39 protein-coding genes (1 of these 39 only partly in view) are annotated in these 57,671 nt (G+C 40.9%); 31 read left to right on the forward strand and 8 right to left on the reverse strand.

Translation table 11 applies throughout. The features are described 5' to 3' along the window. Both SY85_RS00200 and ung read right to left on the reverse strand, forming a co-directional pair. Positions 1–207 carry the start of a lysophospholipid acyltransferase family protein gene (locus tag SY85_RS00200; RefSeq protein ID WP_066401168.1) on the reverse strand. It extends 528 nt beyond the left edge of the window, so the window shows 207 of its 735 coding nt (coding positions 1–207); the start codon lies at positions 205–207; its stop codon lies off the left edge, out of view. A 9-nt stretch (positions 208–216) separates the two neighbouring features. Continuing rightward, positions 217–888, reverse strand: coding sequence for a uracil-DNA glycosylase (gene ung, locus SY85_RS00205; protein WP_066401169.1), 672 nt, complete (start codon positions 886–888; stop codon positions 217–219). Between the two features lie 242 nt (positions 889–1,130). Between ung and SY85_RS00210 the strand changes: the two genes are divergently transcribed. Then, positions 1,131–1,859 carry a DUF92 domain-containing protein gene (locus SY85_RS00210; RefSeq protein ID WP_066401170.1) on the forward strand — a complete coding sequence of 243 codons (729 nt, stop codon included), beginning with the start codon at positions 1,131–1,133 and terminating at the stop codon, positions 1,857–1,859. Between the two features lie 253 nt (positions 1,860–2,112). Here SY85_RS00210 and SY85_RS00215 read toward each other — a convergent pair whose 3' ends face one another. Next, positions 2,113–3,108, reverse strand: a complete 996-nt coding sequence (locus SY85_RS00215) for an SDR family oxidoreductase (RefSeq protein WP_066401171.1) — start codon at positions 3,106–3,108, stop codon at positions 2,113–2,115. Positions 3,109–3,379: 271 nt separating this feature from the next. Between SY85_RS00215 and SY85_RS00220 the strand changes: the two genes are divergently transcribed. The 3 genes from SY85_RS00220 (at position 3,380) to SY85_RS00230 (ending at position 5,236) form a co-directional block, all read left to right on the forward strand. Further along, the gene (locus SY85_RS00220; protein WP_066401172.1) at positions 3,380–4,273 is read left to right on the forward strand and encodes an aldo/keto reductase; all 894 of its coding nucleotides are present in this window, start codon (positions 3,380–3,382) and stop codon (positions 4,271–4,273) included. Positions 4,274–4,472: 199 nt separating this feature from the next. Continuing rightward, positions 4,473–4,673: a cysteine-rich CWC family protein gene (locus SY85_RS26190; RefSeq protein WP_066401177.1), complete on the forward strand. Its 201-nt coding sequence runs from the start codon at positions 4,473–4,475 to the stop codon at positions 4,671–4,673. Positions 4,674–4,753: 80 nt separating this feature from the next. Further along, the gene (locus SY85_RS00230) at positions 4,754–5,236 is read left to right on the forward strand and encodes a GNAT family N-acetyltransferase (RefSeq protein WP_066401179.1); all 483 of its coding nucleotides are present in this window, start codon (positions 4,754–4,756) and stop codon (positions 5,234–5,236) included. A gap of 19 nt (positions 5,237–5,255) precedes the next feature. On the opposite strand, the gene SY85_RS00235 is transcribed toward SY85_RS00230, so the two are convergent. Next, positions 5,256–6,815, reverse strand: a complete 1,560-nt coding sequence (locus SY85_RS00235) for a protein adenylyltransferase SelO (RefSeq protein ID WP_066401184.1) — start codon at positions 6,813–6,815, stop codon at positions 5,256–5,258. A 197-nt stretch (positions 6,816–7,012) separates the two neighbouring features. Here SY85_RS00235 and SY85_RS00240 point away from each other — a divergent pair, with 197 nt between their 5' ends. Then, positions 7,013–7,888 carry a M90 family metallopeptidase gene (locus SY85_RS00240; RefSeq protein ID WP_066401190.1) on the forward strand — a complete coding sequence of 292 codons (876 nt, stop codon included), beginning with the start codon at positions 7,013–7,015 and terminating at the stop codon, positions 7,886–7,888. A gap of 507 nt (positions 7,889–8,395) precedes the next feature. On the opposite strand, the gene uvrA is transcribed toward SY85_RS00240, so the two are convergent. Beyond that, positions 8,396–10,936: an excinuclease ABC subunit UvrA gene (gene uvrA, locus SY85_RS00245; protein ID WP_066401192.1), complete on the reverse strand. Its 2,541-nt coding sequence runs from the start codon at positions 10,934–10,936 to the stop codon at positions 8,396–8,398. Positions 10,937–11,094: 158 nt separating this feature from the next. Between uvrA and SY85_RS00250 the strand changes: the two genes are divergently transcribed. The 9 genes from SY85_RS00250 to SY85_RS00295 all read left to right on the forward strand — a co-directional run bounded on the left by SY85_RS00250 (position 11,095) and on the right by SY85_RS00295 (position 25,294). Continuing rightward, on the forward strand, positions 11,095–11,280 hold the full coding sequence (locus tag SY85_RS00250; protein ID WP_066401193.1) for a hypothetical protein: 186 nt from the start codon (positions 11,095–11,097) through the stop codon (positions 11,278–11,280). Positions 11,281–11,532: 252 nt separating this feature from the next. After that, a complete protein-coding gene (locus SY85_RS00255; protein WP_066401194.1) occupies positions 11,533–12,624 on the forward strand; it encodes a sensor histidine kinase in 1,092 nt (363 codons plus the stop codon). A 1-nt stretch (position 12,625) separates the two neighbouring features. Further along, a complete protein-coding gene (locus tag SY85_RS00260; protein WP_066401196.1) occupies positions 12,626–13,363 on the forward strand; it encodes a LytR/AlgR family response regulator transcription factor in 738 nt (245 codons plus the stop codon). Positions 13,364–13,504: 141 nt separating this feature from the next. Then, entirely contained in the window at positions 13,505–15,922 is a 2,418-nt protein-coding gene (locus SY85_RS00265; protein ID WP_066401205.1) for a TonB-dependent receptor, read from the forward strand. Between the two features lie 203 nt (positions 15,923–16,125). Continuing rightward, positions 16,126–16,749, forward strand: coding sequence for a glycine zipper domain-containing protein (locus SY85_RS00270; protein WP_066401211.1), 624 nt, complete (start codon positions 16,126–16,128; stop codon positions 16,747–16,749). A 213-nt stretch (positions 16,750–16,962) separates the two neighbouring features. Then, a complete protein-coding gene (locus SY85_RS00275) occupies positions 16,963–20,019 on the forward strand; it encodes a ligand-binding sensor domain-containing protein (protein ID WP_158512915.1) in 3,057 nt (1,018 codons plus the stop codon). Between the two features lie 77 nt (positions 20,020–20,096). Further along, on the forward strand, positions 20,097–21,014 hold the full coding sequence (locus tag SY85_RS00280) for an ABC transporter ATP-binding protein (RefSeq protein ID WP_226998955.1): 918 nt from the start codon (positions 20,097–20,099) through the stop codon (positions 21,012–21,014). 1,062 nt (positions 21,015–22,076) lie between these two features. After that, the gene (locus SY85_RS00290; RefSeq protein WP_066401219.1) at positions 22,077–23,492 is read left to right on the forward strand and encodes an Ig-like domain-containing protein; all 1,416 of its coding nucleotides are present in this window, start codon (positions 22,077–22,079) and stop codon (positions 23,490–23,492) included. A gap of 131 nt (positions 23,493–23,623) precedes the next feature. Next, positions 23,624–25,294, forward strand: a complete 1,671-nt coding sequence (locus SY85_RS00295) for a T9SS type A sorting domain-containing protein (RefSeq protein WP_066401221.1) — start codon at positions 23,624–23,626, stop codon at positions 25,292–25,294. A gap of 68 nt (positions 25,295–25,362) precedes the next feature. Here the strand turns inward: SY85_RS00295 and SY85_RS00300 are convergent, their stop codons facing one another. Beyond that, positions 25,363–25,890 (reverse strand): DinB family protein, encoded by a 528-nt coding sequence (locus SY85_RS00300; protein WP_066409157.1) that lies wholly within the window; start codon positions 25,888–25,890, stop codon positions 25,363–25,365. Positions 25,891–26,629: 739 nt separating this feature from the next. Here SY85_RS00300 and SY85_RS00305 point away from each other — a divergent pair. The 5 genes from SY85_RS00305 to SY85_RS25295 all read left to right on the forward strand — a co-directional run bounded on the left by SY85_RS00305 (position 26,630) and on the right by SY85_RS25295 (position 37,943). After that, positions 26,630–29,617 carry a SusC/RagA family TonB-linked outer membrane protein gene (locus tag SY85_RS00305; protein ID WP_158512916.1) on the forward strand — a complete coding sequence of 996 codons (2,988 nt, stop codon included), beginning with the start codon at positions 26,630–26,632 and terminating at the stop codon, positions 29,615–29,617. Between the two features lie 20 nt (positions 29,618–29,637). After that, complete coding sequence (locus SY85_RS00310; protein WP_066401227.1) at positions 29,638–31,164, forward strand: RagB/SusD family nutrient uptake outer membrane protein; 1,527 nt, start codon at positions 29,638–29,640, stop codon at positions 31,162–31,164. A 116-nt stretch (positions 31,165–31,280) separates the two neighbouring features. Further along, positions 31,281–34,655: a VCBS repeat-containing protein gene (locus tag SY85_RS00315; protein WP_226998956.1), complete on the forward strand. Its 3,375-nt coding sequence runs from the start codon at positions 31,281–31,283 to the stop codon at positions 34,653–34,655. Beyond that, positions 34,624–36,552: a CRTAC1 family protein gene (locus tag SY85_RS25290; RefSeq protein WP_099459361.1), complete on the forward strand. Its 1,929-nt coding sequence runs from the start codon at positions 34,624–34,626 to the stop codon at positions 36,550–36,552. The genes SY85_RS00315 and SY85_RS25290 overlap by 32 nt, the downstream gene beginning before the upstream one ends. Continuing rightward, positions 36,504–37,943 carry an FG-GAP repeat domain-containing protein gene (locus tag SY85_RS25295; RefSeq protein WP_099459362.1) on the forward strand — a complete coding sequence of 480 codons (1,440 nt, stop codon included), beginning with the start codon at positions 36,504–36,506 and terminating at the stop codon, positions 37,941–37,943. Before SY85_RS25290 ends, SY85_RS25295 begins: the two co-directional genes overlap by 49 nt. Before the next feature lie 4 nt (positions 37,944–37,947). Here the strand turns inward: SY85_RS25295 and SY85_RS00325 are convergent, their stop codons facing one another. Further along, positions 37,948–38,868 carry a GyrI-like domain-containing protein gene (locus tag SY85_RS00325; RefSeq protein WP_066401228.1) on the reverse strand — a complete coding sequence of 307 codons (921 nt, stop codon included), beginning with the start codon at positions 38,866–38,868 and terminating at the stop codon, positions 37,948–37,950. Positions 38,869–38,984: 116 nt separating this feature from the next. Here SY85_RS00325 and SY85_RS00330 point away from each other — a divergent pair, with 116 nt between their 5' ends. The 11 genes from SY85_RS00330 (at position 38,985) to SY85_RS00380 (ending at position 52,839) form a co-directional block, all read left to right on the forward strand. Continuing rightward, positions 38,985–41,018: a glycoside hydrolase family 65 protein gene (locus SY85_RS00330; protein ID WP_066401230.1), complete on the forward strand. Its 2,034-nt coding sequence runs from the start codon at positions 38,985–38,987 to the stop codon at positions 41,016–41,018. After that, positions 41,015–41,575, forward strand: a complete 561-nt coding sequence (locus SY85_RS00335; RefSeq protein WP_066401232.1) for a hypothetical protein — start codon at positions 41,015–41,017, stop codon at positions 41,573–41,575. The genes SY85_RS00330 and SY85_RS00335 overlap by 4 nt, the downstream gene beginning before the upstream one ends. Before the next feature lie 77 nt (positions 41,576–41,652). Beyond that, the gene (locus SY85_RS00340; RefSeq protein WP_066401235.1) at positions 41,653–43,002 is read left to right on the forward strand and encodes a vanadium-dependent haloperoxidase; all 1,350 of its coding nucleotides are present in this window, start codon (positions 41,653–41,655) and stop codon (positions 43,000–43,002) included. A gap of 5 nt (positions 43,003–43,007) precedes the next feature. Further along, the gene (locus tag SY85_RS00345) at positions 43,008–44,114 is read left to right on the forward strand and encodes a hypothetical protein (RefSeq protein WP_066401237.1); all 1,107 of its coding nucleotides are present in this window, start codon (positions 43,008–43,010) and stop codon (positions 44,112–44,114) included. 248 nt (positions 44,115–44,362) lie between these two features. Next, complete coding sequence (gene treA, locus SY85_RS00350) at positions 44,363–45,937, forward strand: alpha,alpha-trehalase TreA (protein WP_066401238.1); 1,575 nt, start codon at positions 44,363–44,365, stop codon at positions 45,935–45,937. Positions 45,938–46,123: 186 nt separating this feature from the next. Beyond that, a complete protein-coding gene (locus tag SY85_RS00355; RefSeq protein ID WP_066401240.1) occupies positions 46,124–46,339 on the forward strand; it encodes a hypothetical protein in 216 nt (71 codons plus the stop codon). Between the two features lie 814 nt (positions 46,340–47,153). After that, complete coding sequence (locus SY85_RS00360; protein ID WP_066401242.1) at positions 47,154–47,627, forward strand: hypothetical protein; 474 nt, start codon at positions 47,154–47,156, stop codon at positions 47,625–47,627. Positions 47,628–47,721: 94 nt separating this feature from the next. Further along, positions 47,722–50,097, forward strand: coding sequence for a TonB-dependent receptor (locus SY85_RS00365; protein WP_066401243.1), 2,376 nt, complete (start codon positions 47,722–47,724; stop codon positions 50,095–50,097). 39 nt (positions 50,098–50,136) lie between these two features. Next, positions 50,137–51,000 (forward strand): heme/hemin ABC transporter substrate-binding protein, encoded by an 864-nt coding sequence (locus tag SY85_RS00370; RefSeq protein ID WP_066409162.1) that lies wholly within the window; start codon positions 50,137–50,139, stop codon positions 50,998–51,000. Then, positions 51,000–52,064, forward strand: coding sequence for a FecCD family ABC transporter permease (locus SY85_RS00375; RefSeq protein ID WP_066401245.1), 1,065 nt, complete (start codon positions 51,000–51,002; stop codon positions 52,062–52,064). The genes SY85_RS00370 and SY85_RS00375 overlap by 1 nt, the downstream gene beginning before the upstream one ends. Positions 52,065–52,113: 49 nt before the next feature. Next, positions 52,114–52,839, forward strand: a complete 726-nt coding sequence (locus SY85_RS00380; RefSeq protein ID WP_236938262.1) for a heme ABC transporter ATP-binding protein — start codon at positions 52,114–52,116, stop codon at positions 52,837–52,839. Between the two features lie 161 nt (positions 52,840–53,000). On the opposite strand, the gene SY85_RS00385 is transcribed toward SY85_RS00380, so the two are convergent. Continuing rightward, the gene (locus SY85_RS00385; RefSeq protein ID WP_066401249.1) at positions 53,001–55,583 is read right to left on the reverse strand and encodes a BamA/TamA family outer membrane protein; all 2,583 of its coding nucleotides are present in this window, start codon (positions 55,581–55,583) and stop codon (positions 53,001–53,003) included. A 303-nt stretch (positions 55,584–55,886) separates the two neighbouring features. Between SY85_RS00385 and SY85_RS00390 the strand changes: the two genes are divergently transcribed. After that, the gene (locus SY85_RS00390; RefSeq protein WP_066401250.1) at positions 55,887–57,251 is read left to right on the forward strand and encodes a chloride channel protein; all 1,365 of its coding nucleotides are present in this window, start codon (positions 55,887–55,889) and stop codon (positions 57,249–57,251) included. The last annotated feature ends 420 nt before the right edge of the window (positions 57,252–57,671 follow it).

Consider the following 57,671-nt stretch of genomic DNA (forward strand, 5'->3'; position numbering starts at 1 on the left):
TTCTTTTCCTTTAAAAACTCTTCTAACCCCAGTCATAAAGAAGAAAAACGTCATCCAGCGTTGGTATACAGGTTGAAGGTATTTTGAACGCCTGGGTTCCGGCCAGTTTATTGTAGGGGCAATAAACAGCACGGTAATAATCAATGAAGGCACAAACATGATAATAGCCCATAAAGCAAATAGGCGTCCCAGAATATTTTTCACCATAATGCAAAATTACAACGCCCAGTCTATTGGATCGATACCATGTTTCATTAACCAGGCATTGGCCTTTGAAAAATGGTGGCAACCAAAAAAGCCATTATGGGCAGAGAGTGGAGAGGGGTGCGCCGCTTTTAGAATTAAATGCTTCTTTTCATCGATCAGGGTTCTTTTCTCTTGCGCAAATTTCCCCCAGAGCATAAACACCACATGTTTTTTATCTTCAGAAACCTTTCTGATAACGCTATCAGTGAAATGGTGCCAACCAATTTTGGAATGACTCATAGGTTCTCCGGCCCGCACAGTCAATGAAGCATTTAAGAGCAGCACACCTTGCTGCGCCCATTTTTCCAGGTTGCCATGCGAAGGGATGGGCATTCCTACATCTTCGTGAAGTTCTTTAAAAATATTGACCAGTGATGGTGGAGGAGGAACCCCATTTTGAACACTAAAGCTTAAGCCATGTGCCTGCTTTGGACCATGATAAGGGTCTTGCCCAAGGATGACCACTTTTACATGATCAATAGGTGTAGCATCGAAGGCATGAAATATTAAAGAGCCCGGTGGATAGATGGTTTTGCCTTGTTCTTTTTCGGTTTTTATGTGTTCTACTATCTGTTTGAAATAGGGTTTTTTAAACTCGTCCTTAAGTTCCTCTTTCCATGATTCTTCTATCTTAACCGCCATGGCCTTTTTTGGATGAAGTTATTACAAACACAAAGATTATACTGAAATCTATTAATCAGCCTATACAATGGCTCTTGAAATAAATGAATCTATACGTAACAGTTGTTCCTAGCCCTTATTTTAAGCCAGTAGAGCACTTGTTTTATTTTCTTCTGGTAGCAGTAAGTAAATACTGTACAACTTCTACAGACCTTTTGTTTCTCTTTTCTGCGCATAACCAATAAGGCTTGCTATCTTGCCGCGTGCTTCATACCTATATCCTTTTTATTATAGTGGTAGTGCTGGCAGTGCTAACTAGCATATTAACCCGAAAGCTTACTGTGGCTGGAGGTATTGCCGGAGGTGTATTGGCGACATTCATCTACCTGGGTATAGGTGTATTTGGTATTTTGATGCTAGGGTTGTTTTTCCTGTTAGGCACCTTAGCTACAGCCTGGCAATCCAATACAAAAAACAAACTAGGTATAGCGGAAAAACACAGCGGTCAGCGTACCATAGAACAAGTATTGGCCAATGGTGGCGTAGCGGGCCTGTTAGGCTTATTGGCTATTTGCTATCCAGAGAATCTTCCGTTATGGGCAATAATGACTGCCGGTAGTCTGGCTTCTGCTACCGCTGATACTTTGTCCTCTGAATTAGGCAGTGTATATGGAAAACGATTTTATAACTGTATTACCTTCAAAAGAGATCACAGAGGGTTAGACGGTGTTATTAGCCTGGAGGGTGTGTTAATTGGTGTCGTTGGTAGCGCTTTCATTGCAGTGGTTTATTGTACAGGCTATGGTTGGTCAGTGGCCGCATTGCTAATGGTAGTAGCAGCTGGAACAATTGGCAATCTTACCGACTCGGTTTTAGGTGCTACACTGGAACGAAAAGGCCTATTGCAAAACAATATGGTTAACTTTCTAAACACGCTGGCCGGTGCATTAGTAGCCTTAGCGTTATATACTATTTATATTAATTCCATTTAGAAAACCTTCTCGTGTTCTGCTATTGCTGCAAATAATAGATAGCGAGTGTTATGCATTCACCAAAAAAATGTTAGCCTCCTTTACCCTTATGCATTACCGGTAGTGCTGCTTAATAGTAGTTGTTATTTAATATCCTGTGCCTGATTATATGCTGATCGTAGAATGTTTTAAAACATGCTACAAAGGATATACTCCAATATGCTTGTTCCTCGTTTTTGATCAAGCACCAAAACATAATTATTTATTAGCCGTATTACACACGCTTGCCCAGCCATAATAATCCCACTGCCAAGCCTGCTACCAGCAATGCATTGGTGAATGCCTTTTGGCGGGGAGTGGGCGGGGTACGCCAGCCGCCATGTATGCTGGTGCCATATTCGGCTGGTTCAAAGAGATTGCCATCTGTGTTCTTTATAGAGTCCGCTCGTTTAAAATAGAATTCCATAGTGTTTGCTGTAATATTTCGGGAAAGGGCAGGAAATAGACCATGGGCTATTCTTAAAAAGCTCGCCATTCCTCCCACTACTGTTGATGGTCGCGGATGTAAGACTAATCGGCTAATCGCTTCTGCTACTTTTTGTGGATCATAAACAGGCGGTGCTGGGCGTAAAGGATGGCCCGTATAATTACCGGCATGCTGAATGCCTGGTGTATCCAAAAACGCAGGATATAGATCGCACACATGAATCTGTGGCCATTGGTGTAGCTCACCGCGCAAGGCCTCTGAAAAGCCCCTGAGCCCAAACTTACTGGCACTATACCCAACAGCATAGGGCGTAGGAAACCAGCCGCCTACGGATATATTGTTAACTAGAATACCATAACCCTGTTGTTTAAAAATGGGTAATACGGCATGTGCACCATGTATATAGCCCAGCAAGTTGGTTTTAATAACCTGGTCATGCACATCAACAGGCGTTTCTTCAAACGGACCAGCCGCCAGCACACCTGCATTATTTACCCAAACATCTATATGGCCACCCCATTCTTCGGCAGCTGCTGCTAATATTTTTATGGCATCTCCATCAGTTACATCTGTCGGTACAACCAAGGCTTTACCACCTAATGTTTTACATTCTTCAGCTACCTCGTCCAATACGGTATCGCGGCGTGCAGCTAATACTACAGAGGCACTTTTACGCGCCAAGGCTAAAGCAGTAGCTCTGCCAACACCGCTGGAGGCACCTGTAATAACAATTACTTTTCCCTGTAAGCTGGTATCCGTTGTTCTTTGGTTAACTTCTTCCATAACTGGCAATGCGTTAATAGTTATAAAGGGTTTTTAGCTCATCAGTGATTTTGATGAGCCGCCATAGTCAAATGACTACTATAAAAAGGATGCTTCAAAAATAGGACCCGGCAGATAGTCCATAATCGTGCCGACTACACTTGAACCTGCTTGTTAGATTTTGAATAAAGCATTACTTTATCAAAATACCACACCTGATTGCCTACGCTATTATGTAATTTGCTGCCTGGCAAGTTGGTTGAAAAAACGAAAGTCATTAATCAGAATCCTTATGCAGTACACAACTATTGGAAGCTCAGCATTAAAGGTTAGTAGAATTGGTTATGGTTGTATGTCGCTAAAGCAAGAAGCAGATGCTCATGCTTTATTGCAAAAGGCAGTAGCAATGGGTATTAATTATTTTGATACAGCCGACCTGTATGACAAAGGAGCCAATGAAGAGTGGGTAGGTGCTGCATTAAAACCTAAACGCCAGCAGGTAATTATTGCTTCCAAAGTAGGCAATATATGGCGGCCAGATGGTAGCGGCTGGGATTGGAACCCCAGCAAACAGCATATTCTAAAAACAGTAGAAGAGAGCTTGAAGCGTTTGCAAACCGATTATATCGACCTCTACCAATTACATGGTGGTACACTGCAAGACCCGATAGACGAAGCGATTGAAGCTTTTGAACAGCTGGTGCAACAAGGAAAGATCCGTTATTATGGCATCTCATCTATACGTCCGAATGTGATCAGAGAGTGGGTGAAGCGCTCAAACATAGTGAGTGTAATGACACAATATAGCCTTTTAGACAGGCGTCCAGAAGAGGCGAATTTGCCACTACTTCAGGAAAAAGGAATTGGGGTATTAGTGAGAGGAGGTGTAGCACAGGGTTTATTGGTAAACAAACCAGCAGCACCTTACTTAAACTACACGGAAGAGCAGGTTAAAAAAGCGGCAGATGCAGTGAACGCACTATCAGGTAAAGAGCGTAATGCCGCCCAAACTGCTATACAGTTTGTACTAGAGCATCCCGCTGTAGTGGCCGCTGTCGTTGGCATGCGCACAGATGAGCAATTAGAAGATGCGGTACAGGCATTGAATGCTCCGATGCTTTCTGGTGAAGAGCGACAGCAGCTACTGGATATATTGCCCCCGCTTACCTACCAAGAGCATCGATAATGCGCTCTAGCAAGTAAAGACTGTTTGTACATGCTTTGCCTGGTTAGTTGGGTAAGAAGGCCGGCAATCGGCAATCGAGAATCGGAAGTTGCTTTTAAAGGAAAAACTTCCCGATTGCCGACCTAAAAACTGTTTTTGATTTTGAAGACCGGCTAAACTATAAAGCTTTTCCCTGTTACTTTGCGCAATAAGCAATTCTATGAAGGCAAAGAAATGTTCAAAATGCCAAACCATTTTTACCTGCAGTAATCCTCAACCTGGGTGCTGGTGTGAAGGGGTACGCCTGACACCTGAAACCTTGGAGCAATTGAAAGCATCTTATGAAGATTGTTTATGCCCTGCATGCTTAAAAAGCTTTGAACAAACCAATACAGAAGCAACATCAACAGTATCTGCTTAATAGCTGCTCTTAAGAAAGATAGATATTGAAGGAGTAGCTTCTTGTAATATGTGTTATTTACATTCTTCAAAACCAAATCGATGACTAGCAGATTGGCACAGCCGAGTGATTTTGACTTCATTTATGATATTTATATGGATGAAGAAGCCAATCCTCAACTCACATTTGACCCTATGGGGCGCGAGGCTTTCAAAACGATCTATGATGGTTTACTTCAAACCCATACACTTTATGTAGCAGAAGAAGATGGTGAAAGAGTAGGAACCTATCGCTTAATACCAAAACAATACCGCCAAGCACATATTCTTTATTTAGGCAGTTTTGGTGTTCAACCTACAGATAAGGGCAAAGGTTATGGTTATCGGATATTGGAAGAAATAAAGCAACGCAGTAAAGAGCAGGGTTTCTTACGGCTGGAATTGACTGTAGAAGTCAACAACGATAGAGCCATTCATGTATATCAAAAAGCAGGCTTTGAAATGGAGGGCCGTATACGCAAAAGCTCCCGGTTAGATTCTACCGGTGACTATTATGATGAATACCTGATGGCTATTTTATTATAGTTATATTTTCAATCCTGTATTAAGAGCTGCAAGACAGCATAGAACAACCAGCCTGCTGTGTAGCCCAGTCTGGGCGCTTGACAAAGAATTCCGCATACTTATTGGAGTAGGGGTCCTTAATCGCTTCCTGCAGTTTGGAAAAGAGTGTGTTTTCTCCATTCTCCAATTCTTGAATAGCTTGATGCAATAAGTAATTGCGTAGAATGAAGCGTGGGTTAGTTGCACGCATTAATTTGATTCGTTCTTCTGTTGATATCGTATTCTTTTCTAAACGCTCCAGGTAGTCATTCATCCATTGATAGACGTCTGTCGCTTGCTGTGCTTCAGGTTCCTGGTAAAAGCTTTCTTTAAAATGATCTAGTATATCCTGCTCTGTATGTAAAGTAGAAGGCAAGTCTATTAGAAGTTGAAAGAAAATGGTCATGTCTGGCTTCAAATCTATTAATACCTTTTCCAATTGGCGGATTAGCACAATGTCTTCTTCAAATAATGCATCCAAACCAAGCTTGTTTGTCATCATGCCATAGTAATACATCCAATAGGTATCATCATAACTTTCTAGGGCCGCTGATAAAGGAGTAGTATCTGTAAACGCAGGTGCAATAGCGCCCGCTAAGCAAGCTAAGTTCCATTTGCCAATACCTGCTTGTTTGCCAAAGGCATACCGGCGGCCCGGCAGGTCGGTAGTATTTGGAGTAAAGTTGGGGTCATAGTCGTCCATAAAGGAATAGGGACCGTAATCAATAGTTAGCCCCAATATAGACATGTTATCTGTATTCATCACTCCATGTACAAAACCTACACGCGTCCATTCCACCATCAATTTTGCCGTTCTTTCCACTACTTCTTTGTACCAGGCAATGATCCTGTCATCGCCCTGAATATGCGGGTAATAGCGGTCAATGGTCCAGTTGATAAGTCCCAACAAGTTTTCTTTCTCCTGACGGGCAGCCAATATCTCAAAATTGCCAAAGCGGATAAAGGTGGGTGCAACACGTGTTACAATAGCACCCGGCTCATAAGCTTCATTGCCATTGTAAAACATATCGCGCAAAACGGGATCGCCTGTACTTATAAGACTTAAAGCCCGGGTAGTAGGAACACCCAAATAATACATGGCCTCGCTCATTAAATATTCGCGTACAGATGAACGTAATACGGCACGACCATCGGCACGGCGGGAATAAGCAGTAGGACCAGCGCCTTTGAGTTGTATTTCATATGGCAGACCATTAGTAGCAATTACTTCTCCTAATGTAATGGCTCTACCATCGCCTAGCTGACCTGCCCAGTGGCCAAATTGATGCCCTGCATAATTAGCGGCATAAGGATACATGGAAGAGGTAACCAGGTTACCGCCTAAAATATCTATATCAGTTTGATCAATAGGTTTCTGAATTCCCAGCTCTTTGCCCAGCTCTTCCGACCACGCCAGTAAACTAGGACCTTTAACAGGTGTGGGAATGGCTTTGCTATAAAGTACACCCGGTGTAGGGCGGGGTGTTAGATTACCGCTATCGTCACCAGGAAACTGATTGACAAATTCATTCTTAAAGGCAATTTCACTTAGGTTCTTCATATATTATTACTGATAGCTGCGTTATTTATACAAGGTAGTAAGACAAAAACTACGCTAAGTTGAGGCATTTCAATGCAAAGGTTTAATAAATCTGTTGATCTTCTTACCGCACTCCAATTTCTTCAAAACATAGCGGTAACTGTAGATGGGCGTTCATGTCAACATTCATATGTCAGGGTTTACTTAAATTCACCGCCATGGAAGTAGTAATAATTGCCTTGGTTGTATTGGCTTCTTTTTTCCTGGTGATGAAACTGTTGTTTACAAAAAAGCATACTGAAGAAGTGGCGTATACATACTCATTGGCAGAGGAGGAGCGAGGCTATTTGATAGAATATGTGCCTTTTTATAATGAATTAGATGAAGCAGGTAAGCAGGAGTTTGAAAGCCGCTTGCAGCATTTTCTGAACACCACCCGCATTTCAGGAGTAAATGTAACAGTAGAGCCCCTAGACCGAGTGCTAGTAGCTGCCAGTGCTATTATTCCCATCTTTGGTTTTAAGGATTGGGAGTATATCAATTTAAATGAAGTGCTACTGTATCCCGATGCCTTCAATGATACATTTGATCAGCAAGGAGCTGATCGTTCTACTTTGGGCGTGGTGGGAAACGGGCCTTACCAGAATATCATGATCCTTTCGCAGTATGACCTGCGCCAGGGTTTTTTGAATAAGTCGGGTAAATCCAATACAGCTATACATGAGTTTGTGCACCTGGTAGACAAAACAGATGGTGCAGTAGATGGCGTTCCTGAAGCCTTGCTTTCCAGAAAATATGTAATGCCATGGTTAGAGTTGGTACATGAAAACATTGAACGTATTCAACAAAATAACAGCGATATCAATCCCTATGGAGCTACTAATAAAGCCGAGTTTCTTGCAGTTGTCGCAGAGTATTTCTTTGAGCGCCCTGATTTGTTGCAGGAACGCCACCCCGATTTATATGAACTTCTGGCAAAGATGTTTCGGCAAGAGCCTGCACACACTCTCAGCACGCCCCCGGCCCCTAACGGGAAGGGCAGCGCAGCAGAAGCTAGGCAGAATTTTGAACAAGGAACAAGGAGTGAAGAATGAAGAAGTAAGGAAATGCGCAATGCTCAATCTTCAACACTCAATAAGCAATGTGATAAAAGAAAAGTTGCTCTTTGTGCGTGGATGCTCCCCTTTAGGGGCCGGGGGCGGGCGTTAGCCTACTCACCACTGACCACTCACCATTCACGAGCCGGGCTTTCTCCTAATCCCCAATACCCTAATTCCCAATTCCTCCTCTCTTCCTGGTCTCTTGTACCTCTCCTGTACCTAATCTGTACCTCTTCTGTACCTCTTCTGTAGGTAAGTCCGTACCAACTGCACAGAAAAAGCCCTCTACCTGCCTTCCACATTCACTACTGCTCCTACCATCCTCCTATATACATTCATTAATCAATAAGAAAACACTTTATATAGTTGCCTGATAATCAGGCCAAAGTGAAGAATCTTAAAGGTACACCCTCCTCACACATTACTCCTTATTAATTACTCATCCTTCCTTGTGCCTAGATCTATAAATATGGAGCATTGAACATTCCTTTTTTTCCTTCATTACTCTCCCTTCAGAAACCTATCTAAATAAGGGGCCGTGCGGCTGTCCTTTGCTTTTGCTACTGCTTCGGGTGTGCCCGTTGCTACTATACGTCCGCCTTCTTCGCCTGCGCCGGGACCAATATCAAGGATCCAGTCGCTGCCGGCAATTACACGCATATCGTGTTCTACTACAATAACGGTATTGCCTGCATCTACTAACTTATCTAATTGCGTAACGAGCTTTTCAACATCGGAAGGGTGGAGGCCAGTGGTAGGTTCATCTAGTATGTAGAGTGTGTTGCCACGACCTACACGTTGTAATTCAGTGGCCAGTTTAATACGCTGGGCTTCACCACCAGAGAGTTCAGTAGCTGGCTGGCCTAACCGCAAATAGCCTAAGCCTACTTCCTGTAATACCTGCAGCGAACGGGAGACCGCTGGCTCTTCATCAAAAAATGCAAAGGCTTCATCAACTGTCATTCCCAGTACGTCAGCAATGTTCTTCTCGCGGTATTTAACTTCCAGCGTTTTTGCATTGTAACGAGTGCCTTGACACACCGGGCAAGGCGCGTATACGCTTGGTAGAAAGAGCAGTTCCACCATTACAAAACCTTCGCCTTCACAGTTCTCACAACGCCCTTTGCCTACATTAAACGAAAAGCGCCCCGCATCATAATGGCGGCTTTTGGCCAGCTTGGTAGCAGCAAAGATCTTGCGCACATGATCAAACAAGCCGGTATAGGTAGCCAGGTTAGAACGTGGTGTACGACCAATGGGTTTTTGATCTACTTGTACTAAGCGTTTAATATTTTCAAGGCCCTCTTTTATTCTACCACTAGTGGTGATAAGATCTGTTTCCTGTAGCATGTCTGTCTCTTCTTCCACCTTCAACTCATGGCCTAAATGTTCGGCTACTAATTCTACCAATGCTTGACTTACCAGGCTGGATTTTCCAGAACCTGATATACCTGTAACACTGGTAAGTACACCCAATGGAAAGGCCGCATCAAGGTTATGAAGGTTGTTACGGCTTACACCTGATAGGCGTAACCATCCTTTTGGCTGACGTACGGTGTGCTTTTTAAAAGAATCGCTATCAAAAAGGAAGTGGCGTGTTTTGGATGTTTGTATTTTTTCTAATCCACGAAAGGGCCCACTGTATAATATTTGCCCGCCTTTTTCACCCGCATCAGGACCTACATCTACCACCCAGTCGGCATGCCGGATCACATCGATTTCATGTTCCACCACAAACAGCGTATTGCCTGATGCCTTCAATTTATCAAGGGCGGAAAGTAGTGCTTCAGTATCGGCTGGGTGTAGACCGGCGGAAGGTTCATCTAACACATACACAACACCAAAGAGGTTTGAGCGAACCTGTGTAGCTAACCGCAGTCGCTGCAGCTCACCCGGCGAGAGAGTGGGCGTACTGCGCTCCAGCGTTAAATAACCTAAACCCAGCTCCAATAAAACACGCACGCGACCCGTAAAGTCTTGAGCTATGCGTTGTGCCACAATGGCCCGTTCCTGGTGGTCATCTGCTTTCATCTTCGCCATGGCTTTAGCAGTACCGTTGGCATAGGAAGAAAAAATGCTTTGTAGCTTGATCAATGGAAGCCGGGAAAGCTCCGTGATGTCATAGCCGGCAAATTTTATGGATAAGGATTCTGGTCGTAATCGTTTGCCTTTGCATGTAGGACATTCGGTGCTCAGCATAAATTGCGAAACACGTTTTTTCATCAAGGCACTTTGGGTGTTGGCGAATGTGTGCCTTACATAACGCCTTGCACTCATAAACGTACCCATGTAGCTGGGCTCCATTTTACGTTTAATAGCGCGTTGCACTTCCTCACGGGTAAATCCCGCATACACTGGCACGGTGGGCTGCTCTTCTGTAAATAGTATCCAGTCGCGTTCTTTTTTAGAGAGTTTCTGCCAGGGCTGATCTACATCATACCCTAAGGTGGTTAGGATATCGCGTAAGTTTTGGCCCTGCCAGGCAGTAGGCCAGGCGGCAATAGCCCGCTCACGTATGGTCAATGATTTATCAGGCACCATAGAGTCTTCTGTAACATCATAAATGCGCCCCAGACCATGGCATTGCGGGCAAGCGCCCTCTGGCGTGTTGGGAGAAAATGACTCTGCGTAAAGAATGGATTGACCACGTGGGTAATCGCCTGCACGTGAGTAAAGCATACGTAGCAGGTTAGATAATGTAGTAACACTACCTACTGATGATCGGGTGGATGTACCGCCTCGTTGCTGTTGTAATGCCACCGCTGGCGGCAAACCGTCCACTTCGTCTACCTCTGGTACAGGCATTTGATGAAATAAGCGCCGGGCATAAGGAGAAACGGACTCTAGGTAGCGACGCTGTGCTTCGGCGTATAAGGTGCCAAAAGCCAAGGATGACTTTCCGGAACCTGATACGCCAGTAAAAACAACCAATGCGTCGCGAGGGATATCGAGGTCTACATTTTTAAGGTTGTGTTCGCGAGCGCCGCGCACATGCACAAAGCCGGTATCTGTTTTATAATCTGTGTGTCTTTCCTGATTCATCGTGTTTAGGAAACACAAACACTATGCCCTTGGCATATAAAAGGTTAGCTTGCATGAATAACACCCTTCTGCATGCGTAACCCTAATCTCCTGATTGCAGAGAGAATAGAGCCATTTTATTGAAGCTGCAGTGGTATAAGATTTGCAAAATTGTAATCATGAGATCACCTGAATTAACCTTAACTGCAGCTATTGAGGAATTAGATATTACGGAGCCTCAAATAGAAGCCGAAATCCCCACATTACCTTTAAAGCTATTTACTGATCATCAAGAGTTTGAAAAGCAGGTGCAAATGCTTAGGGATGAATATGAGCGCAAAAAACCGGTTGGTATCTACTTCTAGCACCTGGTTGTAAAGATGATTAAAAGAAACTCCTTGGTCGTTCTATTGTTTATTCGTGAACTTAATCGACGAATGCGGTAATTTGTCGATAAGGGTTCGTTTCCTATTTATTATTTTCTACATTGCAGCAAATAAATTGTGTTAGCAAGCTTATGATGTTGCTAACTGCGATTCACCTTTTGCTATGTAAATGTAGTATCGTGTAATTGCAAAAGTATACGGATTAACCAAATTAACTGTGAAGTAGATAGAATGAACCAGCCAAGCTTCTTGTCTAAAAGAGTCATAGGTAATATTACAGAATTGGAAATACTCCTTTGTTTTCTTTTCTATATTGCCTTTGAAGCTGTCTTTTACCTGGCGCTTTACCTTACTACATATTCAAAAGCACAGCACGTCTATTCTTCAGAATTTACAGGGTGGTATGTGATATTTGACTTTATAATTAAAGCCCTTCTTACATTACCAATCTGGTATGTTGTATTCAATAAGTTGCAACAGAAGTCCATCTTGTATAAGTTATTGCTGCATGTTTTAGGCTTGCCCCTCTTTGTGTTGGCTTGGGGTGCATTACACAAGGCATCCTCTGATTGGGTGGGCTATACACGATTTTATAAGATGGATTCCAAAACGTCCGTGTGGTTTGACTATTACCTTCCTATGGTCTTTTACCTGATTCAATTTGGGATCTTTCACGCTTACCATTTCTGGAAGCAATCGCAGCAGCAACTCCAAAAAGAAAAAGAGTTATTGCAGCTGGCCTTTCATAGTGAGGTCAATGCATTAAAGGCGCAGATTCAACCGCATTTCCTTTTTAATACGCTTAATTCCATCAGTGCTTCCGTACCGCCAGATCAGGAAGAGACGCGGGAGTTAATAGCTAAACTGGCCGATACGTTTCGCTTTTCATTGAAGTCTAGTCAATTGGACCTGGTGCCCTTACAAGAAGAAATCTCCTTTATTCAAAACTGCCTGGAGCTGGAGCAATACCGTTTTAAAAAGCGGCTGGAAGTACAGTTTGATATTGATGATCGTGTTATGGATGTAATGATACCGCCTATGCTATTGCAGCCAATTGTTGAAAACGCCATTAAGCATGGTATTGCGCCTTCTGTAAAAGGTGGTGTAATAAAACTAGCTTGTAAAAAAGAAGGCACAAATGTACGCATTGCTATTAGTGATACAGGCGTAGGGCGGCTGGCTTCTTTTTATGACAAGGATTTTGAAGGTATAGGTTTAAAAAATACCTCTTCGCGACTGTGGCATCACTACCGGGAGAAAATTCAGATAGAAGATAATGTTCCCAGCGGCCTTTACTTTTCATTCCTCATACCTATCAATTAATATGACAAAAAGGGTAATCATTATTGATGACGAAGAAGCGGCACGTGTGCTGATCAAACAGTACATAGCCAACTTTAAAGAATTGGAAGTGGTAGCCGAATGTGAGAATGGGATAGAAGCGGTGTCGGCTATTAACCGTTTGGAGCCTGATATTGTATTCCTGGATATACAAATGCCCGGGTTAAGTGGCTTTCAGGTATTAAAGCAAATAGTACATATACCCCAGATCATTTTTACTACAGCTTATGATCAATTTGCCATAAAAGCTTTTGATCTTAATGCCATTGATTACTTATTAAAACCGTACACCCGACAGCGTTTTAATCAAGCCGTATCAAAGCTGTTACTGCAACAAAAAGACCATTGGCCATCGATTTCTTTATTAACTGAAACAGCAAATCCTGCATTGCCCGGCTTTTCTGAAAAGATATTAGTAGAACATGGCAATAAGTTAATTAGCCTGGATGTTAACGATATTATTTACCTGGAAGCAGTAAAAGACTATACGCAGATCTATACGGAAAAGACTAAGTACTTGAGTAGTTATGGTATTGGCGTTGTTGAACAAAAATTGAACCCGTCATTATTTATGCGTGTGCACCGATCTTTTATCATTAACGTGAACTTTATTCATGAAGTTCACCGGGATGTAAATGGTATGCACCTGGTCTTAAAAAACAAGGTTGTATTGAAGATCAGTAGAACATACGCTGATAATATTAAAAAGCTCATTTACTAATAAAGGTAAATTCCGATGGGAGGAAATTGCTTACCTACGAGTTACTTTACTGCATTTTATCGCCAGTATCTGCACTTTAGCGATTCAGTATCCTCTTCGCCTTAAAGCCTTTCTAGTTTTACACATCTAATACCAAAACTGATGTGTAAACGAATTCTTAGTTTCCTGTTTCTGGCTGCTATTATTGTTATTCAACCAATCAGCGCTCAGGAACGCGCAGTTTCTTGTTTAGTAAACGGATGGGTGAAAAACAAAGCTGGCAATCCAGTGGCTGGTGCAAGCATACAAGTAGTTGAAGTTTCCGATTCTTCAAAGGTGCAAACCCTTTTTTCCTTAACAGATGGAAGTTTTGAAATTAAAAACCAGTGTAACCAGGTACTCATAAAAGTTACCATGACTGGTTATGAAACCTATACTCAGCAAAGTGCATCAACGGGGAAGCCTGTAGAAATTATTCTAAAAGAAAGTTATCAAAACCTTTCAGCTGTTGAAGTAAAGGCAGGTCGCAGAAATATAGAGGTTCGCACAGATCGAATGGTGGTTAATGTAGAAGCGGCAGCTTCCAATGCTGGAACCAATGTGTTGGAGTTGTTGGAAAAGTCGCCGGGTATTGCCATAGATCAGGATGGGGTAATTAGTATGCAAGGGAAGCAAGGTGTAATGGTTATGATTGATGGAAAGCGGAGCCCGTTGAACGCAGCTGAATTAGCAGCACTATTAAGAAGTCTCTCTTCCGCTCAAGTTGACCAGATTGAGTTGATCACACAGCCCTCTGCCCGGTATGATGCTACGGGTAATGCAGGTGTTATCAATATTAAGCTGAAACGATCTAAGACAGCCGCATTTAATGGGAATATGACAACTTCAATTACTCAGGGCAGATACACGCGTTTAAACCAGAGTATAGCAATAGATCAGCGAGTAGGTAAAGCAGTACTTTCTTTGGGCTATACTGGTGCCTATAATAAAGGGTTTTATGATCTTACCATTAAAAGGAAGTTCGCAAATAGTTCAAATAATAAAACGGATTATTTTGAGCAACATACTTTAAATCCTTTCACGCAAGTTCCTCATAACCTACGTTTGAATGTTGATTATGCTTTTAATAAAAGGACTTCTCTTTCATTAAATAACACTTTGTTTTTAAGCAGCTATAAAGATGCTCCGGAAACAAATGGGGCAAGTGAAGAAGGCAATAGCAAGCATTTTGACCAATCTTCTGGCATTAATTCTATCCGGCGTACCAATTATTCAATAGGGGCTAATTTTCGTACAATCCTTGATTCAACGGGAAGAGAGCTTTCTATTGATGGGGATTTTTTTAGTTATAACAGGAAAAATAACCAGTCATTATTGAGTGAGCAGTTAGATGAAGATGGAAATCGAACAGATGTACCTTACCATTTAAAAGGATATAATCCCTCTTTTATACAGATTGCAGCAGGGAAGATGGATTATGTTCACCCGTTTTCAAAAAGGTGGAAAGTTGAGACTGGACTAAAGTATAGTGCTGTTACTACAGAAAATACAGCCGTGTTTGTAAAGGAGATTAATGGTACATGGGAGCCAGACGAAAGGGGGCGCGATTTTGCCTATGCAGAAAAAATAAGCGCTGCCTATTTGAACCTTTCTATGAATGATAAACGTTGGAAAGTGTTAGCTGGCTTGCGAGCAGAAGCTACCGACATACAGGCACAAGCATCTGGTACAACAGATACAAGAAGTAGTCATTACTTTGATCTCTTCCCCAGTTTATCTGTTAATTACGAGAAAGGAAAAGGGCAGGTATTAAGCCTATACTATAGCCGTCGTATTGACAGACCTGATTATCAGGATATGAACCCCTTCCAGTTTGTATTTAACCGGTATACCTATATGCAGGGTAATCCTGGACTGATGCCGCAGTATACGAATCTGATAGAAGCTTGCTATGCATTTAAGACTAACTTCAATGTAAAAGCTAGTTATAGCTACACAAACGATGTTATTGGTAATGCCATCATTCAGAATGATGTAACAAGAATAGCCTATCAACAGAAGATAAATATGACCCAACGTACCGTATTTTCTTTGAATAGTACACTTGTAATTCCTGTAAGTAAACGCTGGTCTTCTACTATATTTGGCAATACCTTATATACCTCATTTAAAGGACGGTTCAATAATGCTGTATTGAATAACGAGGCCTATTCGTTCAATTTCAATTTGAACAACCAATTTCGTTTTAATAAGGGCTGGTCAGCAGAATTAAGTAGCAGTTATTTCCACAAGAATTATTACACGGCTTTATTTCTGGATAAAGGAGTGCATTTTGTGAATGCAGGCGTAGCCAAGCAGGTTTTAGGTGGAAAGGGTAGCGTACGAGTAGCTGCCAGGGATATTTTCCATACACAGTACAATCGTTTTGATATTAATTTCAATACGCTGAATGTGCATATGAAGCAACGACAGGATATGAGCAGTTTTACCATAGCGTTTATGTACCGATTTGGAAAAACAGCTGCAAGTGCAAGAAAGAGTGGGGCTTTAGAAGAAATAAATCGGGTAGGCGCTAATTAACTTTTGTTTGATTATTAATGTTAATTAAACATAGCTAGATCGTTAAAGCCTTGTAAAGACAGGGCTTTTTTATGTGTTTCACTTTAATACTGCAAAAGCTTTTGAATATTCTTTAACAACCGGTAGGCAAACTTTTCTTTCCATGGCTGGTCTGATATATAGATTACCGAATAAACGGGGTCTGTAAACTAAAAAGAAATACTATGAAAAGACTTCTACCCATTTTAAGTATAGCAGTAGGATTAGCAGCTTGTAACGCGAATGCTGATAAAATAGCAGAAGCTAACCCTTCGGCTAATGTGCAGCAAGCGCCAACCAATACATTGGATACTACTGGATTTGCGGCGTTTCAAAACATGAAAGCTTTAAACGAGCTAGCGGCAGTGGAACAACCGGTTCAGGAGATCCAAATGGCGGCCACACCTGTTAAAAAAGCAGCGGTAGCTCATGTAAGAAAACCTGCTAAAAGTGTAGCTAGTGCTCCTAAGCCGGAATCTCCTTTACCTGCACCTACCCCTAGTGATAACACTAGTTCAAGTGGTGCACCTGGCTCTACCGTAGCTACAGGTAATGGCGACGGTGCAGAGAGTGCTGGAGCAGGAGATATAGCAAAAACGGAAGAAAAGAAAGGCTGGAGTAAAACGGCTAAAGGGGCTGTAATAGGTGGTGTGACAGGTGCGGCGGCTGGTGCCATTCTAAATAAAAAGAATCGTGCGGTAGGTGCTGTGATCGGTGGTGTTATTGGAGCTGGCGGTGGCGCAGTAATTGGACGTCAAATGGATAAAAAAGACGGCCGTTTCTTAACCACAGGTACTTATGTTAACTAAATAGCTGAACAATAGCGTAATAAGAAATGTATTTATAGGTAAAGCCATCGGATCGCCCGATGGCTTTTTTATTCAAATGCAATATATTCATCTATTTTTTAATGCTCTGGTTTGTATTGTCTTTATTGTTTTTGTTCTAAGTTCATGATTTGTAGCGGAATAAAGCTTTATACCAGCAGAGGTTAATTACTTTTGTTACTTAATAAAACTGCTTTGCGAAACATTTATCTGGCGCTATTATTATTCATTGCTGTTCCATTAACACTACTTGGGCAGCAGGCCAGGCAATATTCATTTAAGCATTTTTCCACTTTAAATGGGCTGGTTTCCAACTCTGCTAATGCTATCGTACAGGATAGAGAAGGGTATATTTGGATAGCTACTACCCATGGTTTGCAGCGATATGATGGAAATACGTTTTTAACGTTTAAGTCTACTGAGGGTAACACTTCCGCTATTCCATCAACTAACATTGTTTCGTTATTTACTGATCAAAAGAATCGCTTGTGGTTAGAAGGGGAGGATCATACCATTGGCGTATTTGATACTAAAAAGTTTGTATTTAGGAAAGCTGAGCTGCCTAAGAATGTGGTCCCTAATTCCTATCAACAGTTTGTAGAGTTGCCCAAAGGAGAGTTGTTATTGCTGGCAAATAGTGGGGATGTATTTCTTTATTCTGAAACCAGTAACCAATTTTCATTGGCAAATAATAAGTTGCCGATGCCTAAGGGATGGAAGTTTAGCCATGTAACATGGGATGCTTCAATCAGGAAGTTCTGGATCAGTGCCGATTCAGGTATTGTGCAGTTAGATCCAGCAACGATGCGATTAAATTACAGGGGGCATAATTATGATAATGACCCAGTAATAAATAGTCTCAGTGATGCCAGGGGCCTAACTGATCTGACAATTGATCCCGCAGGACGAATTTTAGGCATTATTCAAGAAAAGTCCTCCATTGCACCTCGCTTTTTTTATTACAATCCCCAATCTAGGCAGTTTTCTGTTTCATCATTAGCCGATCATATTGGCGTTTGGCACATACACACTGATGGCTTTTTATTGCAACGAAGTGGGCGTATCTGGTTATATGGAATGCCATTTTTGGCGGAGTGGGATAATAAAAGCAACTTTTTCAGACCTGTAGTGAAAGGTGCAGAAAGTCAGCAAAATGGATACTTCAACAGGATAGCACAAGCTTTTGAAGATCGAGAAAACAATATTTGGGTAGCTACTGATAATGGGGTACTACTTTTTAATCCAGACGCCCAGGTTTTTTCAAACTATGATTTGATTCGTCCTGGCGAGCCAGCTAGTTATGATCTGGTACAAGCTATTGCAGAAACAGTAGATGATAGAATTTTTGTTGGTACCTGGCGGGGCGGGATATACAGTTATGACAAAAACTTAAATCCTATTGCTTTGCCCCCGGTATTAAAAGCCAGGGGCCGATCATTGTCCGTAGCCGATATGCAGGAGCAAGTGCTAACAGGTGATTTGTGGATTACACAAGAAGAAGGGCGGATTGATGTATTTCACCCAAAAACAAACACAGTTACTACCGTACAAGATTCTGTATTTAATAAGTCAACTATTCGCCAAATAACGGAAGATACCTCTGGGAATATGTGGTTTGGTACGCAAGCCGGGCGTTTAATTAAATGGGATTATAAGAGCGCAGGTGGCAATCAGCAAAAAGGGTATCGTATAGTATTGGAAAATTTGGGTATCATACGTAAAGTTCACTATGACTATCAGGGTTATATATGGGTAGGGACTGCACAAAATGGATTATTTAAAGTAAGTACACGTACCAATAAGATTGTAAAGAAGTTTACTACGGATGGACCAGCCGACGAACGTCTTTTTATCAATTCTGTAAAAGATATTACTTACTATAATGACACCACATTATTGGTGGCTGCTGGTTGTTTAAATATCATAAATAAGAGAACCAATAAGATAACATTCATAGGAACTAAAGAGGGGTTGCCTTCCAATACAGTGGAATCTGTCCAAAAAGACAGAAATAAAATTGTGTGGATGGGGATGACAAATGGTATCAGCCGACTAAATCTTGAAAAGCGTATTATCAGCTTCTATGATAGGAGAGACGGCATTAATTATGATAAATTCATTCAAACGGGTGTACGTCAATTATCAGGCGGTCGAATCTTCTTTTTTACCGATCACAATTTCATGGTATTTGATCCAACTAAAGTGTCTCCAAAAGTACAGCCTCCAAAGCCTTTTATTACCTCTATAAAGATCGCTGGTTATCCATTATCGGTAGACTCATTACTGAGTGCAAAGCGCGTGGTATTGAGATATAACAATACCTCTATTAGTATAGACTTCAGTGCTATGAGTTTCTTGACCCAGCAAAAACTTCATTACTACTATAAGTTGGAAAACTTAGATAAAGAGTGGATTCATACCGATAGGCCTATAACTGCATTTTATAATTATCTGCCACCTGGGCAATATACTTTCTATGTAAAAACTGAAACCATTGATGGTGTATCCAATGAGAATATAGCGCAGTTTACAATTGTAGTCAGAGCGCCATTTTGGCTCAGTTGGTGGTTTTATGGGTTGATTGCTTTAACCTTTATTGGTGTATGGTTATTGGTAGATAGGGAGCGTACCAACAAGCGTAGATCTTTATTGCAGGTTCGCAATGAGATTGCTTCTAATTTGCATAATGATATCAGTATTACATTGAGCGATATCAATATCCTCAGTGAGATGGCCAAGATCAAGGCTGATAAGAATGTAGAGCAGTCAAAAGAGTTTATTGATCAGATCAATGAAAAAAGCAGGTATACCATAGCTGCTATGGATGATATGTTGTGGAGTATTGACCCGGCCAATGACTCAATGGCAAATACACTTCAGCGCATTAAAAAGATAACTAGTGAGCTTCAAGAGTTATCTGGAGTTGCTATTGATTTGATTATTGATAACAAGTTGGATGCTCTGGAGTTGGAAATGAAGTTAAGGCACGACATTTTCTTCTTGTATAAAGATGCTTTGCTTTTCCTATCTGGAAATGGAAGTGTTAAACAAGTATTTGTAAATATGAAAATGAGTGGTACTAACAATTCCCTTCTTCTTGAAATTCTATTTGATCGTCCTGCCAATCTGCGCGACTTTGATTTACAATTGAAACGGGGAATAGAAAAGCGGTTACGATCTTTACCAGCCACTATGGACTATATTGCTGAAAGCAGGCATGTTTCATTGGCATTTACAATTCGTTTAAAATAAGATTTTAGTTTTTGTTTGATAGTATGAGTTTGTTGCGTGTATCAAGAATATCCAAGAGTGCGGAAAGTCGGTTCCTAATGAACGACATTAGCTTTACGCAAAAAGTAGGTCAGAAAATTGCCATTGCCGGTGAAACAGGCTCTGGCAAAAGCACCTTACTTAAGGCAATTGCTGGTTTGGCGCAGCCTGATACCGGAGAGATTTTATTTGAGGAACAAAGGGTTTTAGGTCCAGACGAAAGATTGATACCGGGACATAAGTATATAGCGTATTTGTCACAGCAATTCGAATTGCCGCGGTTTTATACAGTGGAAAATATCTTAAACTACGAAAATCGACTGTCCCCTGAAGAGGCTGATTCAATTTACGAAGTATGCCAGATTACCCATCTTCTAAGTAGAGATACAGAACAGCTTTCAGGTGGAGAAAGGCAGCGCATTGGCTTAGCGAGGGCTCTGATCAAATCTCCAAAGTTGTTATTGCTCGATGAGCCCTTCTCAAATATGGATATGATCCATAAAGCTGTATTAAAAGAAGTCATTCAGGATGTACATGATCGCTTGAATGTTACTTGTATTCTAGTTTCACATGATCCATTAGACACTATTTCTTGGGCAGACACACTACTGGTGATGCAAGAGGGCAGAATTATACAAGAAGGAAGCCCACAACAAATTTATAAGCAGCCTATTAGCGAATATGCCGGTGCACTGCTTGGAAATTATAATATCATTCACCCTTCAGAACTATTTGCAAGCCTACCAGGAATTGCGTTAAAGGGCAAGAGTTTATTTATACGGCCCGAAAGTTTTAAAGTAGTAGAAAAGGGCGCAATGAAAGGTGTCGTTAGCGCAGTTCGATTCTTTGGGAGCTACTATGAAATAGATGTTCGTTTAGAACAAATAATGATTACCGTAAGGGCGATTGCTTGTGCTGTAGGTAAAGACGATCCGATTTCACTTTCTCTTTCTCAGGAAGACGTTTGGTATATTTAGAAATGCTTCATTAGCTACAGGAGTGACTTTAATTTAAATAGTAAAAAAGCTTTTGCCAGAAGAATCCTTATATGTTCTTCATGGCAAAAGCTTTTTTAAAACTTGCTTTCACTTTAAAGTAGTGGGTACGGGTGAATAAATTGAATTTGCATTAAATGATTTTGTCAAAAAACATGATCAGAATAAATACCAACATGCAGTAGCCAAGCATAAGCAAGCCCGCAACAAATAATTTCATTAAGCTCTTAGCCATTTTAATCGTTTTAAAGGGTTAAATAAAAGAACGGTCATTGGTTGGTTCCCTTTAAGACATTGGTAAACATCGTTGAACATTACGCTTGTTAGAGTTTTATTCTAAGCGCATAATTCAAGCTATGAGGCATTAAGTGTTTTATAGGAATTGGGTACGGTTAGACAGTATGGTTAGAGTTGTATGGGGTGATTTCTATTGCTAAGTAAAAGAAATATTTTTTAAAAACCAACCTATTTACGATTCGAATATTAATTGTTGTTAATAAAATGTGATGTTAATACTTTCTATTTATTCCATAAATTATCTATTTACTACTAAGTGTTTTTTTCTTTTATAATTATAAACCTTTTGTCTATCTATAATTTTGTTTGAATTATTTCCTTTCAAATCTTTTTACTAAAATTTTTTCTTCTTCTTAAATCAGCTGAGAGGCTTTGCCACGTTGATTGTTAATTGGTTATAAACAATTATCAAAATAGCTATATATGATCGTGAAAAAATGTTAGGGTAAGTACTTGCAATAATTAAAAACCCCTATTATGTTTGTAGTGTTAGTAAGTCATAATTAACTGCAATTCCTTTGAAATTCTAATAAATAATACCGTACCTGATATAAGTTCCCCTCTCTTGACTTCCCTGTCTTTTACGGCATTATCTGTAATATCCACTTTTATCTGCTGAGAATCGTACTGTCTGGTTAAGGCAATCGTTAACCTAGGCACTATCCAACCCATGTTATAACCATCTAACTGCATCCAACTATTCTTTGAGACACACGTACTAATCCGTCTTTATTCAAACCCTAAGAAATGAAGCCTTTTTTAATGCTAACGGCTGCGGCTGCCCTGCTATGCACAAAGCCTACTCTTGCTCAATCGTACACAGAAACCTTTGAAGGAGGGGTGGTGCCAGGTTGCGCTACTCTTATTACTTCTTACACAACCACACTAGCTAGCGACATTATTAATGGAACAGGAAGTCTTTATTCAAATCCTCCTGTTAACAATAGCGGTACGAGGGATTACCTTTCTCCCTATTTAAATGTCACTGCCACTAGCTTAACAATTTCGTTTTGGTATAAACTAAATGAGGAGTTGAATGGAAATGCAAAACGAAGTATAGAAATTGGGTTGGAAGGGAGTAATGGAGTCTATCGATCCTTAAATACATTAACAATCGACAAGAATACACTTAATCAGACCACCAAACAATTTCAGTCGGTTAGTGTAACAGCACCTAGTTCGGGTATTTATCGTCTTGTGCTTAAGATGGGTGGAAGCCAAGGAAATGGAACGGTACGGATAATAGTGGATGATATCACTATCAATGCAGCAGCCTATTATTCATCGGTTTGTAATTTGGCTCCTATTGCTGTGAATGATAATTATGTTCCAATTGGATTAACACCATTTTCTAATAACGTTATCACCAATACTGTTGGTGGTTCTGATAATGAACCCAATGGGGAAAGTATGAAAGCGGTTCTAATTACTGCTCCAGTTACTACGGAGGGAACTGTTGTATTGAATGTAGACGGTACATTCACATTTACGCCATCACCTACATTTAGTGGAGGGCCGGTAACTTTTACATACCAGTTATCGGATAATGGCTATACGCCCGCAACATCAAATATTGCCACTGTTACTATTAATTACCCCGCAGTAATTGTATTGCCAGTTATTTTAAAAAGCTTTGAAGTGAGTGTCCAAAATAGTGCTACACTTCTCAAATGGGTGGTTTCAGCAAATGAAACCGGTGATCATTTTCAGGTATTTCGGAGTTCAAACGGCAAATCCTTTTCTGAATTAGGAACAATTAGTGCCAGTAAAACCATTGGAGAGGAGGTTTATACTTTTACAGATCCAACAACTCTGAACGGTACATCCTATTATAAGATCAAAACAGTAAGTAAGGACAATCGAGTTTCCTATTCAAATGTGTTAATTATAACATCAGAAGGTAACAGAAATAATCAGCTATTAATAGCAAAGAATCCAGTTGAGTCAGTATTGCACTTTTCATATACTTCATCAGTTACAAACAGTTTTAATGTTTCTATTTATACTTCTACCGGAGTAAAAATGCTGGAAAGGAAGATGTTTATTCAAAAGGGAACAAATGCTCACTCAATTGAGTTGAATAATATTTTGCCTGCCGGGACTTACATTCTGGAAATAAACAATGGGGTAGAAAGACAAGTAGTCAAGTTGTTAAAAAAATAAATGAACAGTAGGCAGCCACCACTGCCTACTGTTACACTAAAAGTTCCAATTATCTCATTTAAGCCATTCATCTTCTTATCCAATACCTCCTATGAATCTGTGCAGCAGATTCACCATTCAAACCCTAAGAGATGAAAAAGCTATCCACCGTTCTACTTGCAGTTTTGTCTGCCCTGTTTTCCCATGCCCAAGCCGTGCTAAATGAAATTTATGCCAATCCGAGTGCAAGTAACCAGGAGTTTTTTGAGCTATATAATGCGAGTGTCGATCTGAATCCAATTTCGGTGGATGGCTATACTTTGATAAGTTATTTTGAAAACAATCGTGAGCAAGGTTTTTATGTTTTGGACCTACCCAATGTATTAGTGGCTAATAAGGGCTACTTTGTAGGATCATCTGCAATTCCATTCAGTTATCAGGGAAATAATAATGTTACTAAATCTAATTTTAACTGGAACGATCCTGTTTTTAGAAGTGGTGCTACAGGAGGGTATTTGAAAAAATGGTATCAAAGCACGGCTAATCTAGCAGATGGTAATCCCTATTATGATGAAGAAGTACTTCCGCTTACATTCAATGACTTCTTTAGTAAGCGCAGTGGAAGTGGAGCCAGTTATAATGCTTTTTTATACAAAAATGGAGTGTTAGTTAATTCCTTCGTAGGTGGAACGGGTGGAAACACTTTCATACCAACATTTATTACAAATATGCCAGCATTAAAGATTGAAACTATCAATAATGGTTTGGCAGTTAGTTATGAGGTTAATTATACTTCCTACTCAACTGGAGTAGCTGAATACGTAATACAAGACATAGGCAGTGATAATGGCTATATGCGCGAAAGTGATGGCTTTTGTGGCACATGGAATAAATCAAGTTCTCAGGCATTTCATACGCCTCAAGAAACAAATGGAAGCAATCAACTGCCCCAAGGCTCATCATCTTCATTAAATATTGATGCTCATATAAGTAGAGGTACAAACGGAAATCCCTCTTTTATTGTTTACAATGTTACTTCTGGAACCAGCAGTTTGTTTCCTGTACAGCTTTTTGCTTATATAGACAATGGAACAGTAGTAGGACAATGGGATGCTAATGATGTGTTTTTAACTAGCAATGTTGAAAATGTAGTTACTGATGGCCCTTTTAGTATTTCTTTTACCCCCGTTGATCAACAAATAATATTAATAGCTCAAACATCTCAAGGATGCTTTGATCAATTGCAGGTGGTGCCAAATCCTGTAGCCGGGACTGTTTTGCCGCTAAGTTTAAAGTCATTTTCAGGGCGTAAAAAAGAGGCAAGCTATTTTTTGGAGTGGGTTACACTAAACAATGAGTTGGCCAGTAGCTTTGAATTAGAGCAAAGTTTGAATGGCCTTTTATTTAAACAAATAGGAACCATATCGGCTACATTAAAGCAAGGGGAAGAGAATTATTATTACCCTGTGCCCCTGTCTGATGCTGCATCTTATCGACTAAAAGTGATAAAAAAGGACAGGAGCTTTTATTATTCAAATGTTTTGAGGTCCAATCAATCAAATTCGAGTGATAAAATAAGTGAACTGCAAAACCCGGTAACCTCTTCTTTATTGCGGTTTGTTTTTAACGCAACAGAAACGGGTAAACATACTGTCTTTATATACAATTCATCCGGATTAAAAATGATCAACGAATACCATACGTTACAAAAAGGTAATAATACTATTACCATGGAGTTAGATAGTAAAATGCCGGCGGGTATGTATTTACTTGAGGTAACAAACGGTCGGGAAAAATATCTGAAGCGATTTGTAAAGTATTAGCGCTTTCTTAGGCGATGATTAGACGAGGGCTCTTTTCTAAGAGCCTTTTCTTTTTATGAAAACAGGTCTTATTTTTCTTCAACTGTTTGTTTCAACACTCTTACCGTTACCAATAGCTGTCCAGTGTGGCGCATGGTATGTTCTGCCGAGTGAAATAATAAGCCAAAGACTGTTGATGGCAATTGCGCTCTACCGACACCTCTAAATTCAAGTAACTCATTTTCGTTTGTTTGACTTAATTGGGCTAAGGCCACATCAACTTGCTGGTTAAATTGTTGAAGTAAGTACGCAACGGTTGTATCAGATTGGTTACCTGTACCTTCTGCTTTTAAGTATTGCAATTGATTGTCTGTTAAGAGCTTGCCTTGTGCATATGTAAATAAGCGGTCGAGTACTCCAGTAAGGTGTTGTAAGTGAAAGCCTGGTGAGGCAACTCCGGCAGGCTTCTCCCACAACAAGTATTCTGGAAAGCCCTGCATATATTCATTGATTTCCTCTCTGGCTTGTAAAAGTGCATGTGCCACTGGCTGTAAATGTGGGGGTATGCCTTCTAGTTGTCCTCTTAGCCAAACTTCGGGTTGTTTCGTATTTGCCATAATCATTGAAATTAGTGTAAAGTGGTTAGTGTTTAAAAAATGATGGGTAGCTCTATTTATAAACCTACGATCAGGCCTTGGTGAGGCATAACTAAGGAAAACATTCAGTTAGATTTCAATTATGGTTATATATACTTACTTCTGCAAGTAAAGAACAAGTGTATTGTCTAAACGAAGTTTGTAAACCAATTGCTATCAAATACGGCTTATAGTATACGGCTAACGGTTATTTTCATAGTAGAGCTTGCGCTTCTGTAGTAATCTTTCTACTTTAATGTTTTAAATCTAACCTTATAGATACGTTTCCAAACTCCACTTGGAAGTAACCAATAATACGTAATCCCTTATACGTTTTTACATTTCGTTTTTCATTAGTTGACTGCTAAAGCATGAAACGATTCTGGTGTTTGTTGTTTACGGTGAGTTTGCTTGCATTATAGGTTGGTGCAGAAACTACAAATGTTGTTGGGTGATGCTACTGCGTCCAGTTTTAGGTTTAAGCAGTTAATAAGATTTGGCGAATTGTAAACATTATAAAGACTGATAAACGAGAGCAGCTTGAAAAGTTTGTCAATGAGGTTTATCAAATCAATCAATTGATCAGCTTTAATTACTCCCGTTATAAATGTAAAAGACAGACAAGTAGTAATACTGTCAATTTGCATTATTCTACTTGTTAATATAAGTATATATACTTAAATTAGGATAAGAAATGATTCTTAACAAAACCTTGCTTGTTATGGGGAAGCTAAAATCAGTTTTTTGCTTTCTTCAGCTCTTTATTGCTCCTTTCATATGCTTTAGTCAGCAAAAAAACATTACCGGAAAAGTTACAGATCGCGATGGAAATGGAATTCAGGGGGTATCCGTTACAGCCAAAGGGTCCACCACAGGAACTCAAACGGCTGCCGATGGAACTTTCAGTTTGTCGGTACCAGCCACTACAACTACGCTCGTATTTTCATCTGTTGGCTTTGATCGAACAGAAGCTGATGTTACCAGCCAATCATCAGTTAATGTAACACTAACGACTGCCAGTGTTTCACTTAGTGATGTAGTGGTGGTAGGGTATGGTACGGCCCGGCGCAGAGATGTTACGGGGGCTGTGACGCAGGTAAAATCGGCGGAGTTTAACCAAGGTAACATTACCAGTCCTTTGCAACAATTACAAGGTAAAGCTGCCGGTGTTGTTATTACACAAGCTGGTGGCGACCCTAATACAACGCCAACCGTCCGTGTTCGCGGTTTAACCTCCTTATTAGGAACAGGTGATCCGCTATATGTGATCGATGGAATCGTAGGGGCCGACATAAATGCTGTTGCGCCTAATGATATTGAAAACGTCGATATTTTAAAAGATGCATCCTCAGCTGCTATCTATGGTGCTCGAGGAGCAAATGGCGTTATAATCATTACTACAAAAAAAGGTAGGGTGGGTAAAACCCAGGTAGAGTATAATGGTTATGTATCAACGGATTGGCTCTCAAAAGAGTTACCTGCGCTTAGTGGACCAGAGTTTAAAAGCGCTTACTTAGCCAATGGTAATGATCCTGCTAAATTAATTGATAAAGGCGCTAACACGAATTGGCAGGATGAGATTACACGTAATGCCTTTTCGCATAACCATAACCTCGCTTTTGGCGGAGGAACTGCCAGTACCAGTTATCGCGCCTCTGTTACCTATTTTGACCAACAGGGTATTGTTATCAATACCGACCGGCAATTTTTAAATGGCCGCCTTCAATTAAATCAAAAGGCGTTTAATAACAAGGTCAATTTGGGCTTGACATTGGCTTATACTGACCAGAACAGGGACTTTACGAACTATACTGTTGGTCAACAGGCGCCCCAAGAGAACCCTTTTATTTACGCTTTGAACTATAGTCCGTTGTTACCTATAAAAAATGCGGATGGTTCTTATTTCAATATACCTAGCTTCTCTTACCAAAACCCTGTAGCCTTTTTAAAGCAAATAACTGATCAAACAGATGAAAGCCTGATTAATGCTTCATATAAGGTGGATTGGGAAATGTTTAAAGGCTTTACTTTAAGCTCTTTTGGGTCTTTAGTTAGAGGAAATATTTTTGCCGGCCATTACGATCCTATTAACTCGTTTAATGGAGGTGCCTCATTTAACTCTGACGGTAAAATTACCACCCAAGGTATTGGTAATGCCCGCCGAACCAATACCATTGCTGATGATAAGCTGATCAATGTGCTGGGTAATTACAAAAAGGCGTTTGCTAATGATCAAAACTTGGATGTAACACTTGGTTACGAATACTATGATAATTTTAGAGATAGTAGTGGGGCTGCAACATCTAATTATATTACTGATGCTTTTTTATATTATAATTTGGGTGCGGCGAACGTAACCAGTACCAGCTATATCAGCACTGGTTCCTTTAGAACCTCCTACCAGCTGGCTTCCTTCTTAGGACGTGTCAATTATAGCTTTGGCGGTAAATACATCTTCACCCTTAATGGTCGTTATGACGGGTCCTCAAAGCTGGGTGCAAACAATAAGTGGGGTTTCTTCCCCTCAGCAGCAGCTTCCTGGGTAATTAGCCAGGAGAAGTTTATGAACAATGGCGGGTTCTTCAATACTTTAAAGCTTAGGGTGGGATATGGTGAAACCGGTAATGTGGAACCTATTGCGCCGTATAATTCTTTATTCCTGTACAGTCCAGTTGGATCCTTTTATGCCAATGGACAGTTTAACCGTGGTTATTCGCCTACACAAATTAATAATGAGGATTTACAGTGGGAACGCAGACAGATGTTTAATATAGGCGTTGACTTTGCTATTCTTAACAACAGGCTTAATGGTACTATCGAGTATTATGACTCCAAGACTAAGGATATGCTGTTTAACTATGGTATTCCATCTCCGCCGTTGCCATTTGATAAAGTATTGGCTAATGCTGGTGAGATGACAAATAAGGGTGTTGATATTACCCTTAATGGAAGCATTATTCAGAACTCAGATTGGAAATGGAACTCTACCATCATTTTTGGTACCGTCAAAAATCGTATTACCGACCTTACGGGTTCATTTACCTATGCAGGGTCGAAATATGATCTAAAGACGCCAAGAGTGGATTGGGGTGTTGTGAACGGGCAAGGATTGAACCAAGTCGTTTCTTACCTGCAAACGGGACACTCTTACGCCTCATTTTTTGTACGCCATTTTACAGGAGTAGATGGCTCCGGAAAACAACAGTTAGTGCCTGAAGATGCCGGTAGTGAGGAACGCACCTGGATTGATCCCTGGAATAATTTTACCTATGGATGGAGTAACTTTGTAAATTATAGGAACTTTGATTTCAGTATGGTGCTGCGCGGGCAGCAGGGTGGTAAAGTTTTCAATGGTACTTATTTGAACTTTGCTAATGTAAACCGGTTAACCACTAATGGTAACGTACTGGAAGACGCTTTAACAAATGGCATTAAAGACCCGGCAAAAACTTCTGATTATGCTATTCAATCCAGTTCCTTCCTGAGACTAGAAAGCGCCAGCCTCGGCTACACATTCGATACAAAAAAAGTTCCTGTAATAAGCCGTGCGCGTGTGTATGTTGCTGGCAATAACCTGTTCCTGATTACAGACTACAAAGGATACGACCCAGAAGTGAGAGTATCCGGAGTACAAGCATTTATCGACAACCTTGATTACTATCCCAGATCACGGTCCGTATCACTAGGCGTAAACTTGATTTTTAATTAATGAAACTTTAATACATCACCATGAAAAGTGTATCCTTCTTAAAGGGGTTAATACTTTTGACAATAGTCTCTGGTGTTTCCTGTACCAAGTTGGACGAGAAATTGTATGATAGGGTAAGTGCAGAAAACTTTGGAAACTCCGAGACTGAGTTACTAGCATTAGTTGGTCCTGCCTATTCATCGTTGGGTTCTGAAAACAGAGATGGCATTGATAATGATTATTTCTTTTTACAAGAAGCTTCTACAGATGAGATCATCGTACCTACCAGAGGTACCGACTGGGATGATAATGGTAAGTGGCGGCAATTGTGGCTCCAGACCTGGACACCTGACGTTGACATCTTAAATGCTGCCTGGGGTTTCTGTTCCTATGGTATTGGACAAATAAACCGTATAGAGGCGCAACTCCTTAGTTCTACTGTTGAACTACCTGTAAAGCCCCAATTATTGGCCGAGCTAAAGGCTTTAAGAGCTTTATATCACTGGATGTTAATGGACCTCTATGGCAATGTGCCTATTGTTGCGGACTTCAAAACAGACCCTAATACGGTAACGAATAAACCCAGGGCTGAGGTCTTCGCCTTTATTGAATCAGAACTTAAAGCGGCAATTCCTAAATTAACAACAACAGTAGGTGCTTCAACCTATGGTAGAATGACAAGGTATGCGGCTTTCACTCTTTTAGCCAAACTTTACCTGAATGCACAAGTTTATACCGGAACAGCCAGATACACAGATTGCATTGCAGCATGCGATTCGGTTATAAACAGTGCGAAATACACATTGAACAATAACTTTTTCGCCAACTTCGCTACGAATAATGACATATCGGCGGAAGAGATCATCTTTTCAATACCTACGGATAAAAGTTTGTATGGACCTGGTGACTTTAGCGGTTTGACCCGTATGCAATTACGCACGCTCCATTATTCACATAGAGCTGTTTACAACTTAGGTGAAACACCTTGGAATGGGTTTAGTTCAAACGCTGATTTTTACAATAAGTTCAATGATCCGAATGATGTAAGGAAATCGATGTTCCTTGTTGGGCAACAATACGATAATCTCGGTAATCCATTGACTGATGGTGCCACACCTATCATTCTTACGCCAGTCATTTCCAGCTTAAGTGCCGCTGCGCGGAATGAAGGAGCTAGAAGTATTAAGTACGCACCCGAGAAAAATTCGCGCCGGCAACAAAGTAATGACTGGGTCGTTTTCCGTTATGCAGATGTGCTTATGATGAAAGCTGAAGCGCTTGCCAGACAGTCTAATAACTGGAATGCTGGTTTAACACTTGTTAACCAAATAAGGACAAGAGCTAAAGCTGCTCCATTAAGCAGTTTAACGGCCGATAGTTTCTTGGATGAAAGAGCACGGGAATTTGCCTGGGAAGGCTGGAGAAGAAATGATATGATCCGTTTTGGCAAGTTTTTACAACCTAAACAATTTAAGGCTAACGTATCACCAGATACCAGGAACATATATCCCATACCAAGGCCGCGGCTTACAGCGAACCCTAACTTAAAGCAAAACCCTGGGTATTAATATTGAAATGAAACTACAGTTTTAAACAGAGGCAAGCACATACTTGCCTCTGTTTATTTAACGTTCCTATTTTAGATTTATACTACAAATAGTAAATGCAAAAACATACGTAACCCTTGATTATTCGTTCAATTTTTAAGAATACCTTAATTGTAGTGAAGCAGTGTGCTATTGTGATCCATAAATGGCAACTTGGAGCAACAGCCCTACTAGTGTTCTTGTATGCTTGCAGCAATGAATCTGAAACGACTTATGTGCCTCCAAGCGATCCTCTTTTTTCACAAATGGCATCAGGACAAACAGGAATTGCTTTTATCAACAAGGTAACAGATGATAGCTCGATGAATGTATTTAACTACCGCAACTTTTATAATGGAGGCGGGGTAGCTATTGGAGATATTAACAACGATGGTTTAAGTGATATTTATTTTACTTCCAACCAGCAGAACAATCATTTGTATTTGAATAAAGGAAACTGGGCCTTTACCGATATTACTGAAAAAGCAGGAGTGGGCGGCCAAATGGCCTGGAGTACCGGGGTAACTATGGCAGATGTAAATGCTGATGGCTGGCTGGATATCTATGTTTGCAACTCTGGAAACATACAAGGCGATAAGAGAAAGAACGAACTGTTTATCAATAATCACAATAATACATTCACAGAGCAGGCGCAACAATATAATTTGGCGGATTCCGGCGGCTATCATACACATGCTGCCTTCTTTGATTATGATAAAGATGGCGATCTAGATGTATACTTATTGAATAACTCTTACTATCCAGTAGACAAAATAACCAACAGGAATATCCGAAATGTTAGAGATCCATTTGCGGGTGACAAGCTGCTTAGAAATGATAATGGTCACTTTACGGATGTTAGTGAACAAGCCGGTATCTATGGTAGTCTGATTGGGTTTGGATTGGGCGTTACCATTGGAGATGTAAACGGGGACTATTGGCCAGACATTTATGTGTCAAATGACTTTTTTGAAAAGGACTATTTATACATTAACCAAAAGAACGGCACCTTTAAAGAGGATGTGGATTCTTGTATGGAACACACGTCTCAGAGCAGTATGGGTGCTGATTTAGCCGATATCAATAATGATGGATGGGCTGATATCTTCAGTACGGATATGCTGCCGGAAAGTGATGAGCGATTGAAAACCACCACCCGTTTTGATGATTTTGATTTCTTTAATTCGAAAGTAAAGGGTTCCTTTCATAAGCAGTTTCTTCAAAACTGCTTGCAGTTGAATAATGGTAACGAAACCTTTTCTGAAATAGCAGCCTTTGCCGGTGTAAATGCTACCGATTGGAGTTGGGGTGCATTACTATTTGACTTTGACAACGATGGATGGAAAGATATTTTTGTTAGTAATGGCATCTATAAAGATCTAACGAATCAAGACTATATTGATTTCCTGCAAAGTGCTGCCACCCGCGAGAAAGTGATACAGGCAGGTCGTTTTGATGTTGCCGCGTTTTTAGATAAACTTCCTTCTACACCAATACCCAACTATGCATTTGTAAATGAGAGAAACCTGCAGTTTGCCAATCAATCCTATACATTAGGCCTGGGGCAGCCATCATTTAGTAATGGTGCTGCCTACGGTGATTTGGATAATGATGGAGATTTAGACCTGGTTGTCAATAATGTCAATCAGCCTGCCTTTATATACCGCAATAACCAGGAACGGAAAGCTGGTAATAACTATCTCCGCATAAAATTTAAGGGTAGTGGACAGAATACAATGGGTATCGGATCTCAAGTAAAACTTTGGTTAGGGAAGGAAGAGATTGTTTATGAGCAAATGCTTACCCGGGGATTTGAAAGCAGTGTAGATCCTGTTATGTGTATTGGTATTGGGAAAGCCAAAGTGGTTGATTCAATGGAAGTAGTGTGGCCTAATTTAAAAAGGCAAGTACTGAAAGGCATACGATCTAATCAAACAATTACTCTAGATCAGCAACATGCCAATCAACAAGCCTATCCTATACCTGTAGGTAAGGCCTTATTTTCATTGGCTGGTTCAGATTTGTTTTCTGGTGATTTCTTGCATCATGAAAACGCCTTTATAGATTTTGACCGTGAGCGGCTCATTCCAAAAATGATTTCTACCGAGGGGCCAAAGATGGCTATTGGGGATGTAAATGGAGATGGTTTAGAAGATGTGATTTTAGGTTCTGCCAAAGAGGATTCCATGAAACTATTTATTCAAACAGGTGGAAGATGGAAGCAGTCCGTTCAGAAAGCTTTTGAACGAGATAAGGATTACGAGAATATTGGACTTGAGTTGGCGGATGTAGATGGAGATGGAGATCTGGACCTTTTAGCAGCCTCGGGGGGCAATGAGGATGTCGTAGGTGCTTATACGCTTACTCCTCGGTTATACCTCAATGATGGAAAGGGCAACTTCTCCAGGTCATTAGACAAATTACCTTCTATTTCGGTAAATGTCAGTTGTATACGTACTGTTGATGTTGATAATGATGGCGACTTAGATGTTTTTATTGGGGGAAGAAGCGTGCCTGGTATGTATGGCGAAATACCTCAAAGCTATTTGCTAATCAATGATGGGAAAGGGGTTTTTAAAGATGTAACATCTGCAAATGCCCCTGCACTACAAAAAATAGGAATGGTTACTGATGCCAAGTGGGTAGATTTTAATGGTGATGGGTTTAAAGATCTTGTGGTGGCAGGCGATTGGATGCCCGTAATGATCAGTATAAATCAGCATGGTATTCTTACTGAACCGCGTGCTTTGTCTCAGAGCGCGGGTTGGTGGAATACTTTAACAATCGCAGATGTTGATGGTGATGGTGACTCGGATATCATTGCAGGAAACCAAGGGCTAAATTCAAAAATAAAGGTCAGTCCTGATAAGCCCGGAATGCTTTATATCGGTGATTTTGATAAAAATGGTCAGGAAGAATGTATCCCTGTTTATTATAAGTCTGACGGGAAGGCCTATCCCTTCTACTTAAAAGGCGACCTGGTGCAACAACTACCTTCTCTGAAAAAGAAGTTTCTGCATTATGCCGCGTATGCTGGCAAAACCATGGATGAGGTATTGAGTCCTGAACAGTTGAAGTCTGCTAAACAATTGAAGGTGGAGGAGTTTCAGACCTGCCTGTTTATCAATGAGGGTAAATCTGGTTTTAAGAAATTGCCTTTGCCTTCTGTGGCCCAATTGGCCCCGGTTTATAGCATTTTGGTATTGGATTATAATAGTGATGGTAATAAGGATATTATTATGGGAGGTAACTTCTTTGGATTAAAACCAGAAGTTGGGCGTTTGGACGCTAGTTATGGCGTACTATTAAAAGGAGTAGGGCAAGGCCGTTTTGAATTTATTCCCAATTTGCTTTCTGGCTTAAAAGTAAAAGACGAAACAAGAGATATTCAGTTGTTAAAGGCCGCCAATCAAAAGAGCTATATAGTCTTTGCCCGGAATAATGAAAGTATACAGATCTATAAAGCGAACTAAAACAATACTCGCAATTGGCAGTTGTTTACTTAGCTTGCTGCTTTCTTGCAAAGGCAAGGAGGCGCAGCTTTTTGCGTCCTTGCCATCACATGCTACAAGTATTACTTTCAGAAACGAAGTACATGATAACGATAGCCTCAATATTTTAGATTACCTCTATTTCTATAATGGAGGTGGAGTAGCTATTGGTGATATTAATAATGACGGTCTACAGGATATTTATTTCACAGCGAATAAAGCAGGGGGAAATCGTCTTTATTTAAACAAGGGTCGATTTCAATTTGAAGATATTACCACAAAAGCAGGTGTCGCGGGAACTGCTGATTGGTGTACCGGTGTAACCATGGCAGATGTGAATGGGGATGGATGGTTGGATATCTATGTGTCGGCTGTAGCAGGAAAATTAGGGTTAAAAGGACACAATGCTTTATATATCAATAACGGTAACAACACGTTTAGTGAAAAATCGGCTGAATATGGACTAGGCTTTGTTGGATACGCTACACAAGCCGCTTTTTTCGATTTTGATCACGACAATGATCTGGATTGTTACTTACTGAACCAATCCGATCACTCGGTCGAATTTTACCGTGATACGTCTAACCGGCGAAAGGTAAGTCCAAAAGCAGGTGATCGTTTATATCGAAATGATAATGGACATTTTACAGACGTTACAATGCAAGCCGGCGTTTATTCCAGTGGTTTAGGTTATGGATTAGGCCTGGGAATAAGCGATTTGAACAATGATGGGTGGGATGACATTTATGTAGGAAACGACTTTCATGAGAATGACTACTACTACATAAATAATCAAGATGGAACGTTTACGGAAAGTGGAGCAAAAGCTTTTGGGCATTACAGCCGCTTTAGTATGGGAAATGACATTGCCGATTATAATAATGACGGCATGCTGGATATGATAACTGTAGATATGTTGCCTTATGATGAAAAGGTATTGAAGACTTATGGAGGTGAAGAGTCCTTAGATATTTACCAGTATAAAATAACGGGTAATGGATTTCAGAATCAATATTCACGGAATTGCCTGCAAGTAAACATTGACAACGGTAAGCGGTTTAGTGATGTGGCCTTACAAGCTGGCGTTGCTGCAACCGATTGGAGCTGGAGTCCATTATTTGCTGACTTTGATAATGATGGTATTAAAGACCTCTTCATCAGCAATGGCATTCAAAAGCGAATGCTGGATCTGGACTACATCAAGTTTGTTTCTTCATCTTCTGTTCAGCAAGCCTTACTAATGTCGCACCAGTTTGATAAAGAGGTGTTACAACAAATACCGGATGGCAAGTGTCATAATTTTATTTATAAAGGCACTAAAGAAGGGGCATTCAATGATCAGTCGGAAGGCTGGGGCTTTTCACAACCTACTGTATCAAGCGGGGCTGCCTATGCGGACTTAGATAATGATGGAGATTTAGACCTGGTAGTCAATCGCTCAAATGAGGAAGCCGGTATTTATGAAAATAGGGCAACGGGTATGCATTACTTGCAGCTAAGTTTTAAAGGTGCTGGTAAGAATACAATGGGGGTGGGCGTAAAAGCATTTTTATTTACAAAAGAAGGGATACAAATGCAGGAGCTAATGCTTACAAGAGGGTTTCAATCTTCTGTTCCGGCACTATTGCATTTTGGCTTAGATACACTTTCATATATAGACAGCTTAGTGGTTGTGTGGCCCAATAACCATAGTCAAACCGTTAAGAAACTAGCTACCAATCAGCGAATAGTGATTCAACAAAAGAATGCCGTTGATACGTTTTCTTACACTAGAATCTTTGGAAATAAACAGCCAATGTTGGCAGATGTGACCACCAGTACAAAACTTAATTGGGGCATAAAGAAAATGTGTTTTATGATTTTAATCGTCAGTATTTAATTCCTCATGAACTTTCTACCGAGGGGCCTAAAATGGCTGTTGGTGATGTAAATGGCGATGGCCTGGATGATATCTTCCTTTGCGGAGCTAAACAACAATCTTCTGCACTCTATATCCAAAATAGTCATGGTCAGTTTGAATCTAGCAATATAGCATTATGGGCAGCCGACTCCTTATCTGAAGATGTAGATGCGTTTTTCTTTGATGCGGATAATGACAAAGATCTTGATCTGTATGTTGTTACAGGTGGCAATGAATATAACAAGGGGAATGCCTGGTTATTAGATCGGTTATATATCAATGATGGTAAAGGCCAGTTTACCAAAGCAGAACACGCTTTGCCTCCAATAGCTGAAAATAAAAGCTGTGTAAGTGTAGCTGATATTAATAACGATGGTTTGATGGATTTATTTGTAGGCGGGCGAAGTGATCCAATGTCATATGGCAAGCCTTGTGCTTCCTACATTTTATTAAATACGGGCAAAGGAACTTTTGTAGATGTTTCGCAAAAATGGTTGGGTTCGGTTCAGGAGCTGGGTATGGTAACCGATGCTGTATTTGAGGATTTTGACAAGGATGGTAAAATGGATTTAGTTGTAGTAGGCGAGTGGATGCCCGTGACCTTTCTTTTAAATAAAGGAGATCATTTTGAAAATGTGACCAATAAGGTGGCGCCGCCAAAATTGAATGGCTGGTGGTATTTTATTATCGGTGCAGATATTGATAAAGATGGGGATATAGATTTTTTAGTGGGTAATTATGGAACGAACAGCAAGCTGAAAGCTTCTGCAGCTGAACCTGTACGCCAGTATTTAGGCGATTGGGATAAAAATGGAACTTCAGATCCTTTACTGTGTATTAACATTGAGGGTAAGTACTACCCCTTTTTAAATAAAGAAGAGTTGGAAAAACAATTGCCTTTTATCAAAAAGAAATTCCTGGGCTATCAGGTCATGGCTGATAAGTCCGTTGACCAGATTTTTGATAAAGCGGCTTTAGATAATGCCGCTGTATTAAATGCCTATAATTTTAGTTCTGGGGTATTAAGGAATGATGGAAAAGGTTCCTTTCATTGGCAACCATTTCCAGCTACAGCACAAACCGCTCCTGTATTCTCCATTTTGTATGCGGATATAAACAGGGATAATAAGCCGGATATCTTAGGCGGAGGGAATTTTTATGGAGTACTTCCTTATGAAGGTCGATATGATGCTTCTCAGCTGTGGTGGCTTCATCCTACAGGAAAAAATGGCTTTGAAGTTATACCACCAATTCTTTCTCAGTTTTATTTGACTGGCGAAGTCAGGGATATCAAAACTGTTCGTTCTGTAAATAGAACCCAATACCTGGCCATTGCCCGCAATAATGATAGCGTAAAGCTTTTCCGGTAGTACATTAATAAACGGGGTAACAAATCTTTGTCTGCCATTTTGATGTGTCGCTTTCGGTGCAACGGTTGATTAAAGGTATTTCGTAGGGGATGCTCGCTTCTTCTATATTTCGGTCTAGGATGTAATTCCTTAAATTCAGGTAGCCCCTTTGAATAGAAGCTGGCCCTCCTTGTACAATGCCCGTCAGTAATTTGCTGGGGTTGATCTTTTTCATTTGTAAGCCACTAATAGAAGATGGCCTTACTTGCACTGATATGCCAGCCATAACCGTATACTTATCACCCTCTTGGCGTTGAGATAACATAGTAGTACCGCTATTTTTAATAGTAGCGAGTTGCAATTCTTGTTGTAATCTTTCCATTAATTGGCAGATCATTTCAGTAGTGGGTATTGAAACGAAATCCTGCGATACGGTAGCAATCAACGTATCTGTTATTCTAAAAGACTCAATTTGTAAGCCATAGGTATTTTGGGTTTGGCTTACATAGGAAGCAATGTTCTTTGTAAAATTGCTGATCGAATCCTTAAGTCGTTGCAACTGGAAGTAGGTGCTGATTCTATTTATTGGGTTGAAGCCTGTTGCTACCTTCCATTCCCACGCTAAAATTGTAGAATCTACCTTCTCGGTAGGGATGATTTCTAAACTGCCACTTCCTTTTTGATAAGCCGAGTGTAGATTGAAATAAGGAAAGGTTACTTCTGTTATTTTAAATGAAGCATTTTGGATATCATTTGGAAATAGATGTGGAGCGTTTTCTTTGGACTGCTTTAAATTTTTTAAAGTTGTGTAAAGGGATTGGTCAATGGCATGTACATATACTTTACCTGAAATGGATAAAGTACCGGGAATGAAAGTATAGATACTGATCAGTGCAAGTACAATGATCAATATCAATACCAATCTTAGCTTAGATCGTTTAGCCATGTGAGTAAACGTTTGATGCAATACAACCTACTCAATTTTCATCATAATTGCCAGTGCCCATTGCCTTTGGTAGTACAAATCGTTATTTTTAACTGAATACAAACACCTGTTAGCATATGAAGAAGCTGGCTCTTTATATCATTATAACTATTCTATCTATTTCTGCTTTTTCGCAACAGTCAGATACCTGGAAGATAACGGTCAATAAAGTTAATCCTCAAGACTATTATGGTGTTACTGTGGCCAATGGAATGATTGGTATTATTTCATCACCCAATGTGTTGCGTTGTAAGGAGGTGGTCCTAAATGGCGCTTACGACCTATATGGGCGTGGTAGGGTCAGCAATTTCTTGCAAGGCTTTAACCTGGTGAACATGAACCTGGATATTGATGGACGTCGGATCGGTAATGCGGATGTTACCCAAATGCGACAAGTGCTGGATATGAGGCACGCGAGTATAATGACCAGTTTTGACTATGCCGACAAAGCAACTATTACCTATACCTATTATTCCTTGCGTCATCTTCCTTACAATGTATTAGTAGACGTTTCCATCACCGCCAAGAAAAACATTGAAGTAATGCCTGCCAGTGTAATGGAGGCGCCGGATGCTTTACGAGACGTACAGAACTATTATAACCAGATCGATCGCCCACATGTGACCTTGAGCTTGCTGTCTTCAACAGCCAAGAGCCCAACCGGCAAACTAACGTTTGCTTCTTCTACCACCTTTCTCTTTGATGAGCCGCATGGTAGCGAGCCTGAACTGATTCATGAAATGTGGGATAATAACATGCATTTGACCAAGTTTCGCAAACAACTAAAAGCAGGAACCACCTATCATTTTGCTATAGCAGGCGCCTCTATAACATCAGCACACCATGAAGATCCTTTAAATGAGGCTGAGCGCTATGTGATCTATGCTAAGTTGGAAGGAACGAAGCGATTATTGCAAATGCATGCCAATGCCTGGGACAGTCTTTGGAAAAGCGATATTGTCATTGAAGGTGACGATGCGAGCCAGCGAGAAGTGCGATCTGCCATGTACCATTTATACTCCTTTGTTAGAGAAGGTACAGCTTATAGTCCATCACCAATGGGTTTGAGTGGACTGGGGTATAACGGCCACGTATTTTGGGACACTGAGTTATGGATGTTTCCTGCCATGTTGTTATTACATCCGGAAATGGCCAAGAGCATGGTAGAGTACCGTTATCAGCGATTGCAACAGGCGCGACACAATGCATTTGCTCATGGTTTTAAAGGTGCTATGTATCCATGGGAAAGTGCTGCCAGTGGCAATGAAGAAACGCCAGTCTGGGCGCTAAGTGGTCCTTTTGAACATCATATTACTGCCGACGTAGCCATAGCTGCCTGGAATTATTTTGCCGTAACACAAGATACCAGTTGGTTAAAAGAAAAAGGTTTTCCCATTATTATGGAGTGTGCTGATTTCTGGGCCAGTCGTGTAGAGCGCAATGGTTCCGGTAAGTATGATATAAAGAATGTAGTAGCTGCTGATGAATGGGCCGAGAATGTAGATAACAATGCGTTTACAAATGCAGCGGCAAAAGCAAACCTGCAATATGCCATATGGGCTGCCCGCATTTTAAATGTGGTGCCATCCCCCGATTGGGAGGATGTTTATAAGAACATTCCTATATTAAAATTAGAGAACGGTGTAACCGCTGAGCATGCAACGTATAAAGGGGAAAAGATCAAACAGGCTGATGTTAATCTCTTAGCTTATCCTTTAAAAGAGATAACGGACCAACAACAAGTCCGAAAAGATCTAGAGTACTATGAATCAAGGATAGGAGAAGGATCTCCGGCTATGACGCATGCCATATTTGCTTTGTTGTATGCAAGGCTTAAAGAGCCTACAAAAGCCTGGCAGGCCTTTTTGCTGGCACATCAACCCAATAAAAAGAATCCCTTCGGTGTATTAGCTGAAACAGCCGGAGGTAACAACCCTTATTTTGCTACTGGTGCTGGTGGTTTTTTACAATCAATACTAAGTGGATTTGGTGGATTGGATATTACTCCTACAGGTATTGTTCAAGTGCCTTCTGTTTTGCCGCCGGGCTGGAAAAAGCTTACGCTGACTGGTATAGGAGTGAACAAAAAAACGTATATTGTAAGTAAGTGAGACGAAAATTATCTGCAATACTGCTGCTTGCTTTGTTCCTGTTTAATATAGCAGGATATAGAGTAGCTTTTTACTTTCTCCAACAATATGCTGACCAGCAGATGACAGCTTCCCTTGAAAACGATTCTTATGATGAATCTGAACTCATTACGGTAACGATTCCCATTTCATTGCCTTATTATAATGACTGGAGCGATTTTGAAAGAGTGGATGGAGAAGTTGTTTATGAAGGTGTGGTCTATAAATATGTGAAACGGAAAGTTTGCCAGGGTCAATTGGTATTGCTTTGTATTCCTGATCAGAAAAGAACTGATATCGCATCCGCTAAAGATGCGTTCTTTAAATATAGTCAAGACCTGATGCAGCATCAGAATGATCATAAATCACCTAATAGTAAAGTTGTCGAGTATCAACCTATTAACGATTTTCAACAACACCTTATCTCTTATTTAATTACTACACCAATAACAAGCATTCAACAGAACCAGCATACACCTTTATCTGTTGCTTTGTCTTCATCACCACATTTATCGCCCGAACATCCTCCCCAGGTCTAATCAATATTTCTGTTAGTTACTGAGCGATCATGCCCAAAAAGGGATGGTCTTCTTCTGTTTCCCTAAACAATACTATCATGAAATATTTGATATTATTTGCCGTCATTGTAATGATGAACGGAGCTTGCCGCCATAAAGGGGATTACCAGCCTGTATTTGATAATCCCGGTTTATACTCAAAGTCTGTATATGAATTAAATAGTGTGGTGATGGACAATAATTTTAGTCCTGTTGTAGCTGCACGAAACTATGTTTATGCCAATATTGCCGCCTATGAATGTATTGCGGCGGGTGATTATCGTTTTGTTTCTTTGGTTGGGCAAATCAAACATATGCCTGTTATGCCAAAGCCAGCAGAGCCCGCTAAGGTCAACTATCATTTAGCCGCCTTGTTGTCATTGATTAAAGTAGGTAATGCGGTTACCTTTCCAGAAGGGGCCTTGATGGATTATTGGCAGAACTTGTATGATAAAGCGGACAGTGCTGGAATGCCTGCAGACGTACTAAAACAAACAGTAGCTTTTAGCGATACCATTGTAAGTGCCATTTTAAAATGGAGTAAAGGCGATAACTATGCGCAAACAAGGAGTGCAGAAAAGTACACGGTTACTGTAGAAGATGGTCGCTGGGTGCCAACGCCACCAGCTTATGCACAAGCCATGGAGCCTCATTGGTGTGAAATTCGTCCCATGTCATTAGATTCCGCCTCTCAGTTTGCACCACCTGCGCCTCCGGTCTTTAATGTTAAGTCGCCTACTTCACACTTTTATAAAGATGTTATGGAGGTAAAGACTGTTGGTGACAGTTTAACGGATGAGCAGCGGCATATTGCCGATTTCTTTGATGATAATCCTTTCAATTTACATGTAACCGGGCATGCCATGTATGCCACCAAGAAGTTCTCTCCACCGGGGCATTGGATGAATATTGTAGGTATTGCTACACAAAAGGCTGGTAAAGATTTTAGTACAACGGTTGCTGCTTATGCAGCTACGTCTATTGCTTTATTTGATGGTTTTATTGCCTGCTGGTATACCAAGTATAAAACCAACGGCGTGCGCCCAGAAACAGTCATCAATAAATACTTTGATCCCAATTGGAGACCCTACATACAAACGCCACCATTTCCCACTTACGTTAGTGGCCATTCTGTAATATCTAACGCTTCCGCTGAAGTGATGACGTATTTTTTGGGTGATCATTTTGCCTTCACAGACACATCGGAATCAGAGTTTGGTATAGCAAACCGTTCTTTCCGTTCTTTTAGGGACGCTGCACAAGAGGCTTCCTTTTCCCGATTATATGGCGGAATACATTATCGGTCTGATTTAGAGCAAGGTAATGAAGTAGGGAAAAAAGTAGGAGCGTATGTTGTATCAAAGCTCCACTTTCAACGAAATCAAAATCAATTATCACAAAACAAGTAAAAGTTATGAGACTAGTAATTTTAGGCATATTTCTTTTCTGTAGCTGGAAAGCCGCAGAAGCACAAGGGTGCGTAGCTATACGCAGCAATGGTGCTTCGTGTACAATGGATGGAATTCATAGTGAAGCAATGTTAAAAGAGAGTCGCCCCTGGATCTTTTCAATTAATACCCGCTATTTCAAATCATATAAGCATTTTGTTGGCACCGAAGAACAAAAGGAAAGGGAGGAGCAAGGGACGAACGTGATCAATCATACTTTTTCAACTGAGTTTGGCCTTAACCGAAAGCTGAATGAACGTTGGGCACTCGGTCTTTTTGTACCAGTTATCAGTAATGCGCGATCTTCTATGTATGAACATTATGGTAATGCCAGTAAGAGTCCGAATGCGCGTCGAAGTACTCATTCCTTTGGGCTTGGTGATTTGCGCGTGGCTGCTTATTATTGGCTGCTTGATCCGGTTAAGAATTCCAAAGGCAATGTGCAGTTAGGTGCCGGTATTAAATTACCTACCGGAGATTATAAGTACCAGGACTATTTCTGGAAAAATGACACAACTAAGGTTTTGGGGCCGGTAGATCAATCTATACAACTGGGGGATGGTGGTACTGGGTTTACGGCAGAATATAATGCCTTTTATCGGCTTACCAGATCCTGGAGCTTGTACTCCAACGGCTTTTATCTTTTCAATCCCAGAGAGCAAAATGGCGTATCTACTGCCAGAGGCAGCGCCGTTTCACCTACAGCTATCGCATATGGAAGTGACGTAATGAGTGTGCCCGACCAGTTCATGTTTCGCGCAGGTATTAATTACTCTATGAAGCATTTTCATTTTTCAGGGGGAATGCGTATTGAAGGTTTGCCAGCGGAAGATCTTATTGGTGGCAGTAATGGCTTTAGAAGACCGGGTTATGTTTTGTCTGCCGAACCAGTAATTGTGTATAGTCTAAAACAAACACAAATCTATGCCGCTGTACCGGTTGCACTAGTGCGTGACCGTACGCAGAGTGTGCCCGATAAGATTAGAACCGAAAAGACTGGTGTGTATGCACAAGGTGATGCCGCCTTTGCTGATTACTCCGTCAATATTGGGGTAGCTTTTTCACTCAAATGATGGTTTATGGTTAATACCGTCCGTACGAATGGAGATGCTCAGAGGCGAGGTCATTAGTTGACTTCGCCTCTTTCGTTGAAATATGTATTTAGTTAACTGAGGACAGTTGATCGTTGGCAGTAGGGCGCTGTTAACTGTCAACTATCCTCTTCCAGCTGTAATCAGATATACACAATGATGTTATTGCACTAAAGTCTTATAAGCTTTATCTTTAAAGGTATTCCCTTTCTACCCTTTAACCTTTCTATATGACGAAGCTGTTTCTGCTATTAGCCTTCTTTGTAGGTACGCTAGAGGCATACGCGCAGGTTACGCCCACACCCGATAAGTTGTGGGGTGATTTATTTAAACAGGTGCAGTTAACCCGGGTTTTTCCTGACAATAAAACCTTTGTGGATTGCACTCCTAAGTCGGAGCCCTCTTCCATAATGAAAGCCTATGCTGCTCAAAAAGCAAATGAATCTTTTGATCTGAAAGCGTTTGTGCACCAGCATTTTAATATACCAGTACCTCCAAATGTAAAGGTGACACCTGGACTTACATTGATCAAGCATTTAGAGGAATTGTGGGGAACGCTAGCGCGTCACCGGGATAGCGTACAGCGTTGGAGCTCCTTATTACCATTGCCCTATCCCTATATTGTGCCTGGCGGCCGCTTCAGAGAGATCTACTACTGGGATAGTTATTTTACCATGCAGGGGCTGGCTGTAAGTAACCGTTATGATCTGATAGAAGGGATGATCAACAATTTTGTATCGCTGATCAATAACTATGGTCATATTCCCAATGGTAATCGTAACTATTTTCTAAGCCGCTCGCAGCCACCTTATTTTTCGTTAATGGTCAGTTTATTATCAGAAAAGATGGGGAATGCCGTATTTAAAAAGTATTTCCCTGCTATGGAAAAAGAATACCAGTTCTGGATGCAGGGTGTTGACAAACTTAAAAATGTGCAGGCTTATCGTAGGGTGGTGAAGATGCCCGATGGTACTATTTTAAACCGGCACTGGGATGATAATAATGCGCCACGCCAGGAGTCTTACGCCGAAGATGTAGCCACCAGTAAAGATTATAAAAGTAAAGATGGACTGGCCTATGTTAACCTGCGGGCAGGAGCTGAAAGCGGCTGGGACTTTACCAGCCGGTGGTTTGAGGATACCATGCATTTGAATACCATTGAAACAACGGACATTATTCCGGTAGATTTGAATGCTTTGCTTTATGCAAACGAGATGCTTTTAGCAAAGGCTGCTTCTGAAAGTGGGCTTTCGGCAAAAGCTGCTTCCTATAAAGCAAAGGCGGAGAAGCGAAAGGTTGCTATTCTGAAATACATGTGGGACAGACAAAAGGGCTTTTTCTTTGATTATGATTATAAACAAAAACACACCACGCAGAAACTAAGTGTAGCTGGTGTAATGCCGTTGTTTTGCCATGCTGCTACGGAAGAGCAGGCTGCTATTGCTAAAACCACTTTTCAAAAGTACCTGCTCAAAGATGGAGGTGCCGTGTCAACAGTTTATCATACCGGCGAGCAGTGGGATGCACCTAACGGTTGGGCGCCTTTGCAGTTTATTGCTGTAAAGGGTTTTATGAATTATGGCTTTAATGACATGGCAAAAACCATAGCCGAACGCTGGATGGCTGTAAATGAGAGGGTATTTAACGCCACTGGCAAAATGCTGGAGAAATATAATGTAGAAGATATCAATCTGGATAGTGGTGGTGGGGAATATCCCACACAAGATGGATTTGGGTGGACAAATGGGGTGTATTTAAAGTTTTATGAGTTATTCAAGGCCAATTCAGCTCCATCAGGTAACTAGCTTTTAAAGGACAAACTTGTCCAGGAAGAGATTATTTAATTACATCCTTGTATTTAGTGAAAAAGATAACGGCCAATGCTTAGAGTTTTGCCTGCTTTTTGCTAAATTATATGAAACAACGCAAGGCTGTAGAGCTTGGTTGTGAAAGCGATATAAATCCATCATTAATAACTATAAGTAATTGTTATGGAAAGAAATTCTTTAAGATTAGACGCCCCTTGGGATGAAGTAAAAGAAATGCTGAAAGAGTTGAATACTGATCTTACCGATGAGGATCTGGAATACAGACCTAATGGTGAGCAGGAGATGTTAGAGCGGGTTGCGAGGAAGTTGGATCAGGATGTGCCTCATGTAAGGGATTGGATTGAAAGTGTTTCATCTAACCGGGGATTGGCGCATTAATACTGATTGGTTTCACGCAGAGAGGCTGAGGCGCAGAGAGAAATGTTTCGCATAGAAGAAGTGAGAAAAGGAGGACCGCGGATTGGTGGGATTAAAATGGATTAGTAAGATTACTGTCTGTTAGCTGTAATATCTTTTGTTTTTGCCATTTCGAGTAAAACGAGGAGTCTCAGAGTCTTACAGCCCCTTGCTTTCACCCTGAACTTGTTTCAGCGTCTGATCTCACTTTCAAGGGTGATTTTGTATCTTTAGAACTCTTTTCCGTGAGCATAGTTTCTTCCCTTCTTATTACACATTTCTATACTATTTATTGGGGCTTATAGCGGTATCGGATGGCAGGATACGAGCCAGGGTACGGAGGTGGTAGGGCTAACGGGTAAGGTAGGGAGTTGATACGGAGTTAGTACGGCTTTCATACGGAGTTAGGTAGGCTCTGATACGGAGTAACCATGAAGTGGATACGGAGTAACCATGAAGGTGTAGAGGCATAGCAGTGAAGGAACAGCAGAGTGGTAGTGAAGGTAGAGGCAAATAATAGAGAAAGTAGATCGTAGAGGGGTGGGATTGGGGATTAGGGATTAGGGATTTGGAATTGGGGGCAAGCAAGGATGGGTTTTACCTTGCTATTGATAAGCAAGTAATGATATATTAAGTAAACTTGGCTTTTATGAATACTTGTTAGTGTAATGTATAACTCGTATTAAAGGGGAAAGTTGTGGGTTATTATATATATGGAAGTTCATATTAAATGAAATTCAATAACTTACGGCCAAACTCAGATTGACTGCCCCGCGTACTTACCATAGGATTGTTAATGGCCCTGGTTTATAGCCAGATGATCTACCAGTTTGCCTTGGTCTACCAACAAGGGCAAGCCAAACGGGAAATGAAGCAACAGTTACGCCTTAGGATAAGTGAAGCTGATCTTGAAATGATCTCTTACCTAGAAAATGAAAAAGATATAGAATGGGAAGAAGAGGGCAAGGAGTTTCGACTACATGGAGAGATGTATGATGTGGTAAAAACAGCTACAGTGAATGGAAAACCAGTATTTTATTGTATCAATGACAAGAAAGAGAACGAATTAATCCATAAGTACCTAAACCTTATCAAACAAAAGAACAATTCTGATAAAAAGCCCAGAACTCTAAGTATTAAACTGCTTTTTAATCAATCTTCGGAACCTATTTTTGTTTCAAATCAGCTAGCCGTGGTTTATGACACAGAATTAGTGTGTTGTCTTCCTAATGCGGAACTAGATCAATTAATTCCCCCACCCAAGGTTTAGTCTTCTTTTCGTAATAATTATCCTTTAGCTATGCCTGTTAACTAATGCAGGTAATAGCTTCTATCGCTTTGTATTACATCAACTAAAACTAAAAATGAAGACTAAATATTTATTTCTACTATTTAACCTGTTTTTCGTTACCACACTTTACGCTCAGCGAACTATAAAAGGGCGTGTTATTGATCAGCAAACGAATCAGCCTATTCCACGTGCCTCAATTTCTGGTGGTGGAGCTACTGTAGTGAGTAATGAGCAAGGACAATTTGAGATCAATTCTACTGCCGACCATTTGTCGGTTACCTCTGTTGGCTATTCTACCAAAGATGTAAAAGTGATCGAGGCATCGGAACTGTTAGTACTAATGGAGCCTTCTAACGTGGCGTTGAATGAAGTGATAGTAGAAGGTAACGCTGCACAGCGCAAGTTGTTGACTACACCTAATGCTGTCGGCCTGGTAACCAGTCGCGACTTGGCTCGTACCAGCGGAATTTTCTTACATCAAACCTTAAACACCCTTTCTGGTGTACGTATGGAAATGCGTAACAATGTGCAAGGTGCACGTATTGTTATCAGAGGTTATGGGAATGAAACCAATTTTAATGGATTGGGGTATAAGGCTTATTTAAATGGTATTCCTGTAACCGATGCAGACGGTACTACTTTTTTAGATGATATCGATTTTGCCAGCCTTGGTCGTGTAGAGGTGATCAAAGGACCCGGATCATCTTTGTATGGTAACTCTATTGGTGGGGTGGTATTGATGCAAATGCAAAAGGCTACGCCGGGCGAAACATCTGTAGGTCAGCAAGTAACAGCTGGTAAAGACGGCTTATTACGCACCACTACCAGTTTCAAAAGCGCTGTAAATAATTCCAGCCTTTTTGTGAACTATGGTCATCAGCAGTACGATGGCTTCCGTATGCACAACTCCAGCGAAAAGAACTTTGTGAACATGGGCGGTGACTTTTACCTGGGCAAACGCACGATTACAACGTTTGCCAGCTATACAAAAGGTATGGACTACCTGGCTGGCCAAGTAAGTGAAGCAAACCTGATAGCACACCCAGATTCTGCTGGTCAGGGGTATATTAATAATGATGGCCATGTAGGATTGGAAAACTTTAAAGTAAGTGTTGGTCAGGACTACCAGTTCAGCCCATTGTTTTCCAATAATACTAACCTGTTTTTAGTAAGCACGTTTATTGACCAGGCTAGTGAGGCTGGTTTAACTCGCACACAAAAAAGCAAGTTTGGCGGCCGTTCTACCTTTACCTATTCACCAACCATTGGTACTATCCCAGTAAAATTCTCTTTAGGCGCTGAGTTTTTGCGTAATAAGAGCTATGCAAAAGGTTATGCCTTGACTTTGGCTGTACCAGGAGCATTAACTTCAGACCAGGAGATTGCAGCACAACAAGCTAACCTGTTCTTTCAAGCAGAAGGAAAGATCACGCCTACTACTACATTGACAGCTGGTATTGGTGAGAACTTTATAGAATACAAGCTGGATGATATGCGCCCAACGGTTATCACCACTTCGGCTTCTACCACTTACAAGAACCGTAGCGGCAGTAAAACCTTTGATCCCATCCTGGCTCCTAAAGTAGCCCTTACACAAATGATAGGTGATAACGTATCTGCTTATGCTACTGTAAGCAAAGGTTTCTCTTCTCCATCAACCAGCCAGATTATAATTGTTCCAAGCGGCGCAGCCATGTTGGCCGGACAAAACCCTGGTATTAATGAAGATCTGAAGCCAGAGATTGCAACCAGTTATGAAATTGGTTCAAAGGGTAGTTTGTTGAACAAGAGCTTGAGCTATGATGTAGCCTTGTTTTTAATGAATGTGAAGGATAAACTGGTAAGCCAATACTATGGTAGCAATGCCTATATGTATACAACCAATGCCGGTAAAACACGCCATCAGGGGTTGGAGCTAACCTTATCGTATGCTAAGCAATTTGAGAATCGTTTTATCAGCCTGGTAAGACCATTTGTTAGCTATACGTATAATGATTTCAAATACGAAGATTTCCAAACTATTCCTGCAGATCCGGCGCAGCAAGAAACAACGACTACGCCGCCATCGCCTGGTCAGTCGCAAAAATTGCTGAACTACAAGGGAAAACAAGTGGAAGGTATTGCTAAGAATCTATTCAATGCAGGGCTGGATGTAGAAAGCCGTGTTGGTTTGTACTTGAATACCACACTTACGCATGTAGATAAAATGCCTGTAGACTTTGCTAACCAGCATTATGCAAAAGCTTACACTGTATGGAATGCCAAGGCTGGTTATCGTAAAGCTATAAGCGCGCATTTTGATTTGAATCTTTATGGTGGTTTGGATAATATCACTGATATACATTATTCTACCCACATCTTCCTGAACTCAAGAGACTATCCAAAAATTTACAACCCTATGCCTTTATCTAACTGGTACCTGGGTACATCGTTGAAATATATTTTCTAATTCAATTGGCCTGGCTGCATGCCAGGCCATTTTATCATTATGAGAAATAATCACATTCTATTTATAGCCGCTGCTGTTGTATTGTCGGCATGTGGACGCTTTGATAAAAAGACCAGTCAGAAAGAAGGACAACGACTGATCAGTGTATCTAAACAACTAACGGAAATCATCTTTGAAGTAGGCGGCGATACTGCACTGGTAGGAGTGGACTTGTCTAGTACGTTTCCGGAAGCAGCAAAAAAAATACCGACTGTTGGATATCACCGCGGTTTGAATGCGGAGGGTATTATCTCCTTAAATCCAACGGCAGTATGGCATGATGGTAATATTGCGCCAGAGCATGTTATTGAACAAGTGAAAAAGGTAGGTATACCATTGGTTCAATTTTCTGGCGGTAATACTATTGACTCCACTAAGATCCTGATCATGCAGTTGGCCACCCTATTTCACAATGAGGCAAAAGGGAGGGCGCTTTGTGAAAAACTGGATCTGGATATGGCTAAAGCAGATTCTGTAAGAAAGCAATTGACGGATAAACCACGTGTGTTGATAGTGCATTTCGGACAAGCGGCCAATCAATACTTCGTCTTTAATCGTAAAGGCATACCCAACCAAATGCTGGAATGGGCAGGTGTAGAAAATGCGGCTGATACAGCGCAGAAATGGAAAAACTTAAGTCCTGAAGTGATTGCCCAGGCACAACCTGATATCATCTTAGCTACCGATTATGGTTTTGACCTGCAGGGGAGTGTGGAGAAATTCAAACAACTGCCAGGTATTTCATTATCACCAGCAGCTAAGAATAACCGTATTTACCGGATCGATGAGCATGATCTGGTATACTTAGGCCCACGTACTGGCGAAAATGTTTTGAAATTGATTAACCTATTACACAAAAAATAATGCGCACGCTGTCTTTTCGATTTTATTATATAGTCTTTACAGTGATCTTGCTCTTACTCTTGTTTCTTTCTGTAAGGGTAGGCGCTGTTTCTATTACGTATGAAAAGATAGTGGCTTTTATTGCCGATGGTTTTGGATATCAAACAAGCGTGCCTGTTAATAAAATAGAACAGGCACTCTTTTTCCAGATCCGTTTACCAAGAGTACTGCTTTGTGCCTTTGTTGGTGCATCGTTAGCGGTATCTGGTGCTTTAATGCAAGCGTTGTTTCGCAACCCAATCGTAGAGCCCGGTTTGATTGGTACATCTGCTGGTGCGGCCCTGGGAGCAGCGTTTGTATTTGTTATGGGCAAATCTATTGCTGGCGTTTATGCGGATGTGCTAGGCCCTTTTTTATTACCTGTATTTGCATTTATAGGTGGCCTAGCTGCTACGTTGGCGGTTTATAAATTGTCTTCCATTTTTGGTAAGGTCAATGTATCTACCATGATACTGGCAGGCATAGCTGTAAATGCTATGGCAGCTGGAGGTACTGGCTTTTTATCTTACGTAGCCCGTGATCCGCAAGCTCGTAGTATTACTTTCTGGAACTTAGGCACCCTTTCCGGAAGTAATTGGAATAGTGTATGGTTGGTAGGGTGCTCTACTGTTTTCGGAATCATCATTTGCCTGCGTTATACAAGAGGGTTGAATGCGCTTTTGTTAGGAGATGATGCAGCCGGTAACTTGGGAATCAACACCAGCCGATTAAAGAGCCGCGTGTTATTGCTAAACACCTTTATGATTTCCTTGGCAACAGCCATGGTAGGCGTTATTGCCTTTGTAGGACTAATTGTGCCTCATATATTGCGCATGCTAAAAAGTAGTGATAACCGTTTCCTGGTTATTGGATCGGCGCTGCTAGGAGCTATTGTTCTGAACCTGGCCGATATGGTAGCACGCAGTATTGTAGCACCTTCTGAATTCCCCATTGGTATCATTACCGCTTTTATTGGTGCCCCCATCTTTCTAAGCATTCTTATTGGTTCCTATAAGCAACAACAAGGAGGTGGATTTTATGCTTAAAGTAGAGGGGCTAAAATATCAGATAGGATCGAAAATAATTATTCCCGATTTGTCAGTACAATTTCAGCCCCGAGAATTTAATATGATCCTGGGGCCGAATGGTTCTGGTAAGTCTACCTTCCTGAAGCTTTGTAGTGGTGAGTTGCATCCAGATAAAGGCGCAGTTTATTATGGAGATCAACAGCTAACCCTTCATTCCAAAGGAGCTATGGCTACGCGACGGGCGGTGCTAAGTCAGCATTCTGAATTAACCTTTCCGTTATCCGTATCGGAAGTTGTTATAATGGGCCGGTATCCTCATTTTGAGCATAGCCCTGGTCAAAAGGATAACGCCATTTGTAAAGAAGCCATGGCAACACTGGATATTCTGCACTTAGCTTCGCGCAATTACTTAACTCTTAGTGGAGGGGAAAGACAACGGGTACATTTTGCACGTGTATTAGCCCAAATATGGGAAATGCCTGAAGAAGGCGAGCGTTATTTGTTTCTAGATGAGCCGATGGGGCACCTGGATATTAAGTACCAGCACGCTTTTCTTAAGCTATCCAGAGAACTTTTAAATGAAAGAACGGTATTAGTAGCCGTGATGCATGATGTAAACTTGTCTATTCAGTATGCCGATAAACTCCTCTTTTTAAAAGACGGGGCTATTCAAGCTTACGGAACACCGGAACAAGTTGTTTCAAGCAGCCTGATTGAAAATGTCTTTTCAGTACATACCACTATCATCAAAAACCCTGTTTCTGAAAAGCCTCATGTTATTTATGAACAATGATTGTGAATGGTGAATGGTGAGTGGTGAGTAATGAGTGATGAGTGATGAGTAATGAGTGATGAGTGATGAGTGATGAGTGATGGGTTGTTTACATTGAAGTCTTTAATTCTCGACTCCCGATTGCTGATTTCCGAATATACTTAGGGTGTAAAAAAATAAAGCTAACGTAGCAGTCTGCTGAAGCGGATGTGAAAGAGCTGATCTTCTTTAGATATACCATAAGTAACAACAGCAGTTAATTTGTCGAATGGCGAAATCAAGAAACCGCCGCCATAGCCCATATGCCATACATCAGATGATTCGTTAGGGTTCCACACGCGGCCTTGGTCCATAAATGCAATGATCCCTGCTTTGCCATTAAATACGCGATTGCGCGTATTAAAGATCCATTGCAATTCATTGGCATTAGTAAAAGAGGTTTTTCCCCAAAAACGCTCCCGGCGGAATCCTCTTAATAATGGGCTACCACCAATATAGTTTAACTGGTAAAACACAGGTGTGCCAGTAACTGTGGCACCTTCTAAACGCTCAGCTAATACCAAGTGTGGGCCAAAAGAGAGATAAAAATTTATTTTGCCAGAATGCCTAAAAATAGAATTGTCGCCATTTTGAAGGTTGCGGGTATAGGCACTGCTTGCTGTCAACAGAAATCCTTTTGTTGGTAGAATAATATCATTCACGTTTGCATAATCAAGCTGCAGCTTTAGTTGCCCGTAACGTTCTAGATCATAGGTATCTTTGTCTACTGCACCATAATGATCGGCTATATACCGCTCAGGGTCATTTTTGATTTCAATAGTTTGATATGCTGAGGCAAACAGGAAGTTCCAATATTTGCCTAAAGGCCTGTAAAGGCCGGCACCTAAAGTACCTTCTCTTAATCGCATGCGGTAATAGTCGCGGTCATTAACATCTTTAGTTGTTTCATTTCCTATGCCAAAGAAGTTGACCACGTGTATCCAGTCGTAGCTGGCATTTAGCAGTACATTCCATTTACCAACAAACTGGGGTATAATGCCTTTGTAGGATATGCTTGGTGCCAGATCGCCTAAGGAATAATGTATGTCAAAAGTATGGCGGTGTGCATAGGGCTCTCGTTGCCACTTATGGTGGGTAATGCCATACTGTACCCCAACAAAAAATCGATCCTGGTTATTATAAAAGATAATCGGCTTAATACTTTTTTTATCGTAATGAAAGCCATCATAATGGAAGCGATAGCGAACTGTATCTGTAAACGTATGAAAGTGGATAGCCGGTTGATTTTTTATCGTATTGCCATTGTCATCGTAAAACTGGATCGCTTTCTTTTTACTTATGTTGCCTGTTTGTATTAGGGTGTCCCGGTCTTTACCTGCTATAATACGTATGGTAGGAGCCTTCTTAAGGTCGCCAATAACCTGGTAGGTGTCGTTGCCTTCCAGTCCATAAATGCGGAACTCTTTGGTTTCGTCTGTTGAAATAACGCGCTTATAATAAGGAATCGTATCGGCAAGTCCTTCTTTTGATATTTTGTAAATGGCTACACTTGTTTGCCCGGGAGCTAATTGTTGAAGTACAAAGCGGTCGCTGGTTATAGTGCCCACAACTGCCACTTCTTTAGCCAGGAAGCTGTAGTATTTTTGAGCGTACTGAACTATATCGTTTCTACGGGCTTTTAGTTTGGCGCTAATCTCAGGGCCAGAGGTGACATACACTTCTTTGGGTAGTTCTTGAACAGCTGCATCTATGATACTATCAGTAATAGCTTGTTGAAGCTCTTTGGCAATAGTCATCCATTGCGACGGGGGCACTTCATTTAAAAGATACCGGTCCAGGTTACGGGCGGGGAAGTTGTATGTTTCTATATCCTTGATCTTGTAATCAAAGGTTTGCAGATGCCCCAAGCTTGCAGCAGATAATGTAATCTTTAAAAGTACACCATCAAACTTGGTAAAGGTTTGATCGCGATCGCGAGGTATGGGTCTGTAAAGACTGTATTTGCCAGAATCAAAGCGGGCCCAGCGCCATTGGTCTTCATGCCGCCCCCAATCACCTACAAGCATATCAAACAATCTTGCTCTCACAAAAGCAGGCTGATCTACTCTGGCATAGGGATCTTCTTTTAGAATTGAAAAAAGCTTGTCTGTACTAATGATCTCCTTAGAGTTGCCAAAGTTGGTGGCCTCTTCCCAATTGCCATCAGGACGCTGTTCAAAAAGATATAGGTCATTGCCAAAATCTTTATTGAATGTATCCAATGCTTGTTGTTGCGGAAGATAGATAAAACGTGGCCATGTATGGTAAATCCTAGCTGCTTCTGCCAAAGGTGCTACTACCGACGCTGAATAAGGATGAGCGGTAGACACCTGGTCATTGAGTACGTTTTCAACAAAGGTGTTTTGGAAAATGGGAGGGAGCGCTCGTCCAAAACTTTTATCTACACTACGCAAAACATATTCTTTCTCTGTGGCTGTTTTCAGTCGTATGGTTTTACTTTGGCGGCTACCGCCGGCTTCATAAGGAATCAGTCCTCCATTAGCCGTGTCTAAGAAAAAGAGTGGAAAGCGGGCGGGGGTGGCCCATTCCTTTCGGTAATGTTTGCCCCAAAGCCATTGGTGGAAAGAAGATCGATTGTATTGAGCTCCTGGGGTAACAGCCCGATAATTGCTGTCAGAAATATTACTATTAGTAGATTGACAATAACCCGATAAAGTTACCAGTGTTAAGCAATAATTACACAACCATTTATACGTCCGTTTCATATACCTACTTGCCTGTCTTATTCGATGAGCTCATATTGTAAGTGCTTAAAAAACCTTGCCAATAGCGAAGTCTGTTTTGTAGTATAATATAGACTTTTGAAGGATTAATCAATAGATAAATCCTTAGAGATTAAAATTCTATAACAGAGAAACTCGCCTTGTCGTTCACTGTCTTATTAGTTATCAATAGTTTTGAACCTTTAATAGGAGGCAGAATGATGTGTATTTGTTTTAAAGAGGATTGTTACTCTGCAGGTTACTAAGTCGTTTGTCTCTGGTTGGTTTAGCTCCTTAATCATTAATATGGCAATTCGAGGCTTTGGATTGATAAGAAAGAAGTTGAAAGCAGTGTTTGACCTGGTAGGGTCGGAAAGGTTGAAAACAAATGCGCTACAGGCTATTCCTTTTTGGTTTGCGTCCTTGTTGACCGGACTAGTAGCTGTTGGGTTTACGAAACTGTTTGGTTATGGTGAAGCCATCATGCATTCTCTTCTTCATTGGCGTGCTTGGTCACTATTTATTTTTACCCCGGTCTGCTTTTTTATGGCCTGGTGGGTTGTACATCGTTTTGCCCCTAATGCAAAAGGCAGTGGTATTCCGCAGGTTATGGCTGCCATAGAATTAGCTACCCCTAAGCACGATAGCAAGATTAAAAAGTTGCTGAGCTTTCGTATAGCTGTAACCAAGATCATATCCAGTGTATTAATGGTTATTGGTGGAGGTGCTGTAGGGCGAGAAGGGCCTACAATTCAAATCGCGGGTTCTTTATTTCGCATGGTTGAAAAATGGATACCTGCTACCTGGCCCAAACTGTCCAAGCAAAGTTTTATACTAACCGGTGCTGCAGCCGGATTAGCGGCGGCTTTTAATACACCACTGGGAGGCGTTGTATTTGCCATGGAGGAATTAGCACGAATTCATATCCGTTTTTTCCGTACCGCCCTTTTTACGGCTGTGATCATTGCAGGTTTAACAGCTCAAGGTCTTTTAGGTCCCTACCTGTACCTGGGATATCCTGATGTCCAAGGGTTGCGTTTTTCTATCTTTTTAGGAGTTGCTGTATCTTCTATTTTTGCCGGTTTATTGGGTAGCTTGATGTGTAAGACCATTTTACGGATCATGAAATGGAAGCGAACCTTTAATCAAACCAAGTCCTTGCTGTACCTGCTTTTTGCGGGACTGCTGATTGCAGCTGTTGCCTTTTTTGTAAATGAATCCATATTAGGTTCAGGCAAGGAGCTTATGAATACCACGCTTTTTACGGATCAAAAAGCAGTTAGATGGGATACGGTGTTATGGCGTATGGTGGGGCCCATACTTTGTTTCAATACAGGTGCTGCGGGTGGGGTATTTGCGCCTGCGTTGGCGGCAGGGGCTTCAATAGGCGCATATGTTGCCAGTCTTTTTGATGTAGTGGGTGCCAATGCAAATATTCTTATTTTAAGTGGCATGGTGGGTTTTCTTACGGGTGTTACACGTACACCATTTACATCGGCAATTTTAGTATTGGAAATGACAGATCGCCATAGTGTAATCTTTCACCTTATGCTGGCCGCTTTACTATCAAATATTGCAGCGCTACTCATTGATAAGCACTCTTTCTATGAACAATTAAAGAAAGGATATGTTGAAGAGATGATTCAAGAAAAGGAAGTGCAGAAGGCTTAAAGCTTCTTTTAAGTAATAGGAGCAACAAGCTATTGGCTAGAAGTTAAAGATGTGATCCGATCACCTGATTCAATGATTATAGAGCTTAAAAATAATTGTACTACTTATCTGATGTATTTAAGATTATGCCTAGTAAATTAAATTACACTTGGCTGGTTTAAAACAAAGTTCAACTAAGTGCATCTAGAAATAGTCTGTAATAGATCGATCTGTTTGGTTATTTCTGTATTAGTTAAAGCAGCTTTCCAAATGGCTATGGATCATAGTAAACATGTTACAAGTTGAGTCTTATATGAAGCTCACACGATTATCTGTTTTAAGAGTGGGAAGAAAAACGTTCTCCATCAACAAACATTGCATGCTTGGATGCGCAAAGCTATGACGTTGCTTGTCAGTAGCAGTACCTAATTATATAAAGAG

The sequence above is a fragment of the Flavisolibacter tropicus genome (genome assembly GCF_001644645.1).
Classification (GTDB): domain Bacteria; phylum Bacteroidota; class Bacteroidia; order Chitinophagales; family Chitinophagaceae; genus Flavisolibacter; species Flavisolibacter tropicus.

Coding starts and splice junctions, on each gene's coding strand:
- SY85_RS00215 (WP_066401171.1), bottom strand. CDS start 3,108: ATGGAAGAAGTTAACCAAAGAACAACGGATACCAGCTTACAGGGAAAA.
- SY85_RS00345 (WP_066401237.1), top strand. CDS start 43,008: ATGAGACTAGTAATTTTAGGCATATTTCTTTTCTGTAGCTGGAAAGCC.
- SY85_RS00265 (WP_066401205.1), top strand. CDS start 13,505: ATGTGTAAACGAATTCTTAGTTTCCTGTTTCTGGCTGCTATTATTGTT.
- uvrA (WP_066401192.1), bottom strand. CDS start 10,936: ATGAATCAGGAAAGACACACAGATTATAAAACAGATACCGGCTTTGTG.
- SY85_RS00270 (WP_066401211.1), top strand. CDS start 16,126: ATGAAAAGACTTCTACCCATTTTAAGTATAGCAGTAGGATTAGCAGCT.
- treA (WP_066401238.1), top strand. CDS start 44,363: ATGACGAAGCTGTTTCTGCTATTAGCCTTCTTTGTAGGTACGCTAGAG.
- SY85_RS00250 (WP_066401193.1), top strand. CDS start 11,095: ATGAGATCACCTGAATTAACCTTAACTGCAGCTATTGAGGAATTAGAT.
- SY85_RS00280 (WP_226998955.1), top strand. CDS start 20,097: ATGAACGACATTAGCTTTACGCAAAAAGTAGGTCAGAAAATTGCCATT.
- SY85_RS00260 (WP_066401196.1), top strand. CDS start 12,626: ATGACAAAAAGGGTAATCATTATTGATGACGAAGAAGCGGCACGTGTG.
- SY85_RS00310 (WP_066401227.1), top strand. CDS start 29,638: ATGAAAAGTGTATCCTTCTTAAAGGGGTTAATACTTTTGACAATAGTC.
- SY85_RS25290 (WP_099459361.1), top strand. CDS start 34,624: ATGAAAGTATACAGATCTATAAAGCGAACTAAAACAATACTCGCAATT.
- SY85_RS00375 (WP_066401245.1), top strand. CDS start 51,000: ATGCGCACGCTGTCTTTTCGATTTTATTATATAGTCTTTACAGTGATC.
- SY85_RS00295 (WP_066401221.1), top strand. CDS start 23,624: ATGAAAAAGCTATCCACCGTTCTACTTGCAGTTTTGTCTGCCCTGTTT.
- ung (WP_066401169.1), bottom strand. CDS start 888: ATGGCGGTTAAGATAGAAGAATCATGGAAAGAGGAACTTAAGGACGAG.
- SY85_RS00300 (WP_066409157.1), bottom strand. CDS start 25,890: ATGGCAAATACGAAACAACCCGAAGTTTGGCTAAGAGGACAACTAGAA.
- SY85_RS00235 (WP_066401184.1), bottom strand. CDS start 6,815: ATGAAGAACCTAAGTGAAATTGCCTTTAAGAATGAATTTGTCAATCAG.
- SY85_RS00240 (WP_066401190.1), top strand. CDS start 7,013: ATGGAAGTAGTAATAATTGCCTTGGTTGTATTGGCTTCTTTTTTCCTG.
- SY85_RS26190 (WP_066401177.1), top strand. CDS start 4,473: ATGAAGGCAAAGAAATGTTCAAAATGCCAAACCATTTTTACCTGCAGT.
- SY85_RS00365 (WP_066401243.1), top strand. CDS start 47,722: ATGAAGACTAAATATTTATTTCTACTATTTAACCTGTTTTTCGTTACC.
- SY85_RS00220 (WP_066401172.1), top strand. CDS start 3,380: ATGCAGTACACAACTATTGGAAGCTCAGCATTAAAGGTTAGTAGAATT.
- SY85_RS00340 (WP_066401235.1), top strand. CDS start 41,653: ATGAAATATTTGATATTATTTGCCGTCATTGTAATGATGAACGGAGCT.
- SY85_RS00385 (WP_066401249.1), bottom strand. CDS start 55,583: ATGAAACGGACGTATAAATGGTTGTGTAATTATTGCTTAACACTGGTA.
- SY85_RS00330 (WP_066401230.1), top strand. CDS start 38,985: ATGAAGAAGCTGGCTCTTTATATCATTATAACTATTCTATCTATTTCT.
- SY85_RS00290 (WP_066401219.1), top strand. CDS start 22,077: ATGAAGCCTTTTTTAATGCTAACGGCTGCGGCTGCCCTGCTATGCACA.
- SY85_RS00325 (WP_066401228.1), bottom strand. CDS start 38,868: ATGGCTAAACGATCTAAGCTAAGATTGGTATTGATATTGATCATTGTA.
- SY85_RS00370 (WP_066409162.1), top strand. CDS start 50,137: ATGAGAAATAATCACATTCTATTTATAGCCGCTGCTGTTGTATTGTCG.
- SY85_RS00230 (WP_066401179.1), top strand. CDS start 4,754: ATGACTAGCAGATTGGCACAGCCGAGTGATTTTGACTTCATTTATGAT.
- SY85_RS00305 (WP_158512916.1), top strand. CDS start 26,630: ATGGGGAAGCTAAAATCAGTTTTTTGCTTTCTTCAGCTCTTTATTGCT.
- SY85_RS00355 (WP_066401240.1), top strand. CDS start 46,124: ATGGAAAGAAATTCTTTAAGATTAGACGCCCCTTGGGATGAAGTAAAA.
- SY85_RS00255 (WP_066401194.1), top strand. CDS start 11,533: ATGAACCAGCCAAGCTTCTTGTCTAAAAGAGTCATAGGTAATATTACA.
- SY85_RS00390 (WP_066401250.1), top strand. CDS start 55,887: ATGGCAATTCGAGGCTTTGGATTGATAAGAAAGAAGTTGAAAGCAGTG.
- SY85_RS00360 (WP_066401242.1), top strand. CDS start 47,154: ATGGCCCTGGTTTATAGCCAGATGATCTACCAGTTTGCCTTGGTCTAC.